General features: G+C 62.2%; 61 protein-coding genes (1 of these 61 cut by a window edge). 26 read left to right on the plus strand and 35 right to left on the minus strand.

What is annotated here, in order from left to right:
- Positions 1-211, plus strand: a 211-nt coding sequence (locus NZN28_RS01230; RefSeq protein WP_295394874.1) for a hypothetical protein, incomplete at its 5' end; no start/stop codon positions are given.
- A gap of 116 nt (positions 212-327) precedes the next feature.
- On the opposite strand, the gene lon is transcribed toward NZN28_RS01230, so the two are convergent.
- Positions 328-2,781 (minus strand): endopeptidase La, encoded by a 2,454-nt coding sequence (gene lon, locus NZN28_RS01235; protein ID WP_295394876.1) that lies wholly within the window; start codon positions 2,779-2,781, stop codon positions 328-330.
- A 149-nt stretch (positions 2,782-2,930) separates the two neighbouring features.
- On the opposite strand from lon, the gene NZN28_RS01240 reads away from it, so the two are divergent.
- A complete protein-coding gene (locus NZN28_RS01240) occupies positions 2,931-3,932 on the plus strand; it encodes a DUF1517 domain-containing protein (RefSeq protein WP_295394878.1) in 1,002 nt (333 codons plus the stop codon).
- A gap of 195 nt (positions 3,933-4,127) precedes the next feature.
- Here the strand turns inward: NZN28_RS01240 and NZN28_RS01245 are convergent, their stop codons facing one another.
- Positions 4,128-4,598: a redoxin domain-containing protein gene (locus NZN28_RS01245; RefSeq protein ID WP_295394880.1), complete on the minus strand. Its 471-nt coding sequence runs from the start codon at positions 4,596-4,598 to the stop codon at positions 4,128-4,130.
- A gap of 332 nt (positions 4,599-4,930) precedes the next feature.
- Here NZN28_RS01245 and NZN28_RS01250 point away from each other — a divergent pair, with 332 nt between their 5' ends.
- A complete protein-coding gene (locus NZN28_RS01250) occupies positions 4,931-5,641 on the plus strand; it encodes a CHAD domain-containing protein (RefSeq protein ID WP_295394883.1) in 711 nt (236 codons plus the stop codon).
- Between the two features lie 409 nt (positions 5,642-6,050).
- On the opposite strand, the gene NZN28_RS01255 is transcribed toward NZN28_RS01250, so the two are convergent.
- From NZN28_RS01255 to NZN28_RS01265, 3 genes are all read right to left on the minus strand, one after another.
- Positions 6,051-6,131, minus strand: coding sequence for a 30S ribosomal protein THX (locus tag NZN28_RS01255; protein WP_295394997.1), 81 nt, complete (start codon positions 6,129-6,131; stop codon positions 6,051-6,053).
- Between the two features lie 9 nt (positions 6,132-6,140).
- Positions 6,141-6,434: a 30S ribosomal protein S20 gene (gene rpsT, locus NZN28_RS01260; RefSeq protein ID WP_295394886.1), complete on the minus strand. Its 294-nt coding sequence runs from the start codon at positions 6,432-6,434 to the stop codon at positions 6,141-6,143.
- 101 nt (positions 6,435-6,535) lie between these two features.
- Positions 6,536-6,919 carry a hypothetical protein gene (locus tag NZN28_RS01265; protein WP_295394889.1) on the minus strand — a complete coding sequence of 128 codons (384 nt, stop codon included), beginning with the start codon at positions 6,917-6,919 and terminating at the stop codon, positions 6,536-6,538.
- A 235-nt stretch (positions 6,920-7,154) separates the two neighbouring features.
- On the opposite strand from NZN28_RS01265, the gene tyrS reads away from it, so the two are divergent.
- Complete coding sequence (gene tyrS, locus NZN28_RS01270; protein ID WP_295394892.1) at positions 7,155-8,438, plus strand: tyrosine--tRNA ligase; 1,284 nt, start codon at positions 7,155-7,157, stop codon at positions 8,436-8,438.
- On the opposite strand, the gene NZN28_RS01275 is transcribed toward tyrS, so the two are convergent.
- The 10 genes from NZN28_RS01275 to NZN28_RS01320 form a co-directional block, all read right to left on the minus strand.
- Positions 8,435-9,022, minus strand: a complete 588-nt coding sequence (locus NZN28_RS01275) for a Rieske 2Fe-2S domain-containing protein (protein ID WP_295394895.1) — start codon at positions 9,020-9,022, stop codon at positions 8,435-8,437. The genes tyrS and NZN28_RS01275 overlap by 4 nt on opposite strands.
- A 4-nt stretch (positions 9,023-9,026) precedes the next feature.
- Complete coding sequence (locus tag NZN28_RS01280) at positions 9,027-10,019, minus strand: c-type cytochrome (RefSeq protein WP_295394897.1); 993 nt, start codon at positions 10,017-10,019, stop codon at positions 9,027-9,029.
- Positions 10,016-10,483: a cytochrome c-type biogenesis protein gene (locus tag NZN28_RS01285; RefSeq protein ID WP_295394898.1), complete on the minus strand. Its 468-nt coding sequence runs from the start codon at positions 10,481-10,483 to the stop codon at positions 10,016-10,018. The genes NZN28_RS01280 and NZN28_RS01285 overlap by 4 nt, the downstream gene beginning before the upstream one ends.
- The gene (locus NZN28_RS01290; protein WP_295394899.1) at positions 10,480-11,004 is read right to left on the minus strand and encodes a redoxin domain-containing protein; all 525 of its coding nucleotides are present in this window, start codon (positions 11,002-11,004) and stop codon (positions 10,480-10,482) included. The genes NZN28_RS01285 and NZN28_RS01290 overlap by 4 nt, the downstream gene beginning before the upstream one ends.
- Before the next feature lie 10 nt (positions 11,005-11,014).
- Positions 11,015-13,006 carry a cytochrome c-type biogenesis CcmF C-terminal domain-containing protein gene (locus NZN28_RS01295; RefSeq protein WP_295394901.1) on the minus strand — a complete coding sequence of 664 codons (1,992 nt, stop codon included), beginning with the start codon at positions 13,004-13,006 and terminating at the stop codon, positions 11,015-11,017.
- 16 nt (positions 13,007-13,022) lie between these two features.
- Complete coding sequence (gene ccmE / locus NZN28_RS01300) at positions 13,023-13,454, minus strand: cytochrome c maturation protein CcmE (RefSeq protein ID WP_295394903.1); 432 nt, start codon at positions 13,452-13,454, stop codon at positions 13,023-13,025.
- 15 nt (positions 13,455-13,469) lie between these two features.
- Positions 13,470-13,592, minus strand: coding sequence for a hypothetical protein (locus NZN28_RS01305; RefSeq protein ID WP_295394906.1), 123 nt, complete (start codon positions 13,590-13,592; stop codon positions 13,470-13,472).
- Between the two features lies 1 nt (position 13,593).
- The gene (ccsA, locus tag NZN28_RS01310; protein ID WP_295394908.1) at positions 13,594-14,286 is read right to left on the minus strand and encodes a cytochrome c biogenesis protein CcsA; all 693 of its coding nucleotides are present in this window, start codon (positions 14,284-14,286) and stop codon (positions 13,594-13,596) included.
- Between the two features lie 228 nt (positions 14,287-14,514).
- On the minus strand, positions 14,515-15,663 hold the full coding sequence (locus tag NZN28_RS01315; RefSeq protein WP_295394910.1) for a hypothetical protein: 1,149 nt from the start codon (positions 15,661-15,663) through the stop codon (positions 14,515-14,517).
- A 76-nt stretch (positions 15,664-15,739) separates the two neighbouring features.
- Entirely contained in the window at positions 15,740-16,405 is a 666-nt protein-coding gene (locus NZN28_RS01320) for a heme exporter protein CcmB (protein WP_295394913.1), read from the minus strand.
- A gap of 101 nt (positions 16,406-16,506) precedes the next feature.
- Between NZN28_RS01320 and NZN28_RS01325 the strand changes: the two genes are divergently transcribed.
- From NZN28_RS01325 to NZN28_RS01335, 3 genes are all read left to right on the plus strand, one after another.
- Positions 16,507-17,193, plus strand: coding sequence for a Crp/Fnr family transcriptional regulator (locus tag NZN28_RS01325; protein WP_295394915.1), 687 nt, complete (start codon positions 16,507-16,509; stop codon positions 17,191-17,193).
- A 155-nt stretch (positions 17,194-17,348) separates the two neighbouring features.
- Positions 17,349-17,846 carry a cytochrome c nitrite reductase small subunit gene (gene nrfH / locus NZN28_RS01330; protein WP_295394917.1) on the plus strand — a complete coding sequence of 166 codons (498 nt, stop codon included), beginning with the start codon at positions 17,349-17,351 and terminating at the stop codon, positions 17,844-17,846.
- Between the two features lie 8 nt (positions 17,847-17,854).
- Positions 17,855-19,285, plus strand: coding sequence for an ammonia-forming cytochrome c nitrite reductase subunit c552 (locus tag NZN28_RS01335; RefSeq protein WP_295394919.1), 1,431 nt, complete (start codon positions 17,855-17,857; stop codon positions 19,283-19,285).
- A 57-nt stretch (positions 19,286-19,342) separates the two neighbouring features.
- On the opposite strand, the gene NZN28_RS01340 is transcribed toward NZN28_RS01335, so the two are convergent.
- Positions 19,343-19,918 carry an ABC transporter ATP-binding protein gene (locus NZN28_RS01340; RefSeq protein ID WP_295394920.1) on the minus strand — a complete coding sequence of 192 codons (576 nt, stop codon included), beginning with the start codon at positions 19,916-19,918 and terminating at the stop codon, positions 19,343-19,345.
- A gap of 512 nt (positions 19,919-20,430) precedes the next feature.
- Here NZN28_RS01340 and NZN28_RS01345 point away from each other — a divergent pair.
- From NZN28_RS01345 to NZN28_RS01355, 3 genes are all read left to right on the plus strand, one after another.
- Complete coding sequence (locus NZN28_RS01345; protein WP_295394921.1) at positions 20,431-21,459, plus strand: cell wall metabolism sensor histidine kinase WalK; 1,029 nt, start codon at positions 20,431-20,433, stop codon at positions 21,457-21,459.
- 268 nt (positions 21,460-21,727) lie between these two features.
- Complete coding sequence (locus NZN28_RS01350) at positions 21,728-22,738, plus strand: ABC transporter ATP-binding protein (protein ID WP_295394922.1); 1,011 nt, start codon at positions 21,728-21,730, stop codon at positions 22,736-22,738.
- Positions 22,739-22,756: 18 nt separating this feature from the next.
- The gene (locus NZN28_RS01355; RefSeq protein ID WP_295394924.1) at positions 22,757-23,389 is read left to right on the plus strand and encodes a thiamine diphosphokinase; all 633 of its coding nucleotides are present in this window, start codon (positions 22,757-22,759) and stop codon (positions 23,387-23,389) included.
- Here NZN28_RS01355 and NZN28_RS01360 read toward each other — a convergent pair.
- On the minus strand, positions 23,371-23,862 hold the full coding sequence (locus NZN28_RS01360) for a hypothetical protein (protein ID WP_295394925.1): 492 nt from the start codon (positions 23,860-23,862) through the stop codon (positions 23,371-23,373). The genes NZN28_RS01355 and NZN28_RS01360 overlap by 19 nt on opposite strands.
- A gap of 98 nt (positions 23,863-23,960) precedes the next feature.
- Between NZN28_RS01360 and NZN28_RS01365 the strand changes: the two genes are divergently transcribed.
- The 6 genes from NZN28_RS01365 to NZN28_RS01390 all read left to right on the plus strand — a co-directional run bounded on the left by NZN28_RS01365 (position 23,961) and on the right by NZN28_RS01390 (position 28,496).
- A complete protein-coding gene (locus NZN28_RS01365; RefSeq protein WP_295394998.1) occupies positions 23,961-24,191 on the plus strand; it encodes a hypothetical protein in 231 nt (76 codons plus the stop codon).
- A gap of 241 nt (positions 24,192-24,432) precedes the next feature.
- Positions 24,433-24,867: an arsenic resistance N-acetyltransferase ArsN2 gene (gene arsN2, locus NZN28_RS01370; protein ID WP_295394927.1), complete on the plus strand. Its 435-nt coding sequence runs from the start codon at positions 24,433-24,435 to the stop codon at positions 24,865-24,867.
- A 123-nt stretch (positions 24,868-24,990) separates the two neighbouring features.
- Positions 24,991-26,232 carry an MFS transporter gene (locus NZN28_RS01375; protein ID WP_295394928.1) on the plus strand — a complete coding sequence of 414 codons (1,242 nt, stop codon included), beginning with the start codon at positions 24,991-24,993 and terminating at the stop codon, positions 26,230-26,232.
- Positions 26,233-26,469: 237 nt separating this feature from the next.
- On the plus strand, positions 26,470-26,937 hold the full coding sequence (locus NZN28_RS01380) for an arsenate reductase ArsC (RefSeq protein WP_295394930.1): 468 nt from the start codon (positions 26,470-26,472) through the stop codon (positions 26,935-26,937).
- A 9-nt stretch (positions 26,938-26,946) separates the two neighbouring features.
- Entirely contained in the window at positions 26,947-27,423 is a 477-nt protein-coding gene (locus NZN28_RS01385; RefSeq protein ID WP_295394932.1) for an arsenate reductase ArsC, read from the plus strand.
- A gap of 41 nt (positions 27,424-27,464) precedes the next feature.
- Complete coding sequence (locus tag NZN28_RS01390) at positions 27,465-28,496, plus strand: tetratricopeptide repeat protein (protein ID WP_295394934.1); 1,032 nt, start codon at positions 27,465-27,467, stop codon at positions 28,494-28,496.
- Position 28,497: 1 nt separating this feature from the next.
- Here the strand turns inward: NZN28_RS01390 and guaB are convergent, their stop codons facing one another.
- The 4 genes from guaB to NZN28_RS01410 form a co-directional block, all read right to left on the minus strand.
- Positions 28,498-30,012: an IMP dehydrogenase gene (guaB, locus tag NZN28_RS01395; RefSeq protein ID WP_295394936.1), complete on the minus strand. Its 1,515-nt coding sequence runs from the start codon at positions 30,010-30,012 to the stop codon at positions 28,498-28,500.
- Between the two features lie 124 nt (positions 30,013-30,136).
- A complete protein-coding gene (locus NZN28_RS01400) occupies positions 30,137-31,330 on the minus strand; it encodes an acyl-CoA dehydrogenase family protein (RefSeq protein ID WP_295394938.1) in 1,194 nt (397 codons plus the stop codon).
- Positions 31,331-31,494: 164 nt separating this feature from the next.
- The gene (locus NZN28_RS01405; protein WP_295394940.1) at positions 31,495-31,896 is read right to left on the minus strand and encodes a hypothetical protein; all 402 of its coding nucleotides are present in this window, start codon (positions 31,894-31,896) and stop codon (positions 31,495-31,497) included.
- A gap of 3 nt (positions 31,897-31,899) precedes the next feature.
- A complete protein-coding gene (locus NZN28_RS01410; protein WP_295394942.1) occupies positions 31,900-33,558 on the minus strand; it encodes a hypothetical protein in 1,659 nt (552 codons plus the stop codon).
- 250 nt (positions 33,559-33,808) lie between these two features.
- Between NZN28_RS01410 and NZN28_RS01415 the strand changes: the two genes are divergently transcribed.
- The 3 genes from NZN28_RS01415 (at position 33,809) to NZN28_RS01425 (ending at position 35,890) form a co-directional block, all read left to right on the plus strand.
- A complete protein-coding gene (locus NZN28_RS01415; protein ID WP_295394944.1) occupies positions 33,809-34,444 on the plus strand; it encodes a CBS and ACT domain-containing protein in 636 nt (211 codons plus the stop codon).
- On the plus strand, positions 34,441-35,577 hold the full coding sequence (locus tag NZN28_RS01420; RefSeq protein ID WP_295394946.1) for an acetoin utilization protein AcuC: 1,137 nt from the start codon (positions 34,441-34,443) through the stop codon (positions 35,575-35,577). Before NZN28_RS01415 ends, NZN28_RS01420 begins: the two co-directional genes overlap by 4 nt.
- A gap of 73 nt (positions 35,578-35,650) precedes the next feature.
- The gene (locus NZN28_RS01425) at positions 35,651-35,890 is read left to right on the plus strand and encodes a DUF1653 domain-containing protein (protein ID WP_295394947.1); all 240 of its coding nucleotides are present in this window, start codon (positions 35,651-35,653) and stop codon (positions 35,888-35,890) included.
- 388 nt (positions 35,891-36,278) lie between these two features.
- Here the strand turns inward: NZN28_RS01425 and NZN28_RS01430 are convergent, their stop codons facing one another.
- From NZN28_RS01430 to NZN28_RS01475, 10 genes are all read right to left on the minus strand, one after another.
- On the minus strand, positions 36,279-37,064 hold the full coding sequence (locus NZN28_RS01430; protein WP_295394949.1) for an SDR family oxidoreductase: 786 nt from the start codon (positions 37,062-37,064) through the stop codon (positions 36,279-36,281).
- 64 nt (positions 37,065-37,128) lie between these two features.
- Positions 37,129-37,602 carry a GNAT family N-acetyltransferase gene (locus tag NZN28_RS01435; RefSeq protein ID WP_295394951.1) on the minus strand — a complete coding sequence of 158 codons (474 nt, stop codon included), beginning with the start codon at positions 37,600-37,602 and terminating at the stop codon, positions 37,129-37,131.
- Positions 37,603-38,364: 762 nt separating this feature from the next.
- Positions 38,365-38,592 carry a cold-shock protein gene (locus NZN28_RS01440; protein WP_208015512.1) on the minus strand — a complete coding sequence of 76 codons (228 nt, stop codon included), beginning with the start codon at positions 38,590-38,592 and terminating at the stop codon, positions 38,365-38,367.
- 370 nt (positions 38,593-38,962) lie between these two features.
- Positions 38,963-39,196: an acyl carrier protein gene (gene acpP / locus NZN28_RS01445; RefSeq protein WP_119341717.1), complete on the minus strand. Its 234-nt coding sequence runs from the start codon at positions 39,194-39,196 to the stop codon at positions 38,963-38,965.
- 93 nt (positions 39,197-39,289) lie between these two features.
- Complete coding sequence (gene fabG / locus NZN28_RS01450; protein WP_295394956.1) at positions 39,290-40,027, minus strand: 3-oxoacyl-[acyl-carrier-protein] reductase; 738 nt, start codon at positions 40,025-40,027, stop codon at positions 39,290-39,292.
- A gap of 82 nt (positions 40,028-40,109) precedes the next feature.
- A complete protein-coding gene (fabD, locus tag NZN28_RS01455) occupies positions 40,110-41,030 on the minus strand; it encodes an ACP S-malonyltransferase (protein ID WP_295394957.1) in 921 nt (306 codons plus the stop codon).
- Positions 41,031-41,111: 81 nt separating this feature from the next.
- Positions 41,112-42,089 (minus strand): beta-ketoacyl-ACP synthase III, encoded by a 978-nt coding sequence (locus NZN28_RS01460; protein WP_295394959.1) that lies wholly within the window; start codon positions 42,087-42,089, stop codon positions 41,112-41,114.
- Between the two features lie 258 nt (positions 42,090-42,347).
- A complete protein-coding gene (gene rpmF, locus NZN28_RS01465) occupies positions 42,348-42,539 on the minus strand; it encodes a 50S ribosomal protein L32 (protein WP_295394960.1) in 192 nt (63 codons plus the stop codon).
- An 86-nt stretch (positions 42,540-42,625) separates the two neighbouring features.
- Positions 42,626-43,387: an SAM-dependent chlorinase/fluorinase gene (locus NZN28_RS01470; protein ID WP_295394962.1), complete on the minus strand. Its 762-nt coding sequence runs from the start codon at positions 43,385-43,387 to the stop codon at positions 42,626-42,628.
- Positions 43,388-43,523: 136 nt separating this feature from the next.
- On the minus strand, positions 43,524-45,020 hold the full coding sequence (locus NZN28_RS01475) for a tetratricopeptide repeat protein (RefSeq protein ID WP_295394963.1): 1,497 nt from the start codon (positions 45,018-45,020) through the stop codon (positions 43,524-43,526).
- Positions 45,021-45,134: 114 nt separating this feature from the next.
- Here NZN28_RS01475 and NZN28_RS01480 point away from each other — a divergent pair, with 114 nt between their 5' ends.
- From NZN28_RS01480 to queA, 4 genes are all read left to right on the plus strand, one after another.
- Positions 45,135-45,824, plus strand: coding sequence for a hypothetical protein (locus tag NZN28_RS01480; protein WP_295394964.1), 690 nt, complete (start codon positions 45,135-45,137; stop codon positions 45,822-45,824).
- Between the two features lie 562 nt (positions 45,825-46,386).
- Positions 46,387-46,962: an NYN domain-containing protein gene (locus NZN28_RS01485; RefSeq protein WP_295394966.1), complete on the plus strand. Its 576-nt coding sequence runs from the start codon at positions 46,387-46,389 to the stop codon at positions 46,960-46,962.
- Between the two features lie 8 nt (positions 46,963-46,970).
- A complete protein-coding gene (locus NZN28_RS01490) occupies positions 46,971-47,453 on the plus strand; it encodes a hypothetical protein (protein ID WP_295394968.1) in 483 nt (160 codons plus the stop codon).
- Entirely contained in the window at positions 47,450-48,463 is a 1,014-nt protein-coding gene (gene queA, locus NZN28_RS01495) for a tRNA preQ1(34) S-adenosylmethionine ribosyltransferase-isomerase QueA (protein ID WP_295394969.1), read from the plus strand. Before NZN28_RS01490 ends, queA begins: the two co-directional genes overlap by 4 nt.
- A 102-nt stretch (positions 48,464-48,565) precedes the next feature.
- Here the strand turns inward: queA and cysE are convergent, their stop codons facing one another.
- Both cysE and NZN28_RS01505 read right to left on the minus strand, forming a co-directional pair.
- Positions 48,566-49,114 (minus strand): serine O-acetyltransferase, encoded by a 549-nt coding sequence (gene cysE / locus NZN28_RS01500; protein WP_295394971.1) that lies wholly within the window; start codon positions 49,112-49,114, stop codon positions 48,566-48,568.
- A 174-nt stretch (positions 49,115-49,288) separates the two neighbouring features.
- Positions 49,289-50,026, minus strand: a complete 738-nt coding sequence (locus NZN28_RS01505; RefSeq protein WP_295394973.1) for a YebC/PmpR family DNA-binding transcriptional regulator — start codon at positions 50,024-50,026, stop codon at positions 49,289-49,291.
- Positions 50,027-50,165: 139 nt separating this feature from the next.
- Between NZN28_RS01505 and fabF the strand changes: the two genes are divergently transcribed.
- Both fabF and NZN28_RS01515 read left to right on the plus strand, forming a co-directional pair.
- Entirely contained in the window at positions 50,166-51,395 is a 1,230-nt protein-coding gene (fabF, locus tag NZN28_RS01510; protein WP_295394974.1) for a beta-ketoacyl-ACP synthase II, read from the plus strand.
- A gap of 271 nt (positions 51,396-51,666) precedes the next feature.
- Positions 51,667-52,854, plus strand: coding sequence for a cysteine desulfurase-like protein (locus NZN28_RS01515; RefSeq protein ID WP_295394976.1), 1,188 nt, complete (start codon positions 51,667-51,669; stop codon positions 52,852-52,854).
- A 92-nt stretch (positions 52,855-52,946) separates the two neighbouring features.
- On the opposite strand, the gene NZN28_RS01520 is transcribed toward NZN28_RS01515, so the two are convergent.
- Together NZN28_RS01520 and NZN28_RS01525 are read right to left on the minus strand one after the other, a co-directional pair.
- Entirely contained in the window at positions 52,947-53,255 is a 309-nt protein-coding gene (locus tag NZN28_RS01520; protein WP_295394977.1) for a hypothetical protein, read from the minus strand.
- A 54-nt stretch (positions 53,256-53,309) separates the two neighbouring features.
- Positions 53,310-53,621, minus strand: a complete 312-nt coding sequence (locus tag NZN28_RS01525; RefSeq protein ID WP_295394978.1) for a hypothetical protein — start codon at positions 53,619-53,621, stop codon at positions 53,310-53,312.
- Between the two features lie 142 nt (positions 53,622-53,763).
- Between NZN28_RS01525 and NZN28_RS01530 the strand changes: the two genes are divergently transcribed.
- On the plus strand, positions 53,764-54,358 hold the 5' portion of the coding sequence (locus tag NZN28_RS01530; RefSeq protein WP_295394980.1) for a deoxyguanosinetriphosphate triphosphohydrolase. 557 nt of this gene lie beyond the right edge of the window; the window shows 595 of its 1,152 coding nt (coding positions 1-595); it begins with the start codon at positions 53,764-53,766; its stop codon lies beyond the right edge, outside the window.

Genomic DNA, 54,358 nt, shown 5'->3' on the forward strand with positions numbered 1-54,358 from the left:
CAAGTTTCTGCGTTGCGTCTGGGCCAAGACGCATGTTTTCGAGTTTCCAGGCCGCCACTGTTCTGTTCAGAACCAGGTTTTCTCGAACTCGAGTGGCGCACAATCTGTGAAGAGCGCCCTAAATAAGCCATTGACTGCGCCGATGTCGAAAACATTGAGGTATTCGGAGCTGGTTCTGGAGCCAGCTCTGGTCGGCGTGCATCCCGAATAAGCGTCTCCACGATTGGAATGTCAGCACAAAGGATGCCAACTCCTGTGGGAATTGCACTCCTTCAATCCCCCCGAGCATCCCCCATGCGCTGGATGACCAGCTGACCCTGGCGCAGCTCAGGCCCTGGCCACAGGCTGCACCTTGCTTCGGCGAACCTTCTTGGGTGGGGCGGCAACGGTTCGGCGCTCGAGGGCCGCCATGCCCCCGACCAGCGCCCAGTCCAGGGCCTCGTCCAGGGTCTCGGCAAAGTGGAAGGAAAGGTTCTGGCGCAAGTAGGCTGGAATGTCCGAGAGGTCGGGTTGGTTCTGCTTCGGCAGAATCACCTCGCGGATGCCCGCCCGGCGCGCCCCCAACACCTTTTCCTTGACCCCTCCAATGGGCAGCACCCGCCCGGTGAGGGTAATTTCGCCGGTCATGGAAACGTCGTTCCGCACCGGCACCTCGGCCAGAGCCGAGACCAGGGCGGCGGTGATGGCAATCCCCGCCGAGGGGCCTTCCTTGGGCACCGCGCCCGCCGGCACGTGGATGTGCACATCGGAGTTATCGAACTTTTCGAGGGCAATCCCAAAGCGCTGGGCGTTCTTCTTGGCATACGAAAGCGCCGCCCGCGCCGACTCTTTCATCACTTCACCGAGCTGCCCGGTCAGGATCAGGTTGCCCTTGCCCGGCATGGCCGAGACTTCAATGAACATGATGTCGCCCCCCACCGGGGTGTAGAACATGCCGGTTGCGACCCCTACCTGCGGGGTTCGGGCCTCGGACTCGGGCTGGAAGCGGGCCGGGCCCAGGTATTTTTCCAGGTCGCTATCGGTGATGCGAACACGCTTTTTGCCATGTTCCAGGATGGCCCGGGCCGACTTGCGCAACAAAGCCCCAATCTCCCGCTCGAGGTTGCGCACCCCGGCCTCGCGGGTGTAGTGGGTAATCAGGCGCATCAAGGCCGCTTCGCTGACCACCACCTGCTTCTCCTTCAGGCCGTTTTCCGCAAGCTGGCGGGGCAACAGGTAGCGCTTGGCAATCTCGAGCTTTTCCTGCTCGATGTAGCTGGTAAACTCAATCAGCTCCATGCGGTCAAACAGCGGCCCCGGAATGTTCTCGGGGAAATTGGCCGTGCAGATGAAGAGCACCTCGCTCATGTCGAAGGGCACACCCAGGTAGTGGTCGGTGAACTCCTTGTTCTGCGCGGGGTCGAGAAGCTCGAGCAAGGCCGCGGCGGGGTCGCCCTGGTAGGAGGCACCCAGCTTGTCTACTTCGTCCAGCAAAATGACGGGGTTCTTACTGCCGGCCTGGCGCATCCCCTGGATGATGCGGCCCGGCATGGCCCCAATGTAGGTGCGGCGGTGTCCGCGGATGTCGGACTCGTCGCGGGCCCCTCCCAGCGAGATGCGGTGGTACTTGCGGCCCAGGCTCTTGGCGATGGACTTGGCAATGGAGGTCTTGCCCACCCCCGGCGGCCCTACAAAAAGCAGGATGGGCCCCTTGGAGACCTCCTCGAGGGGAATCTCGCCATTTTTCTGTCGCTCCAGCTTGAGCTTGCGAACCGCCAGGTACTCCAGCACCCGATCCTTGACCTTTTCCAGGCCGTAGTGATCCTCATCCAGGATTCGCTTGGCCTCCTTGAGGTCAATCTGGTCTTCGGTGCGGGTATTCCAGGGAAGGTTGGTAATCCAGTCCAGGTAGGTGCGCACCACGCTGGCCTCGGCGGAGTCGGGGTGCATCCGGGCAAAGCGCGATAGTTCCCGCTCCACCTCGCTCAACACGGCCTGGGGGAGCTTGAGGGCCGCAATTTTCTCGCGGAACTCCTCCACCTCCATCTCGCCCTCTTCACCGTGCAGCTCGCGCTGGATGGCCTTCATCTGCTCGCGCAGGTAGAACTCCCGCTGGTTCTTGTCGATTTCCTCCTTGACCTGCTGCTGGATGCGGCGCTGGGTCTCGATCAGGTCGAGCTCCGCGTCCAGCAGGATGGCGATGCGCTTGAGGCGATCCACCACCGAGGGGGTCGCCAGGATTTGCTGCTTGTCCTCCAGTTTGAACTCGAGGTGGAAGGCGATGTAGTCGGCCAGCTGGGAGGGGTCCTCGAGGTTCATTACGAACTGGGCCGCCTCCGGCGAGAGGTATTTGCCCTCCTTCAGCAGGTTCTCAAAACGTTCCTTAACCTCGCGGAACAGGGCCCGCACCTCGGTGGGCTTGCCCTCCACCTCGGGCAACCGCACCACGCGGGCCTCGAGGTAGCCATCGGCCCGACGGTACGCCTGAACCTGTACCCGGGCAAAGGCCTGCACCAGCATCTGCACCGAGCCGTCGGCGTTTTTGCGCATACGCAGGACATTGCAGGCCGTGCCCACCTCATACAGGTCGTCGGCGCCGGGCTCCTCGACTTCCTTGTCGCGCTGGCTCACAATCAGGATGACCCGCTCCTGGGCCACCGCGGCATCAATGGCCCGAATCGAGATCGGACGGCCTGCATCAATCGGCATGACCATACTCGGATAAATCACCGAGCCCCGCACCGGGCAAACCGGCAGGGTATCGGGAAGGTGAGTATTGGGCTTATCGGTTCGTTCGCTCATCGGGATTCCCCATCTGTTAGGCAAGTTTACAACCTGGAACTCTTCTAGCCGGAGGTGTGGTTGAGAAGCACAACGTGCCTGAATGAGTCTATCATTATCAAGTTTAGTGATTCTAGAAATAGCAATGAGAACCTTCGACACAATAACGTATGCTGATACTGATGAGATTTGCCGGGCTTTGGGTATTGCTGCTGCTGTGGGCGCTGGCCCCCTTGCCTGCCGAGACCGCGGGGATGCGCACGGCCTGGCCGGGTTTGAATTCCGCCCTGGCCCAGCGCAGCGGCGGCGGCGTGGGAGGCCGGGGTGGATTCTCGGCACCCCGCTCCCCCTCCATTCCCAGGGTCAATCCCTCGCCCTCGCCTTCCCTGCCCCTCCCAACCCCCCGGAGCTACCCCTCCTACCCCACCTACCCCCGCGACTACTTTCCACCGGGTTATCCCACCTACCCCAGCACCCGCCCGCCCATCTACATCAATCCGGGCACCGGCTATGGGTTCGACCTGGTGGCCCTGCTCTTTATTGGAGGCATCCTTCTGGTGAGCTTTTCCATGATTCGGGGACTGCAAAGGGCCGGAACCGACGGCGCTTTGGCCGGGGAGCCCGAGAGCACGGTAGCCCGGCTCCGGCTGGCCACCCTGTTCACCCCAGCGATGCAGGCCAGCCTGCGCCACATCGCCGAGGCCGCCGATACCGAGAGCGTGCGGGGTCTGGCCGACCTGATGGACAACGCCGCAGTGCTGTTGTTGCGGGATCAGGCGGGCTGGCGGTTTGGGATGTATGAGGTGTGGACCGGCAGCCTCCAGAAAGCCGAGGGGCAGTTCGATGCCTGGATGACCGAGACCCGCTCGGAGTTTGTGGAGACCTACCGGCACTTTGAGGGCAGGGAGGTTGTGCAGGCCGGCTACCAGCCCAAAGCCGAGCCCGATGGTCGCTACATTCTGGTCACGCTGCTGCTGGCGGTGAGCGGAAGCCTGCCGCCTGTGCCCACCCCTCTGCGGCGTGAGGGAGCACGGCAGGCCCTGATGGCCCTGGCCTCCTCGAGTGCAACCAACACCCTGGCCGCCTACATCGCCTGGACGCCGGAAGCCGAAGGCGAAGCCCTCACCGAGCAGGACTTGCTGCTGGGGTGGCCCAGGCTCGAGCTCCTGTAACTAAAGCTGGGGGTGCGCCCACCATGGCCGAATACCAGACCGCGCCTGGGGTGTATGGCAGGTGGGCTACCGTAAGTCTGGATGGGCTGTGAAGCCGCCGAACGAACGCCTGAAAAGCCGCGGGGTTTTTGCGGAAGCCGCACCAGCAAAGCGTGCTCTGGACGGCCACGTACCGCAAAAACCTGGCCCCCCAGGTCACACGGACAACGCCTTGACCGCAGCGACCACCTCTTCGTACGGGGGTTCCTGGGCCGGCACCTCGGCCACCCAGGCCCAGGCAATGCGGCCCGTAGCGTCCACCACGTAGGCGGCCCGTTGCGAAAAGCCCGGCAGGCCGCGCAGGCTGATCTCGAGCCCAAAAGCGCGGGTGGCTTCCCGGTTGTAGTCGGATAGCAGCGGAAACGCCAGCCCAAGCGCCCTGGCGTAGGCCCCCAGGGTCCAGGGGGTGTCCACGCTGAGGCCATAAACCTCTACCCCCAGTTGGTTATACTCGGCCAGGCCGTCGCGAAAGGTACACAGCTCCTTCTCGCAAACACGGGTGTGGGCCGCCGGGAAGAACAACAGCACAGCAGGCTTGTTCTGCACCAGTTGTGCCAGCGAGACGGCTTCCGCCGAGGTGTTGTAAACGGTGACATTGGGCAGTGAGTCTCCAAGCTGAATCGCCATAACACCCCAAAGATAAACCAACGCGCCGGGTTGTGCGTCCAAAAATCGGGCAGGCAGGAGAAGGACACTCTTGCAGGGTGTCTTGCAAGAGCACTGGCCCACACGAGCGGTCGGGATGATGCAAGGCTGGGAATGCCCGGCTCCGCACCGGCGTATCGGGCGACATGGAAGGGTGCTGATGGCCCAGTGGGGGGGGTGAGTCTGGAACCAAGCGAAGCCGTTGGTTGGAGCCGATGCACGAACAGGAAGGCCAGGGGGCAGTGGCATATGGGCGAAAGCGGTGTCATCCCAAAGTCATGGCCGCCGAAAGTGCTGGATGCTAGGCTGGTCTCATGTCGGCCATCGGTCTGAAACCCTGGCTCCAGCACCTGCTCGACCATCTGCCCATGGCCCGAGCAGGCCACGACCCCGAGGGTGTGCATCAGGTGCGGGTGGCGGTACGCCGCTTGCGGGTGTGGCTGCGGCTGGCCGGAATGCGCGTGCTCGAGGACGACCTGGCCTGGTTGGTGCGAGCAGCGGGCCAGGTGCGCGATTTGGAAGTCTTGCTGCAACACCCCCACCTGCCCAGGGCTTTTCAAACCTGGGGTGAGCTTCGACTCAAAGAGGCCCGCCAGGCCTTCGTTCCCCTGCTGGAATCCCCCCGGCTGGCCGGTCTTTTGCAGGGCCTCTCCGTTTTGCCCCCGCTCGACCCAAAAGAGGCCGAGTCCCGGCTTCCACGCTTTGTGCAACAGGTCGAGCGCCGGGCCCAGGCGTGGCGTAACGAAGACAGCCTCGAGCACCTGCACGCTCTGCGTCGGGCGCTGCGGCGGTTGCGCTATGCGCTGGAGTGGCTCGAGCGAGACAGCGACCCCGTGAAGGCCCTTCAGGAGATTTTTGGACAGGTTGGCGATCTGAGTTTTACCCTGAATTACCTGTCAGCCTTCGAGGCCGAAGGAGGCCGGGCACCTGCCCGCTACCGCAAGCACCTCGAGGCCCAGCTTACCGAGGCCCTCGAGGCCGCCAAGCAGGCCTGGAACCACCATCAAGGCCGTCTGCGGCCCTGAGTTGGGCGCGCACCATTCCAAGAGCAAGCCAGGTCCAATGGCACAGGCTTCCCCGCGCTTCTGTTTTCCAACCCAGAGCGCTCTTCACATATGATGAGCCACTCGAGTTCGAGAAAGCCTGGTTCTGAACAGAACAGGGGCCGCGAAAACATGCGCCTCGGCCCAGGCGCATTCTCGTTTTGGTGGGCGGCCACGTCTGTAAAGAGCGCGATAAGCGGTCGCTGGAATAGACCTCCACCCCACCGCGACCAAGCGAGGGCATGTCCTCCCTGCGCACAAAGCAAAACCCAGCCCCCTTCAAGATGGCGAGCAGAGCGAATCTCGCTGGGGTTGGCCGAACCAAGTCCAAACGGGCCAGGAGGCGCAAAAAAAGCCGGGGGGATTCCTCCGGCTTGCCCTGAAGCGGTGCTTACTTCTTGCGGGGACGGTATTTGCCGTGGGTTCCGCGGAAAATTTTTCCACGGCGGGTGCGACGATCACCTTTTCCCATGCTCGACTCCTAGGCTTTGGCTCCAGCCAGAAGCTGGTGAACCTTGCTCATCAGGCGCGACTTCCGGCGGCTGGCCGCATTCTTGTGTAGGGTTGAGCCTTTGGCCGCTTTGTCAATCAGGCTTTCGGCGTAGCGCATAACCCGGGTGGCCTCGGTCGCGTTGCCTTCCTTGGCCAGGGCTACGGCCTTCTTGCTGATGGTCTTGATGGTGGACATCTTGGCTTTGTTGCGGGCGCGACGCTTGAGCGACTGACGGTGGCGCTTGATGGCCGAGGGGTTGCGAGCGGTTTTTTTCTGTGCCATAGTTCTCCACAATTGCCATGGATGGGCTGCGACGAAAAAAGGCAGCCTCGAGGCAAACCGCTCACAAGTCTAGCATATGTGCGGCGGCTATGCCTAGACCCTCAGAATTCGTTGCGAGCCGCTACCCAGTCCATACGCACCTGACCCCGCGCATCCTTGAAACGGAACACCACATCGTACAGGTTGGCATCGGCGGGGTAGCGAATTTCCTCGGCAAAGCGCCCCTGGTAGCGCTTGATCAGGCCGGGGCTGCTCTGGCCCGTGCGCCGAACCTCGACCTCGAAATGCCCCTGGCGCAAATCGCCGCTTACGGTCACCTTAATGAAAGCCCGAATGCCGGTGGCCCGAATCTGGTTGCGGGTTTCGCCGGTGTAGTTCCAGTAGTAAACCGGCGTAAAAGGCGCGTAGCCGATGGCCAGACCAAATCGCTCGGCGTAAAAGTACACCCCACCTGCAATCAGGGCCAGGAATAAAAGGGTTCGCACCCCCCAAGTATAAAGCAAGTCCGGTTCGGTGACGGGGGCCACCCTGTCGTATCTACTGCGCCTTTTCCCCTCCTGGTTGCGAAGCCCGGTGCAGGGAACAAAAGCCGTTCTGAGGGATGGAAGATTGAGCAAACTGCATTTTGGGTTGCCCAGCCACCTGGATAAGTGTTGCAGGCCCTGAAGCGCCTTCCGCAAAGGTCCGAAGAAACCTGTGGAAATCAGTATACTTGGGGGCATGACGGCGGAAGCAACGCTCGAGCTCTTGCGAATCGGGGCGGTGGAGATTATCCCCGAGGAAGACCTGCTCAAAAAGCTGCAATCGGGGAAAAAGCTGGTGGTCAAACTGGGGCTCGACCCCACCCGGCCCGACATTCACATCGGCCATGCGGTGGTGCTGCGCAAAATGCGGCAGTTCCAGGAGCTGGGCCATAAGGTGGTCCTCATCATCGGCGACTTTACCGCCATGATTGGCGACCCCTCGGGCCGCTCCAAAACCCGCCCACCCCTCACCCTGGAGGAAACCCGCGCCAACGCTAAAAGCTACGTGGAGCAGGTGGGTAAAATCCTCCTCACCAACGACCCCGCCCGCTTTGAGCTGCGCTACAACTCCGAGTGGCTGGAACACCTGAGCTTCAAGGAGGTCATCAAGCTGGCCTCGCTGCTGACCGTGGCCCAGATGCTCGAGCGCGAAGACTTCAAGAAGCGCTACACCGAGGGCGTGCCCATCTCCATTCACGAGTTCCTCTACCCCTTTGCCCAGGGCTACGACTCGGTGCCCATCGCCTGCGACGTGGAGATGGGCGGCACCGACCAGAAATTCAACCTGCTGGTCGGGCGCGAGGTGCAGGCCGCTTATGGCCTGGAAAAGCAGGTGGCCTTCATCATGCCGCTCTTGGTAGGGGGCGACGGGCAGAAGATGTCCAAAAGCTACGACAACTACATCGGCATCACCGAGGAGCCCAGCGAAATCTTCCGCAAGCTGATGAAGGTTGAAGACCCCTACCTGCCCACCTACTTCGAACTCTGCACCGACCTGAACCCGGACGAAATTAAAGCCGTGCTGGAAAAAGGCGGGCCGGTGGGGGCCCACCGGGTGCTGGCGCGGCTCCTGACCGGGGCTTATGCCCAAAGCCTGATTCCTTCACGCATAGACAAGAACCTGTACGAATCGCTGGGCTACCACTGGGAGGCCTTCGGACAGGACCAGGGCGGCCAGAACCCTGTGGTGCAGCATGCCGAAGCCCGCTACTACGAAATCGCCCACGGGGGCATCCCCGACGAGATGCCGGAGGTTTCTGTGCCCCTCGGTGAGCTGCACGGGGGCAAAATTGCCGTGGCCAGGCTCTTCACCCTGGCCGGCCTGACCGCCTCCAACGGCGAGGCCCGGCGGCTAATCGAGCAAAAAGGCTTGCGGCTCGACGGTACGGTGCTGACCGACCCCAAGATGGAAATTACTTTCGCCCAGCCGCTGGTGCTTCAGCGAGGCAAAGACCGGTTCGTGCGGGTCAGGCCGGGCTAGCCCGGCTCGAGGGGCCGGAAGGGTATTTCGTAGCCGGTCGCGTACAGAACGCCGTTTTCCTCCTCGAGGCGCAGCCGGGGCAGGGGAAAACGCGGCGGGCCGTAAACGGCTTTACCCCCCTGTAAGGGCTCGTAGGCGCCAAAGTGGCAGGGGCAGCCCAAAAAGGGGTGGTCGGTGCGGTAGTTGTAGGCAATGGAGCCCAGCTCCGGGTTGTCCACGTAGTTGACCACACACCCCTGGTGGGTGCAGATGCGTGAGAGGGCCAGGAAGTGGGCCTCCCCCACGGTAAGCCCCCCCACCACCGGCTCCGAGAGGCGAAACACCACCGCTTTGAGGGGGCTGTCGTTGTAGCGGTACTCGAAGTATTTGAACTGCCAGTGGGCCTCCAGCTCGCCCAGCACCGCCGCCTGCACCCTGGGCCCCTCGCGCCAGACCGGCTCGGCGACCCCGGTTTTGGTGAAGTGGATGGAGTAGGTGCGCCAGGCCAGCCAGCCGAAAAAGCCTGCCGTGATGGCGCTGGGGATTATCCAGACCAGGTCGCGCCGGCTGATGCGACGAAGGTTGTGCAGGTTGGGCTCATTCATGCCCCTACAACCCCCCCAGGTATGGCAGCAAAGCCTGCAAATCGGCCTCGCTGAGGGGAATCGCCGGCATCTGACCCCGGCCCTTGAGGATGATTTCCCGCAGAGCCTCCGGCACTTTTCGGATGGGGTTGCCCTGCAAGCGGGGGCCGGTGCCTCCCTGGGCCTGGGCGCCGTGACAGGCCGCGCAGTGGGCCAGGTACACCTGCCGACCTCTGGAGGTAGCGGTCTGCTGCTCTTTGGCGGTCTGAATCAGGTTCAGCACCTGCTGCCGGGCCTCGCCTCCGGCCTTCAGGTAGCCCTCCCAGGCCACAATGGCCTCGGCAGGGCGGCCCAGTTGAAAGTAGGCGTTGCCCAGGAACAACCAGCCCTCTGCTACATCGGGCTCGGCCCGCACGGCCAGCTCGAGGGCCTGCACCCCTTCCTGGGGCCGCCCGCTCATGAAGAGCAGCACGCCAATGCGCCGCACCGCACGGGGGTTGCGGGGCTCGAGCTCAACCACCTTCAGGTAACCCTGCACCGCCCGCTCAAAGTCTTGCAGCTCGTAGGCCTTGTCGGCGTAGGCCAGCCAGTCGGCAGCCTGGCCGCTCTGCTCGGCCCGGCGCTGTAGGTTGCCCAGCTCGCGGGCCTCGTTGCGGCTGGTGATGATGGTCTCGCCGGGCAGCCTGGGCACCGTGTAGGCCCAAAGCCCCACCCCCAGGGCGACCAGGCTCAGCGCGACAGCCCCCAGCGTGACCGGGCTCAGGCGGCGGGGTGGGGGTACGGGGTTTTCCCCCAGCTCGGCCAGCTGACGCTCGAGCCGCACCGCCTGGGCCAAGAGGCGCTTGCGCTCCTCCCCTTCGGCTTCCTGGGCCAGCGATTTGAGCACCCCCAGCTCGGCCCGCAGCTCCTCCGGGCGCGGGCTTTCGGGAAAGGGCTGGGCCTGGCGAAAGAAGGGCAGGAGGGCATAGGCCAGGGCCAGCAGCAGAAGCAGGGCAAGAAAAAGGTAAGCCAGTATCATGGTTTTCTCGAAAGCTCGGCCTCGAGGCGGGCGATTTCCTCCTCGGAGACCTCGGCCATGGCGGTCTGGGCGCGGGCTCGAGTCCGTGCCAGGTAGCGCCAGAGGCCATAGCCCAGCAAGCCCAGGCCCAGCAGGGGCGAGAGCCAGACCCACAGGGTCAGGCCCCGGGCGGGCGGTTCGTACAGAATCCAGTCGCCGTAGCGCTCCACAAAAAACTGCCGAATCTCGGCCTCGCTTCTGCCCTGGGCCAGCTGCTCGGCGATAATCCGCCGCATCTCTACCGCAATGCCCGCATTGGACTCCGCCGCCGACTCCCCCTGGCAGACCGGGCAGCGCAGCTCACGGGCAATTTCAAAGACCCTGGGGGAGAAGTCGGGGGGCGGGGTGTTGGGGGTGGGCTGGGCCAGGGAGATAGCCCAAAGCCAGAGGCCCAAAACCAGAACCAGCCACCTGCTGCCCCTCACTGCAACACCTGCCTCAGATACCCCTGCAACTGAGCCTCGCTCAGCTCGCCGGCGTGGCGGGCCAGCACGGTGCCGTTGCGGTCAATCACGAAGGTCTCGGGTACGCCGTAGTAGCCGTACTCGATGCCGATGCGGCCCCGGCCATCGTAAACGCTGGGAAAGGTCAGGCCGTACTGCCGCACAAACTTCAAAGCCTCGCTCTCCCTGTCCTGCACGTTGACCCCCAGAATCAGCACCTGGTCTTGGTACTGCCGGTGAAAGCGCTCCAAGAGCGGGGCCTCGGTGCGGCAGGGAATGCACCAGCTGGCCCAGATGTTGAGCAAAACGGGCTTGCCCAGGCCCTCCTTGACCCCCATCTCGGGGCCATACCGGGCGCGGTAGGGCTCCAGCAGGGGCAGGCTGAAACTGGGGGCCGGTTTGCCCACCAGCACCGACTTAAGCTCGTTGGGGTTGGGGCGCTGCATCCCCCAGTAAAAAAGCCCCCCCAACAGCAACACCCAGACTGGCCAGAACCTAAGCACCCGCCACCCCTTAGTCCCCTGCCGTGGGGGCCATCTGGCGGCTCGGCACCCGGGCCCCGCCCGGCCAGAGAATGTACAACGTGCCCAGTACGATAATCAGGCCCGACACCCACAGCCACCAGACCATAGGGGTCACGATGACCTTGAGGGTCGCCCACTGGCCTTTCTCCTGGTCGAACTGCATCAACACGAAGTAGTAGTCGTTGTAAAGCGAATACTTAACCACCGGCGTGGCCAGCGGGGCGCTCATCTGAGGGTAGAAGTTGAGCCGGGTCTGGTAGCGGCCATCCGAGCCCCAGCCTTCCCGGCTGGTCGAGCGCACCTCGATGGGGGCAATGGCGGCAAAGCGGTTGGACTCTTCCCTGACGCCAATCGAGAGCAAGCGCACCTCCATCCCCCGGGTCTGCCAGGTCTCGCCAACCTGGAGGGTCTTTTGCTCGGTGACCCGGTAGGTCTGGCTGAAGGCGATGGTCAGGGCGGCCAGGGCAATGCCAAAGTGCACGATGTGCGAGCCGAAGCGGCGCTTGTGGCTCGAGGCCAGCTCCACCAGGGCTTGCCCCGCCGAGATGCCCAGGGAGCGGGCCCGCTCGCGCACGCCCTGGGCCACCATCAGCCAGATGGCCGTCAGGTTGTAGGCGAAAAGCCCAATCGCGAACGAAACCCCCAGGGTCAGGCCCAGCCCAAAGCCCAGCAGGGTGCCCACCCCCAGGGCGATGAGCATGGCGGCCAGGTTCCGCACCACCTGGGCGCTGGTATTGCGCCAGGGCAGAACCGGCCCGATGCCCATCAGAAGCAGCATGAAGATGCCCAGGGGAATGGAAATCTGGTTGAAGAAGGGGGCCCCCACCGAGACCTTGGCCCCACTTACAATTTCCACTACCAGCGGCCACAAGGTGCCCAGCACCACCACAAAGGCAAAGGTGCCGAAGAACAAAGCCCCGGCCAGCAAGGCCCCCTCGCGGCTAATCCAGCGCACCTCGCCGGCTTCACGCACCTCGGCAGAGACCCGGGCCAAAAGCCCCAGCCCCACGGCCATCACGCCCAGCAAAAACAGCAGGAACCAGGCCCCCACCGGCCCGCTGGCAAAGGCGTGCACCGACTGGATCACCCCCGAGCGGGTCAGGAAGGTGCCGAACACCGTGGCGGCAAAGGCCAGGGTGATGAAGGCAAAGTTCCAGCCCTTGAACAACCCCTTGCGCTCTTGCACCTGGGCGGTGTGCAGGAAGGCCGTAGCCAGCAGCCAGGGGATGATGGAGGCGTTCTCGACGGGGTCCCAGGCCCAGTAGCCCCCCCAGCCCAGAATCTCGTAGCTCCACCATTTGCCGGTAAAGATGGCGGCGGTCAGGAAGCCCCAGGCCACCAGGGTCCACCAGCGGGTCTCGAAAATCCAGCTCTGGAAACGCTTGGCCACCATGGCCGCCACCGCATAGGCAAAGGGCACCGAAAGGCCCACAAACCCCAGGTACATCAAGACCGGGTGAACGGCCATCATCCAGTGGTTTTGCAGGAGTGGATTGGTGCCCCGGCCATCGGGGGGTGGGTTGGGCACGGCGTCGAAGGGGTGGGCCACGAAGACCATCACCGCGAAGAAGAAGACCTGTACCGCAAACAGCGTCCCCAGCGCCACCGGGGCCCGCCAGACGTCCAGGCTCTGGCCCGCCCGCAGGCTCACCAGCCAGGTGTAGGCGGTCTGGAGCAGGGCCCACAGCAGGATGGAGCCCTCGAGCGCCGCCCAGGGGGTCACCAGCTTGACCCACAGGGGGTTGTGGGCCGAGCTGTGGTTGGCCACGTAAGAGACGCTGAAGTCGTCGGTCAGAATGGCCCACTCGAGGGCCCCGAAGCTCACCAACGCCGCCATCAGGCCGAGGGTCGAGAGGCGCCGGGCGGCCTCGAGGTAGCGCCCGTCCCGCAGGGTGTAGGCCAGCACCGCCAGCACCAGGCCCAGCACCGAAAAAATCAGAGCTGCAATGAGGGCAATGCCCCCCAGCAGCCCCGGCGTCATGCAAACCTCCGCGCCGTCACTGGGTCTCCTCGATGAGCTTGCGCACCTGTTCGGGCGTCCAGCCCTCTTTGGGGGCCTGGTAGGTTTCGGAGTGCTTGACCAGCAGGTTCTGGCTTACAAAGGTCTCGCCCTGGAAGCGGCCTTCCACCACCACCCCCCGGTTTTCACCGAAGAGGGCCGGAGGGGTCGTGCCCGAGGAGCGGACGGGAATCTCCTTGACCCCATCGGTGACCACAAAGCGCAGCTCCAGGGTTTGGGGGTTGTAGTCCAGCGACCCCTGCTTGACCAGCCCCCCCAGGCGCACCGGACGGTTCTGGTAGCGGTCTATCTGCTGAAAGTATTCGCTGGGGGTGATGAAGTAAACCAGGTTCTGGCCCAGGCCGCCAAAAATCAGGTAGGCCAGGGCCCCTGCCACCACCAGCAGTCCAACGATGTATTTGGGTTTCATGTGTACCTCGAGGCTCTATTTAGTGCGTCGGTAGCGCCAGATGAGATAACCCAGATAGCCAAACACCGATGCATAAACGGCCACAAAAGTCCAGACCACAAACGGGTTGGCCGGGTTCCACAAGGGGTTCTCGGGCATCTTACACCTCTTCTCGGGCCGCCTCGCGGGCCGCAATGATGCTCCGCAGCCGCACCAAACCGATAAAAAGCAGCGTGAAGGCCGCCAGATTGACCAGCATGGGAATCAGGATGGCCGCATCCACGTTGATTTTTCCGGTGGTGAGGTCAATGGACTGGGTCTGGTGCAGGCTGCGCCACCACCGCACGGACATATAGCTGATGGGCACATTAATAGAGCCCAGAATGGCCACCCCTGCGGCAGCTTTGGCCCGCAGCTCGGGGTCTTCGATGGCCCCCCGCACCACCACGTACCCCACATAGATGGCAAACAGAATGGCGGTGGTGGTCAGGCGGGGCTCCCAGTCCCAGTACACCCCCCAGGTAGGCCGGGCCCAGAGCATCCCGGTCAGCAGGGCCAGGGCCATGAAGATAAGCCCCACTTCCACAGTAGCGGCGGCTACCCGGTCGTGGTGGGGTTTGCGGCGCACCAGGTAGGCCACCGAGTAGCCCAGCGCCGCAAAGCTGGCCAGATAGGCCATCCAGGCCATGGGCACGTGCAGGTGAAAAATCCGCGCCACAAAACCCTGGCTCTGGTCTGGCGGCGCGGTCATGGCCATGAAAAACCCCACCCCTGCGCCCACCACGCCCAGGCTCAAAATGCCCAGGGTCAGCCCATCGAGACGGCTGGTTTGATTGGAGCTTGCAAGTTGCATTTAGCGTCTCTCCTTCTTCTCTCTTATTCTTAACCGATGCGGGATGATGCGTCGTATTTCAGATTACATCCGAACCTTACCCGCTTTGAGACAACTCTATTTTTTTACTTTTAAGTCGTGACGCCTTGAATTTTTGTTATGGGGTCTATTACTTATCAGACTACTCCGCACTGCCAGGAAGAGTCTGGCGCCAAGTGGTTTGGTTCTAGGTCAGACGGTTTTTTTGGTCTAGAAACCGTAGATCATATAATCGGAGGGATTCTCAGAAAGCTTGCGCTTCTCATGCTCTACTCTTTGCCGAAGTTCTATTGCATTTATGTTGTTATCGATGAATTTCGATACTGTTTCACGCCAGGAGAGAATTCGATTGATTTCTTCAAAAGTAGTTTGAGCGATGGTTAAGTAATCTTTTGCAGTGCGTTTGAATCTAATATAGCCCGGCTTCAGTCTGCTTACGGGATTGCTATTGAATATCACCATTCGATTCCGATCTATGAACAACCGAATATCAAAGTTGTGGCCATCCTCCAAGCAGCCAAGTAGAGCTGCTTGACTGTAAACCTCCTCAAGTTGTGTCAGCGGCGCCGAGGAAACCAGTTCCGGGGCCAAATATTCGTCCAAACGATCCCTTAGCGTTAGGTCGTAAATCAAATGCGCTAAATGTTTGAGTGTGTGTTCTTCAGAATCGATACGAACTCGCGCATCAGCAAGCTCATTATTGTTGATCAGTCCTGAGATTTCTACAAATAACGCCAGGAAATATTTTCGCGCATAAAATTGCAAAAGCACTGGATTTTGCTCATGTATTGAGGCATCTAACGCCAAAGCGCTATAAAAGTGACCAACATCTCTTGCTCGACGAATCGCTTCCCAAAAATATTCAACGCGCCTGGAACCTTGCGCAGCTTCGGCTTGCCTTAGGTAATCTAAGGCCGCCTTTAGTTTCGATTCTTGCAAGTTGTCAATTTTGATTTGGATCTTTCTCAGCTCCTTTTGGATTGCATTCAGGCGCTGCGCCTGTGCTAGAAACTGTGCCACTAGCATGCTTGCTGAGATACCCGTAAACCCAAGGGCAACGATTGAAAGGGATTGAGAAAAGTCTGGTGAGGCACGCAAATCTTCCAAGTTGCCCAGAACCTTTTTGCCTGACGAGCTGAACCATATCAAAGACTGACCGATTCTTCGGATCACTTTGTGAATTGAGCCTCCCTCTTCGAGAATCGAGACTATCAGGTTGCTCAACTTTCCTGAGAGCTCTACCAGCTCATCCTGATTCTCAATGACCCAGAAAAAAACTTCGCTCAAGTTGCTCAAGGTTTTTGGTGCTACTATCACACTTACTATGATACGTTTCAAAGCTGTGTTTTTGTTGGGCATTTACCCTAGTTGATTGTCGTCTTGACGTTCAAGCGAGGGACCAAAAGCCATAAACACACAGAAAGGTAGACTCTTTCTAGCCTTCTAACATATACGGAAAGACCATCGCACAAACGGTCACATAAATGATGTCGAAAACCAAAAGCAACCGCAACCAGTCCGAAAGCTCGGCCACCGGAACGCCCTCGGCCAGGCCCTGGGTGAACCGCACCGCAGCCAGCACTACGGGGATTACCAGAGGAAAGAGCAGAAGGGGCAAGAGCACCTCCCGCCCCCGCAGGCGGGCCAGCATTCCGGCGTAAAAGGTGGAGATGGCGGCATACCCCAGCGAACCCAGAAGCAAGACCAAAAGATACCAGCCCGCATTTTGCACGGGCAGGTAGAAGAGGCCCGCGGTGAGGAACAGCAGGGCCAGCCCCACCACCAGCAAGAGGGCAAACTGAAAGAGCAGCTTGCCGAAGTAGATCCACTCGCGGCTGCCCGGAGTCAGAAGCAGGTCGTCGAGGGTGCCATCCTCAACCTCGAGGCCAAAAGCCCGTCCGGCCAGCAAGCTGCCCGCAAAGGCCAGGGCGACCCACAGCACTCCCGGCGCCGCCTTTTGCAGGTCCTGGGGGTTGGGGCCAAAGGCCATGGCCAGGATAAAGAGCATCACCGCCAGGAAAAACACCGCCGACAAGATGCCGGTGCGACCCCGAAACTCCAGTATCAGATCGCGCCAGGCCAGCCAGAAAATCCGCTGCACAGGGCTCAGGGTATCGGTTTGGGTGCAGGACGTAAAGGGTGGGGTGGGCGGGTCAGACGGGGACAAATGCCGCCCTTGATAAACGCTACCCTACAGAAACCATGCAGCTATCCGAACTCAAGCCTATAGAGGTGCTGGCCCGGTGCCCCCTGTTTCAGGGCGTTTCGCCCGACAGGCTGGCATCGCTGACCCCAGCGTCCGAGTGGCTCGAGCTTACCAGGGGCCAGACGCTTTTCTTGCAAGGCGACCCAGTGGAGCGGCTTTATCTGGTGGCTCAGGGTCTCATCAAAGTCTTTCGCCATGACCCCAGGGGTCGTAAGCAGGTGGTGATGAACCTGGCGGGGCCGGGTCAGTGCGTGGCTGCCGTGGCGCTTTTTCTGGGAAACCCTCGGTATCCGGCCTCTGCGGAGGCTGGCGAGCCCAGCCGCATTCTGGCCGTGTCCGGGGCCTCATTTTTCCGCTTAGTGCAACAAGACCACACCCTGTGCTACAACCTCTTGCGAGCAACCGCCCAGCACACCGGCCAGATTGTGCAGGTGCTGGACCGCATGGTGTTCCGCGAGGTGGACTCGAGGCTGGCCGAGTATCTGCTCTCCATGGCACGGATCTATGGCCACAGCTTCAAGCTGCCCACCAACCCGGAAATAGCCGCCATAGTAGGCACCACCCCTGAGCCGGTAAGCCGCAAACTGGGCCACTTCTCCCAGCAGGGCTGGGTTGAAATGAATAAGCGCCGCATCCGCATTACCAATCCAATGGCGTTGCAGAAGCTAGCCCAGGCTACGTGAAATCGCCGCTGCGGAGTTGTGATTCACCATGACTAAACCTGCTTCTATTGCCCATCCGTGCAGTTTGACTTAAGTCATGGATTTTGAGTATGTAGGGATGTTGCAATTCTTTTAGTTCTGGGCGAGAAGGTGGCCATGAGCGTGGAGGGCCCACTATGCGAAACTGGCTAACCGGTGGTGGCATGGTACTGCTGAACGCACTCCTGCTGGGGGTGATGGCCGGGGCCGGAAGCTACACTGCCAACCATGCCCAAGCCCTTTCCTATCTCTCCAACGATCCCAAAGTCTGTGTGAACTGCCACATCATGCGCGAGGTCTACGACAGCTGGCAGAAGGCCAGCCACCACCACGTAGCGGTGTGTGTGGATTGCCACGTGCCCCACGACTTTGTGGGCAAATACCTGACCAAGATCGAGCACGGCTGGAACCACTCGAGGGCCTTCACCCTGCAAGATTTCCACGAGCCCATTCGCATTAGCGCACGCAGCGCAGCCGTGTTGGAACACAACTGCGTAGGCTGCCACCGCAATCTGATTGGGGGCGTGTTGGAAGCCCAGACCGCTTTCCAGGACGCACACGCCAACCTTCAAAGAGACGCTGAAGGCAAGTACGGCTGTGTGCATTGCCACCGTGGGGTAGGACACGGCCACTAGGGGGAAACATGAATAGACGATGGTTATGGATCAGCGTTGCAGTGGCCATCATCGCTGCGCTGGGCACCTTTGGCATTCTGACCCTGCTGGGGAACATCAACACCCGCCAGGCCGAGGCCAGGCAAACCTCCTTCCGGGTGGTGGAAATTACCAACAAAACCGAGGACTCGGCCCTTTGGGGTAAAAACTTCCCGCATCAGTACGACACCTGGCTCAAAACCGCCGACAACGAGCGCACCCGCTACGGGGGCTCGGAGGACTTCCCTACCTCGAAGCTCGAGGAAAACCCCCGCCTGAAAATTCTCTTCAACGGGATGCCCTTTGGCACCGATTACCGTGAGCGGCGTGGCCATGCCTACATGCTGATTGACCAGCGCAACACCGAGCGGGTCAAGCAGTTCAAGCAGCCCGGTGCCTGCCTCAATTGCCACGCCAGCGTGGCCACCGTCTTCCAGGCTGCAGGGGTAAAGGCCGGGGTGCCCGACGACGAAAATCACCGCATGGAGGCCATCTTCAAGGGCTTTGAAGTGATTAATCCCATGCCCTATGCCGAGGCCACCCAGCTCGTACAGCACCCGGTGGGCTGCGTGGACTGCCACGACGCCAAGACCATGGCCGTCACCATCACCCGCCCGGCCTTCATCACCGGGATTCAAAACCTGGCCAGGTCCAAAGAACCCGTCCCCTTCCTGCCCAGCATCGAACGCTGGCGCAAGGGCAACCAGGCCAAGCCCTATGACCCCAATACCGAGGCCACCCGCCAGGAAATGCGCTCGATGATCTGCGCCCAGTGCCATGTCGAGTACCATTTCGCCCCGCCCAACAAGACCCTTACCTACCCCTGGCACAACGGTCTAAAGGTCGAGCAGATCGAACAGCACTACGACCAGGTGAACTGGAAAGACTGGGAGCACAAGCTCACAGGCACCCAAATGCTCAAGGCCCAACACCCCGAATTTGAGCTGTGGGCCCAGGGTATCCACGCCCGGGCCGGAGTGGCCTGCGCCGACTGCCATATGCCCTATACCCGGGTGGGGGCGGTCAAGGTTTCCGACCACCAGGTGCGCAGTCCCCTGCTGAACGTGGCCAGGGCCTGCCAGACCTGCCACAACGCCTCTGAGGAGGAGATGAAAGCCCGGGTGGACATCATCCAGGATCGCACCAAGAAGCTTCTGGACGAGGCCGAGATTGCCACCGTAGACTTGATCCAGGCCATCGAAGCCGCCAAAGCTGCCGGCGCGAGCGATGAGGCCCTGGCCCAAGCTCGTCAGCTACACCGCAAAGCCCAGTGGCGCACCGACTACATCAACGCCGAGAACTCCATGGGCTTCCATGCACCCGCCGAAACAGCCCGAATCCTGGGCGAGGCCATCAACTTTGCCCGTCAGGGGCAGCTTCTGGCCTACAAAGCTGAAATTGCCAGCAAACCCAAACAGTAGCCCTGCCCTGCCCCATTAAGCCCCACCATACAGCGGGGTTTTGTGGCATGAGAGAAATTAAGTGGGCCTGAGCTCAACCACCCGGTCGACCAGGGCAAGCCAGCTTTTGTCGTGGGTGGCGATTACCACCCCCCCCGAGGCCCTGGCAAAGTTCACCAGGTCTTCCAGCAGGCCCCGACCCTCTGAGTCCAGGGCGGCCTCGGGTTCGTCCAGCAGCCAGATGTCCGGATTTTGCAGGCGCAACCGGGCCATGGCCAGGCGCTTTTTCATGCCGCTGCTGTAGCTCAGCACGGGCTTGTCGTGGGGCAGCCCAACCTGTTCCAGGGCCTGCCGAACCAGGGCCCGGCTGGCTGCCTGCCCATCCAGCCGCAGGGCATAATGTAGATTTTCAGCTCCGCTGAAATGCCGGTGAAAAGCGGGGGGGTTGGCCAGAAAGCCCACCCTGCCATCCCGCCTGAGGGAGCCCTGGGTCGGTCGAACCAGCCCGGCCAGCACCCGCAGCAAGGTGGTCTTGCCCGCACCATTGGGCCCAACCAGGGCCACCGTTTCGCGCGGGGCCAGTCGGAAATCCAGGTCGCGCAGCACCCAGTCGCGCCCGTAGCGTTTGGAAATGGCCTGGGCCTCAATCAGCATCGAATCCATCATACGTGTTCACAGGCAACACCGGCCCAGCAGCCTACCGGGAGCGATGTAGGGCAAAGGCCTGCCGAGCTTTGGGGCCGGGCAACGGCCACACGTGCACCAATGCTGTACACCCGCACGGTGAGCGAATCAAGGCAACCCTGACCTGGACTCACTCCGTTCCTCCCCTACCGCGTAGGGGAGGCCAGGGGGGGTGCTGACCTGGCCCTTCATGCAATCGTGTGGCCTTGGCATAAACCCTCCCCAACCCTCCCTACGCGGTAGGGAGGGACTTGAGGGCTATCCCTCTTTGGAATCTGTGGGCGTGTATGGGTATTTTCACGACCGTGTATTGTTCGCCTCTCACGACCAATGCCTTTCTTTATTGGTGATAGCCGCTCCCTTGCAGGGCCTTTGAAACAAAAATAGCGATGTGATTTATAGTCAAGTAAAGGTTTGGCGGCCTCAGGATGGGAAGTACACCTTCGTAATTCTTTCAAGGGTTGCTGGGTATGATGTCAGCAATGCAAGAAAGCATTCTGGAGTATCGGCGAGAACAACGTATTCGCACCATTCTGGAAGCAATTCCCGACGACTTGATGCTCGTCGATACGGAAGGCAACATCCGGGAGTACAAAGCGGGGAGCAGCCACCACCACCTGCCCATGGATCGCTTCCTGGGAACCACGCTGGGTGAGCTGTTTACCCCCGCCGTAACCCGCCAGCTTCAAGAGGCAATTCAAGCGGTACTCAACGGCGAGCCAACCTGCGTCATGGAGCTCAACCTGGAGGGCCGGGACTTTGAGGCCCGCATTGTCCCGATGCAGTCAGATACGGCACTGATTCTTTTTCGGGATGTGACCACCGAGCGGGAAGCCGAGCGCCTCAAATCGGAGTTTATCGCAGCGGTCTCCCACGAGCTCAAAACCCCTTTGGCCTCTATTCTGGGTTTTTGCGAGTTGCTGCTGGACGACAATTACAGTCCTTCAGAGTTCAGGGAGTATTTAGAAAACATCCAGCACAGCAGTCTTCGGTTGAAGGACATGGTCAACAACCTGCTCGACACCTCCCGCCTGGAAGCCGGTCGGTTTAGCATCAGCCGACAGCCCATCGATTTACAGACGACCCTGGCCCAGACCGCCCGTAGCTTTGCCGGGGTGGCCAAGCTCAGCCAGATTCACTTCGTGTGCGAGTTCGACCCCCTACCCATCCTCGAGGCCGATCCGGAGCGCATCGAGCAGGTGGTGGGCAACCTGCTCTCCAACGCCTTCAAGTTCTGCCCCAGGCGAGGCACTGTCTGGCTGCGGGCCAGGCCCCATGGGGGGGTGTTGCTCGAGGTCGAGGACACCGGCCCCGGCATCCCGCTGGAGGAACAGGGCCTGCTCTTCAGCCGGTATGGCCGCACCCGGAGCGCCATCTCGAGGGGCATTGTGGGTACGGGTCTGGGGCTTTACATCTCCAAGGCCATCGTAGAGGCCCACCAGGGGCGCATCTGGGTGGAGTCGCAGGAGGGACGTGGCGCAAAGTTCAGCGTGTGGCTGCCGCTTCAATAGAGCGCTCTTCACATATTGCGAGCCATTCGAGTTCAAGAAAGCCTGGTTCTCAAGAGAACAGTGGCGGCCTGGAAACTCGAAAACATGCCTCTCGGCCCAGACGCAACGCAGACACTTGTCCCTTCTCGTGTTTGTGGGCGGCCACGTCTGTGAAGCGCGCGATAGACCAAAGGCTCGAGGCGCACATTCGCCGAGTCTTCCGGTCAGGTCTTCGGCTTTGCGCTTTGAATGACTGCTGGTGCTTCGGGGAGTGCTGTAGGCTAAGGCCATGCTGCGCCTGTGCGGTCTGCGCAAGACCTATCCTGGTTTTTCACTTTCGGTCTCGCTCGAGGTTCGACCCGGGCAAACCCTGGCGCTGCTGGGCCCCTCGGGCAGCGGCAAGAGCACCCTGCTGCGGCTGGTGGCGGGCCTGGAAGTGCCGGAGGCCGGTCAGGTCTGGCTGCACGAGACCGAACTCACCCCCCTCGCGCCCGAGGCCCGCCGGATCGGGTTTGTATTTCAGGACTACGCTCTATTCCCCCACCTTTCGGTTTCCGAGAACATCGCCTTTGGCCTGCGCGAAGCCCGGTGGAACGAGGTCGGAATCCGGGAGCGGGTGGCCGAGTTGCTGGACCTGACCCACCTGACCCCGCACGCCCGCAAGCGCCCCGAGCTGCTCTCGGGCGGCGAGCGCCAGCGGGTCGCCCTGGCCCGGGCCCTGGCGCACCGGCCTCGAGCGCTGCTGCTGGACGAGCCTCTGGGTGCGCTGGATCTGAAGCTGCGCCAGGAGTTGCTGCTGGAGCTGCGAGCCATTTTGCGTCAGACAGCCGTGCCCTCCATCGTGGTCACGCATGACCAGTCCGAAGCCTTTGTGCTTGCCCAACAGGTGACCATTCTGCGCGAGGGCGCCATCGTGCAGCAGGGCGCACCCGAAGAGCTTTTCAACCGCCCCAAGAATCCCTGGGTGGCCACCTTTCTGGGCCACCACAACATCCTCAGCGCTGAGCAGAGCCGACAGATGGGCCTGCCCGCCCGCCCCCACCTGCTGCCCCAGGAGGCCCTCACGCTGGGGGAGGGAGAGGAGGCCAGGGTACAGGAGCGCATTTTCAAGGGCTTTACGGTAGCCCTGGAACTGCTCTGGCGGGGCCAGAAGCTCTACCTCGAGGGGCCGGAGCCGGGGCTCTATCCCGGCGACACCACCCATGTGAGGGTAGACTGGTCCAGGGTGGTGCCGTTGGAAGATGGCCCCAAGGCCGAAGCCCGGCCTCCGGTGGACGCCTCCTCGAGCATCCAAACTTAGAACGCACCCCCTCCCCCGATGCACCCCTTCACCATTCTGCTCAGCGGTTCGGCCCTCCCCACAGGGCGGCTTCTGGCTCAGGTCGCCGGAAGCCGGGTTATCGCGGCGGATGGCGGCATGCGACACGCTGCATTGCTGGGGCTGCAGGCCGAGCTCTGGGTGGGAGACTTCGACTCGGCCTCGGCGGAGCTCCAGCAAGCCTATGCCCACGTGCCGCGCGAAGAACATCCGGTGGGCAAGGACTATACCGATGGAGAGCTGGCCGTTCAGGCGGCCCTGGCCCGGGGGGCCGACCGGCTGATTCTGGTGGGGGCCATGGGCGGCCAGACCGACCAAACCCTGGCCCACCTGTTGCTGGGCATCCGGCTGGTGCGGCAGGGCATTCCCACCCTGCTCAGCTCGGGGCTCGAGGAGGCCTACCCCCTGCTGCCGGGCAGCCTGCAACTGGAGCTGCCGCGCGGCAGCAAGCTGAGTTTGTTGCCGCTGGGCGGTTTTGGGGGCCTGAGCCTGCGCGGCGTTCGCTGGCCCCTCGAGGGCGCCGAGGTGCCCCTGGGCAGCACCCGCACCCTTTCCAATGTGGCTTTGGGGTTGGTGGAGGTGGAGCTCCAAAGCGGCTACGGGGTGGTGATTGCCTACCCCGCCACCTTGTGAAACTCATCCAAAAACAGCCCCAGCTGCTCGGCCAGGTGCTCCTGCTCGAGCATGGCCTGCTCAAACTGCACGGGATCATCGAGCAGGTCCGGCAAGCGAAGCCACCCCAGGTAATACCGCCCGGCCAGCCCCGGCTTTTTAAGGCGGAGGCGCTCGGTGCTGGAGAGCAGGGTTTCGAACCCCTCGGGGCTACAGAGCACCGGATACTGCACGGGCGAAAGCCGCCGCAGGAAAGCCCTGAGCAAACCCGGATTCGACCAGAACCCATAGTTGAGGTCGTCGGTGATCTGTTCGATGCGGGAAAGCAGGGCCGGGTCGCCCTGACGGCCCACCAGCCTGCGCACCAGCTCACTGCGCCGCAGGCGCAGGGTGGCATAATCGCTCAGCGAGTAGAGTTTACCGGGATAAAAGTCCAGGGCTGCGCGCAGCCGGTGCGCCATGACATAGTCCTGGTATTCCCGGAAGGGGTCCACGCTTCTATTGTGCGACAAGGGGGTGGACAAATGGAAGATTAACCCCATCCAAGAGATTGATTCTCATGATTTCGCCCGTGCACACGGTATATTCAGGTATGGACACCCGGGGCTGGGTTCTCAAGGCCATCGAGAGTTTGCGTTTTGCCAGCGAGAAAGACATTGTGCGCTGGCTGGACGAGGAGGGTGAAAGCCTTTCCAAAGCCGAGCTCCAGCGCACCCTCGAGGCGCTGCTGAAGGAGGGCCAGCTCGAGCTCAAAAACGACCTCTTCCGCCTGAAGCGCAAGGATGGCAGCCCGCAGGCCTTCGACAATCTGTTCAAGGATTAGGCGGTGCTTTTCACAGCGTTTGCCAAAACCACAACCGAGCGCTTTTTGCCACGAGCCTACCGGCATCCTGCTAGAGCGCTCTTCACAATATTAGGAACCATTCGAGTTCAAGAAAGCCTGGTTCTGAACCGAACAGTGGCGGCCTGGAAACTCGAAAACATGCGTCTCGGCCCAGATGCATTCTCGTTTTCGTGGGCGGCCACGTCTGTGAAACGCGCGATAAGGGTAAGCTGGAGGAATCATGATTACGTACTGCACCGCTACTTCGGGCGATATACCGGACATCACAACCCTTCTGGACGAGGCCCATCTGCCCAAAGCAGGCCTCGAGGCCCACGTCCTGAACTTTATTCTGGCCCTCGATGGCGAACAGGTGGTGGGGTGTGCGGGCCTGGAAGTGCATCAGGATTGCGGTCTGCTGCGCTCCGTGGTGGTGGCACCGGGCTATCGCACCCACGGCATTGGTGCCAAGCTGACCGAAGGCATCATTGAACTGGCCCAGCAGAAAAACCTGACCTCGCTTTCGCTTCTGACCGAGACCGCCCAGAATTATTTCCCCCGCTTTGGCTTTGTGCCGGTGCCGCGCTCGGAACTGCCTGCGGCCCTCGAGGCCTCCGAGGAACTCCGGGGCGCCTGTCCCGATACCGCCACAGCCATGATGCTCAGGCTCGAGTAGCCAAAAGCTCTGCGACCCGGCCAGCATCCGCGCTTGTGGTCTGAGAGGGAACTCGAGCCGCTTCCGCCAAACAACCTTCCCTCGCAAATCCTCACCCTGAAAACTCCTGGCCCTCGAGCCCCTATGGCCCACCCCTCCCCTACTGCCTCCTACTATGGCTGGCGCATCGCCTGGGCCTTGGCCATCACCCAGACCGTTGGTTTTGGTGTCCTGTACTACACCTTTGGGGTTTTTGTGGGGCCCATGGAGGCCGAGCTGGGCTGGAGCCGCACCGAAACCTCGGCGGCCTTCTCGCTGGCCCTGCTGGTCTCAGGTCTGGCGGCCATTCCGGTGGGGCGCTGGTTCGACCGGCACGGGGCCCGCGCCCTCATGACCGCAGGTTCCATCTGGGGAGCCCTGCTGGTCTGGGGCTGGGCCCAGGTGCAAAGCCTGACCGCGTTTTACCTGCTCTGGGCGGGGCTGGGGTTGGCCATGGCAATGGTGCTTTACGAGGTGGCCTTTGCCGTGCTGGCGGTCTGGTTTCGCCGCTACCGCCCCAGGGCCATGCTGGTCGTGACCCTGACGGCGGGGTTGGCCAGCACCATTTTTGTACCGCTCAGTACCTGGCTGGTGCAGCTTGCAGGCTGGCGCGGGGCACTGGAGATTCTGGCCCTCATCCTGGCCGTGAGCACCATTCCTCTGCATGCCCTGGTTCTGCGCCGTCGCCCAGAAGACATCGGGCAGGTACCGGACGGCGAGGAATCTGCAATACCTTTTCGCAACCCGGCCCAAGAACCCAGCACCCGTGCCAAAGAAGCCCTGCGCCAACCCACGTTCTGGTGGCTTTCGCTCGGGTTTGCCCTCTCCAGGGCCACCAGCATTGCCCTCACGGCCCACCTGGTGCCCCTGCTGACCGAAAAAGGCTACAGCCCGGCCCTGGTAGCCCTGGCTGCCGGGGGGGTAGGGGTGGTGCAGCTAGCAGGCCGAATCCTGTACACCCCGCTCAGCGAGCGGGTCTCGCTCTTTCACCTGAGCGGCGCTTTTCTGGGGGGCTACGCCCTGGGCTTGCTCAGCCTGCTTTTTTTGCCGCCGGGCCTGGGCCTCGGGGCCTTCGTGCTGTTTTTTGGTCTGGCCAATGGTTCCATCTCCCTGGCCAAACCCGCCCTGCTGGCCGAAATTTATGGGGCCAAGCACTACGGCACCATCAACGGCAGCATGACCTCTATTGTGGCCGTGGCCCAGACCATTGCTCCGTTTGCCACGGGCGCCCTGCACGGCCTCTCGGGCAACTACAATCCGGCGCTCTGGCTTTTGGCCGCACTGGCCACGATTTCAGCGCTGGCCATATGGCAGGCCCGGCCCAGTGCAGCTCTGGCCGAGCCTTAAGAGTTACACCGTGCGGCAAAACGTTGCGCAAAAAAGCCTTCAGGGCTTCCCAAGCCCGGCGAGGGTTCGGCTGCCCCACCATGCCCAACCTGGGCCAGAGATGATTTCCAGCCAGTAGCTGCGGGGGAACGGTGTACCCGGGTCGGTTCTCGCCGGTTCTTGTGCCCTCAACACAATCGGCGCCCCAGGTAATTCGGGCCTGACACTTCCATGAAAAAAGGCCGATACTGTGCCTTGATGCGTATTCTGGTACTCTGCACGCACAACTCCGCCCGCAGCCAGATGGCCGAGGGCTGGCTACGGTACTGGGCCGAGCGGCTATCGTTTCCCGCCGATATCTGGTCGGCAGGCACCGAGAAAACCTTTGTAAAAACCGATGCCATTCGGGTAATGGAGGAAGTCGGTATAGACCTGAGCACACATACCTCCAAGACCTTCAACGACCTGCCCGACCCCTGGCACTTTGACCTGGTGCTCACGGTTTGCGACGCAGCGGCTGAGACCTGCCCGGCCTACCCGGCTAAAACCCACAAGCTGCACGTTTCCTTCCCCGACCCCTCCGGCAAGGGCCTGGGAGAGTGGCGCCGGGTGCGGGATGCCCTGGGCCGTATGGCGGAGCACCTGATTCGAAGCCTCAAACAAGGCCACCTTCCAACCGAAACGGCCCTGGCCGAGGCCGCCGGGCTGAATCGAGTTCTTCCATAGGGGGTTCACATGGGGAAACGCAAGCTCACGGTGCTCTTTTTGTGCAGCCACAACTCGGCCCGCAGCCAGATGGCCGAAGCCCTGCTGCGTCACTACGCGGGGGATCGCTTCGAGGTTTACAGTGCCGGGCTGCACCCCAGTGAAATCAACCCCCTGACCCGCCGGGTGCTCTCGGAGATGGGCCTGGACATGCAGGGCCAGTACGCCAAAAGCCTGATGGAGTACTGGGGCGGCAAGTACAACTTCACCTATCTGGTGATTGTCTGCGACCGGGCCGAGCAGGAGTGCCCCTTGTTTCCCTTCAGCACCTACCGGCTGTACTGGCCCTTCGAGGACCCCAGCGCCGCCCAGGGCAGCGAGGAGGAGCGCCTCGAGGTCTTCCGCAGGGTGCGTGACCAGATTGCCCACAAGGTGCGGGAGTGGGTGCGGGAAATGGAGCAGAAGGGCCTGATCCCCAAAAGCGGCGGCCAGACCGCCGAGGTCTGAGGCCACAATCGGCCCTCTGGCGCATCTGGCATACTGAAACGGTGCGTTTATTGCTGCTGTTCCTGGTTGCATTTGGCAATGCATGGGCCCTGCCGGGCACCGTTTTTCTGAGTGGGGCTCGCCACGAGTACCAGCGCTACAACAACTGCGGCCCCGTCACGCTGGGCATGGCCCTGAGCTTCTGGGGCAGCCGCGAGACCCAGTACCAGATTGCCCCCCTGCTCAAGCCCAACAAAAACGATAAAAACGTGAACGCCGACGAGATGGCGGCCTATGCCCGCGGGCGTGGCTTCGGGGTGCACCTGGGGGTGGCAGGCGATATGAACCTGCTCAAACGCCTGCTGGCCGGGGGCTTTCCGGTGATTATCGAGACCTGGTTCGTGACCCCCGACCACGGCGGCATGGGCCACTACCGCCTGCTGGTGGGCTACAACGAGGCCCTGGGCCTCTTCAACGCCTTCGACAGCTACTACGGCCCCAAGGTCACACTGCGCTATAGCGATGTGGACAGGCTCTGGCAGGTTTTCAACCGCACCTATCTGGTGGTGTATGCCAGGGGCCAGCAAGACAAACTAGCCGCCATTCTGGGGAACCGGATGCAAGAGGGGTTTGAATGGCAGCTGGCCCTGGAGCAGGCCCGGCGCGAAACCCAGCAAAACCCCCAGAATGCCTTCGCCTGGTTCAACCTGGGCACCACCCTGCTGCGCCTGGGCAATGCCCCGGAAGCGGCCCGGGCCTACGACCGCTCGCGGCGAATCGCCCCCAGCCCTACCCTTGACCCCCGCCGCCCAAGCAACGCCGTTGCCAACTGGCCCTGGCGGATGCTCTGGTACCAGTTTGGCCCCTACGAGGCCTATTACCAGACCGGGCGCTACCAGGAGGTCATCGCCCTGGCCAACGATGTGCTGGGCCGGGTAGACGACCACGAGGAAAGCTACTACTGGCGCGGTCTGGCCCGCAAAGCGCTGGGCAGCCTGGAGGCTGCTCGAGCCGACTTTCAGGCCGCTTTGCGCTACAAGCCCGGCTACCGGGAGGCAGCAGTCGCCTTGCAGCGGGCGCAGGGCTCGAGGTGAGCTACCTCGAGTAGTTCGGCGCCTCCTTGGTAATGGTCACCCCGTGGGGGTGGCTCTCAATTAAACCAGCACTGGAGATGCGGGTAAAGCGGGTCTCCCTGCGGAAGGTCTCGAGGTCGGGTGCACCGCAGTAGCCCATGGCGGCCCGCAGCCCACCCACCACCTGGTAGAGCACATCGCCCACCGGGCCCTTGTAGGGCACCATCCCCTCGATGCCTTCGGGCACCAGTTTCTTAACCTCTACGCTGCCCACGCTTTTACCGGAGTCCTGGAAGTAGCGGTCGGCAGAGCCCTGGCGCATAGCCCCCAGGCTGCCCATCCCCCGGTAGAGCTTGTAGCGACGGCCATCCTTGAGCACCTCTTCGCCGGGGGCCTCCTGGGTGCCGGCCAGCATGGAACCCAGCATCACCGTGTGGGCCCCGGCGGCCAGGGCCTTGGCCACATCGCCGGAGTATTTGATGCCCCCATCGGCCACCACCGGCACGTCCAGGCCCTCCAGCCCGGCCACCGCCTCCATGATGGCGGTAATTTGCGGAACCCCCACCCCGGTTACAACTCGGGTGGTGCAGATCGAGCCGGGCCCAATGCCCACCTTGACCGCATCGGCCCCGGCCTCGGCCAGTGCCCGCGCGCCTTCGGCGGTGGCCACATTGCCCGCGATAATCTGCACGGCCTCGCCATAGGTTTGCTTGAGGTTTCGCAGCGCCTCCAGGATGCCCCGGCTGTGGCCGTGGGCGCTGTCCAGCACCAGCACATCCACCCCGGCCTCCACCAAGGCTTTGGCCCGGGCCTCCAAATCCTTCGAGACCCCCACCGCCGCCCCGACCAACAGACGGCCCTGGGCGTCCTTGGCCGCGAAGGGGAACTTCTGGCGTTTGGTCAGGTCTTTGAGGGTCAGCAAGCCCCGAAGCCGCCCCTCGTGGTCCACCAAGGGGAGTTTTTCGATTTTGTGCTGGCGCAATAGGGCCTCGGCCTCTTCCAGGATGGTGCCGGGGGGCGCGGTAATGAGGCGCTCTACCGGGGTCATGACCTCGGAGACCAGCCGCCCCATCTCGCGCTCAAAGCGCAGGTCGCGGTTGGTGACCAGGCCCAGCAGCTTGCCGTAGAAGTCCACCACCGGCAGGCCGCCAATCTTGAACTCGCGCATCAGCCGCTCGGCGTCTTCCAGGGTGGCGTTGGGGGCCAGCGTGACCGGGTCTTGAATCATGCCGGCCTCGCTGCGCTTGACCTTGCGCACCTGAGCGGCCTGTTCCTCGGCGCTCAGGTTCTTGTGAATCACGCCCAGGCCCCCCTCGCGGGCCATGGCAATGGCCATTTCGGCCTCGGTCACGGTGTCCATGGCCGCCGAGAGGATGGGAATATTGAGCCAGAGCTTCTGGGTCAGGCGGGTGCAGGTGTCCACCTCGCGGGGCAGCACCTCCGAGTAAGCCGGAATGAGCAGCACATCGTCGAAAGTCAGGCCTTCTTGCTGGATTTTTTCTGTTCTGGAACGGGGTTTGCTGGGGGCCTCGAGCATATTCCAAGCAGTATAGCAGCCATGGATGAAACCACCAACAGGGCCCCCTCGAGCCTGCTGTGGCGGTTTCCCCGAACAAAAAACACCGGAGCGGCCAGGGCTAGAGCTGACCCGAGAGAACCCCCTAGCGCCCCACCATCTCCTTGGGCCGGGGGCTTTCGCCGAGGGCGTTCTCGCCGGTGAGTTCGCGGCCCAGAATCAGGGTGTGGATGTCGTGGGTGCCCTCGTAGGTGTCTACGGTTTCCAGGTTCAGCATGTGGCGGATGCTGTGGTACTCGAGGGTAATCCCGCTGCCCCCCAGAATCTCGCGGGCGGCCCGGGCCGCATTCAAAGCAGCCCGCACGTTGTCGCGTTTGCCCAGCGAGACCTGGGCCGGCCTGAGCTGACCGGCATCCTTGAGCTTAGCCAGCCGCCAGGCCAGCAAGAGCCCCTTGGTGTGGTCGGCGGCCATGCGGACGAGCTTCTCCTGTACCAGCTGGCGGCTGGCGATGGGCGCTCCGAAGGTGGTGCGGCTTTTGGCGAACTCGAGGGCCTCGGTGTACACCGCCTCCAGCGCCCCCAAGGCCCCCCAGGCGATGCCGTAGCGGGCCTGGGTGAGACAGGAAAGCGGCCCCTTGAGGCCCTTCACCCCCGGCAGCATGGCGCTGGCCGGAACCCGCACCTCCTCCAGCACCAGCTCGCTGGTCACCGAAGCCCGCAGGGACGCCTTGTGCTGAATCTTGTGGGCCCTGAAGCCTTTGCTCTGGGTGGGCACGATAAACCCCCGCACCACGCCCTCGTCGTCCTTGGCCCAGACCAGCGCAATGTGGGCCAGGTTGCCGTTGGTAATCCACATCTTGGAGCCACTGAGCACGTAGTCGCCCCCGTCGCGCCGGGCGCGGGTTTTCATGTTGGCGTCGGGGTCGCTGCCGCCGTCGGCCTCGGTCAGGCCAAAGCAGCCCACATACTCGCCGGTGGCCAGCTTGGGCAGGTATTCGCGCTTTTGTTCCTCGGAGCCGTAAGCCCAGATGGGGTACATCACCAGGCTGCTCTGCACGCTGCAAAAGCTGCGCAGGCCGGAGTCTATGCGCTCCAACTCATAGCCCACCACCCCATACGAGGCCGCGCTGGCTCCCAGGCCGCCGTACTCGGTGGGGATGCTGGTGCCCAGAAAGCCCATCTCGCCAAATTTGCGTATCAGGTGGGTGGGAAACTCGGCGTTTTCCCACCACTCGGCAATGTGCGGGAGGCACTCGGCTTCCAGGAACTTGCGGGCGGCTTTCTGGATTTCGCGCTCCTCGGGGGTGAGCAGGTCGGTTACTTGGAAAAAGTCGAACATGGGGAACCTCGAGGGCAATTCTACAGCCTGTGCGCCCACGAAAACAGGCGAGTCCATGCTGTTTGAGGTCTGTCGCAGGTCAAACCCAGTGAGGAGACCGGGCCACCGCCGGAGCCAGGCCAGCGGCCATAATCCTTCGGCTATCGGCTATTGACCATAGACCCCTAGGGCAGGTACATCTGCTTGAGCTCCAGAATCTCCCGCCGGGCCTCGTCCACCTTGATGTAAAAAGGGGTGTCCCGGTCAAAAGACCAGCCGAAGTTGCGGCCCCCCAGGCCCTGGATGAGCTGCTGGGGGGTGGCCTGGAAGTATTCCCCGGCATTTTTCAGCAACAGGATTTTGGTGCTGCGGGTGAAGCGAAAGGTGCGAATCAGGGGGTTCTGGTTGGAAATCTCGATACCCGCCGGGCAGTCGTCGCGGTGGCAGTCCTTCACCTCGACATAATCGAGCTTGACCGTCCAGACCCCCTGCACCTGCCGGAAATCGGTGATGCGGGCCACCCGGTTTTGCAGTTGGGCCAGACCTATCCCCAGGGCCAGGATGAGCAGAGCGACCAGTACACGCATATCTTATTTCCCTCCCATTCTGCGGTAGCCAAACCCCAGGGCCAGCCCAGCCGGAACCAGGGTGGTGGCGACCACGATTAACAACCACAGGGGGCCTTCCGAGCTACCCAGGTAATTGGTCTGGCGCTCGGTAATGGCCAGGTACACCGGACGGCTGGCCAGCACCACCAGCAGCCCCGAGTGCAACAACGTGAGGCCCATATACAAAAACCCACCTATGCCCATGGGCACCTCGGCGGGGTTGGCGGCGTCGAACTTGGGGAAGGCCGCCCCCAGACCCACCCCCAGGCCCGCCGCCGTGATGGCCGAGGCCAGCCCCAGAATGAGGGAGATTTGGGTGAGGTTGTCGTCCAGGCCGATCACCCTGGGCGAGTAATAGCCCAGGGCCAGCCCCAGCGGCAGCAAAAAGAACAGGGCCAGCCCAAAGCGGGTCAGAAGGAGGGTTTGGCTGGAGACCGGGCCGGTCTGGAGCATCCAGTAACCGGGGCCCTCGAGGCTATAGAGCGGATACGCGAGCCGCACCCCCACCCCTCCAATCACAAATCCCTGGAAAGCCAGGTGCATGAAACCCGCTACCAACTGGAAGCGGGCATCCCCCAGCGGCAGGTACTGCAGGCTGGTGGTGTACAAAAGCACCAGCACCCCCACCAGAATCAGCTGGGAGGCCTGGTTGGCATCGCGGAAGAACAGGCGCAGGTCGCGGGCCCAGAGGGCCAGGGCCACGCTCTTGCTCGACCAGCGATCCAGAAGCCCCGCTCGCAGGATGCCGCGCTCCCGCACGGTGCCCTCGAGGGCCCGCACCCAGCCCTGCTGGTAGGCATAGCCCGCCACCAGGCCCGCCAGCACCAGCAGCCCCCCCGAGAGGCAGAGGAGCCACCAGAAGGCAGGCTCCACGTTGCCCCGAGAAAGCCCCTCGAGGGCCTGCTGGGCCAGGGCCGAGGGCAGGAAGGGGGCGCTGGGGTCGCGGAAGGTTTGCAGGAAGCGGTCGAGCTCCTCCGGGTTGGCAAAGTCGGTCTGGAGCAGCACCTCGGGACGCAGCGCCCGCAGCAAAAAAATGAGCAGCCCGCCCAGCACCGCCCCCAGCGCGGCGGCCCACTCCCGCGCCCGGCCTGCGGGGGCATAGCGCACCAGGGGCAGGGCCAGCCCCACCCCCAGCACCACCGGAAAGGCGAACAAAGCCAGCGCGACCAGGGTAGCCCCCACAAAAAACAGCGGGGGTGCGCCGTAGTGGGCCCCGTACGCAAACAACACCGGCAGCACCAGCAAGGTGGGGAGCAGGGCGGTGGTCACAAACACCTCGCCCACCTTGAACATGAAAACCCGGCTGGCCTTTTGCGGAAGGGCCAGGTGCAGGGGGAGGTCTTCGGAGGTGTAGAGCACCGCCACCGCGTTGGGTAGGGCGGAGAGCACCACCGAACTCGAGAGCACCAGCAGCAGGCTGCCCAGGATGCGCTCCACCAGCACATCGCGGGTGAAGGCCGCGGCCAGACGATTGACAAAAGCATTGCTGCCAAAAAGTTCGTTGGAGATGAAGTTCAAAAACCAGCTTGTACCGGCCCAGGCCCCATACGCCAGCCCGGCCCCCAGCAAAAGCCCCACCAGGGCCGAGGCCGGAGCCTGACGAAATCCGTTCCACAAGAGCTGTAAGCGCAGGGTCAGCATCCGACCTCGAGTCTAGCCCACCCGCTCCAAAGCATTGGTGCGTTTGCGCCGTTTTGTTGCGAAGTACCTCCTCGGGAAGCTTCGCATCTTGGCCTGGCTCCAGATTTTTTTCCTCACCCAGCAACGCTTCCCCTCCTTGAGGGAAGGCAAGCTATACAATACGCACCTGGCTTTTGGCCTTGGGCGCCCGACTTTCCCTGACAAATGCCCCTAGCCGCCGGGTCTCTCTTGTGCCTTAGACTAAGAACAAATGCTAGTCAAAGACGTAATGCACAGCCCGGTGCTGACGGTGGATGCCTCGGTGACGCTCGAGGCCGCCTACCACATCATGCTTCAGCGCAACATCCGGCACATTCCGGTCACGCGGGAGGGCCGCGTGGTGGGGATGATTACCGACCGCGATATCCGGCTGGCCACCAGTCCCTTTGCCGCCGGAGGGGCCAGACCCATCGAGACCCCGGTGGAACAGGTGATGGCCCAGCCGGTGGTTACGGGCGACCCCCTCGACCCGGTGGAGGAGGCCGCGCGGGTTATGCGGCAGCGCAAAATTGGGGCCCTGCCCATCCTGGACGGCAACGAGCTGGTGGGCATCGTGACCGGCATTGACCTGCTGGATGCGCTCCTGCGCCTGACCGGGGTGCAGAAGCCCAGCGGGCGGCTCGAGGTCTGCCTCGACGACCGGCCTGGCGAGCTGGCCCGTCTGAGCAGCGAGCTGGCCCAGAACAACATCAACATCCATTCCTTGCTGACCTATCCCTGCGGCGAGAACACCGTGACCACCGTGGTACGAATCGGCACCCTGGACGTGCGCAAGCTAGCCCGCGACCTGCGCCAGAAGGGGTACGAGGTGCGCTGGCCCCCCGAAATTCCCGGCAAGAGCTTATGAGCGTCCCGGTGATTTACAGCCCCCAGTACAAGCTCTACAACTTTGGGCCGCAGCATCCCTTCAGTCCGGTACGGCTCGAGATGCTGCTGGACTTGCTGGAGCACCTGGGCCACCCCCTGCATTTTGTCGAACCCGCTCAGGCCACCCGCGAGGACGTGCGCAGCGTGCACCTGGAGTCGTTTGTCCGGCGGGTGGAGGCCGCCGGGCGGGGGGAGCGCTCGCCCGATTTTGACCACTACGGCATCGGAACCGCCGACACCCCCATCTTCCCCGGAATGGACGAGGCCGCCCGCTGGCTGGTGGGGGGCACCCTTACGGCGGCCCGAATGATCTCGAGCGGCCAGGCCAGGGAGGTCTTGCAACTGGGGGGCGGCCTGCACCATGCCCAGAAAGACCTGGCCTCAGGGTTTTGCGTGTACAACGACCTCTCGGTGGCCATTCGCCACCTGACCGGCCAGGGCTTGAGGGTCGCCTACATAGATATTGACGTGCACCACGGCGACGGGGTGCAGTGGATCCACTACGACGAGCCGGGCGTCCTCACCTTCTCGATCCACGAGTCGGGCCGCTACCTCTACCCCGGCACCGGCCACACCCACGAAATCGGCAAGGCCGAAGGCACCGGGCGCAAGCTGAATATTCCGCTGGAACCCTTCACCGAAGACGATTCCTATCTGGAGGTCTTGCAGATGGGCCTCGAGCCCGCCCTGCGCTGGTTCCGCCCCGATGCCCTGGTCATCCAGTGCGGCGCCGACGCCCACTACCAAGACCCCCTGGCCGAAATCCTGCTCACCACCCGGGCCTACGCCAAGGTCTTTCCGCTCTTGCGCCAGTACGCTGCCGATTTCGCCGGCGGACGGGCCGTTTACACGCTGGGTGGTGGCTACAGCCTGGATGCCACCAGCCGCATCTGGGCCATGCTCTACCTGACCCTCCAAGGCCTGCCCCTGCCCGACCACCTCCCCGAGCCCTGGCTGAGGCGCTGGGGCACCCAGCTCGGCCACTTTCTGACCCACACCCTGCACGACCTCGAGGCCGCCTACCCCGAAATCCCCCGTAAACCCGAAATTGAGCGACGCAACCGCCAGGTGACCGAGCGGATGCTCGAGTCGGTACGGCCCTACTGGAACTGACCGTAGCACTGGTCGTAAGCCAACGGTTTGTGTAAAGTTGGTATAAGGCAGATTTAGCGAAGCGAGGCCCAGGATGCAGCTCAAACCCGGCCTGTACCAGCACTACAAGGGCAAGCTTTACTGGGTGCATGGCCTGGCCCGGCATTCCGAAACCGAGGAGTGGTATGTGGTCTACGAAACCCGCTACGGCACCGAGCCCGAAACCCTGTGGGTGCGCCCGCTCAGCATGTTTTTAGAGGATGTGGAAGTGGACGGCAAACCCGTACCGCGCTTTCGCTACGTGGGGGAAAACCAAAGCCCCAAAGAACAATAACGGACTTGCATCTTTGCCATCATTTATATCGCGCTCTTCACAGACCTCCGCACACGAAAACGAGAAGGGACAAGTGTCTGCGTTGCGTCTGGGCCGAGACGCATGTTTTCGAGTTTCCAGGCGGCCACTGTTCGGTTCAGAACCAGGCTTTCTTGAACTCGAATGGCTTGAAGAGCGCTCTAAATCCCCAAAATGGCCATTCCGAGCGCAGCGAGGAGTCCGGCGTGCTGCGAATGCCCCGCACAGGTCATGCGCTGAGCAGACTCCTCGTCGGCTATGCCTCCCTGGAATGGCTGGGTGATTTTTTGGAGCGAAAACTTTGCCAGACGAAACGGAAAGCGATTCCTGTCCTGCTTCCAGCATCCGCAATTTGCCCGGGCCCATGCCATCACACAAGCCCACGAATGGCCCCACCCTCCACCATAATGGCCTGACCGGTCAAATAGCTGGCCCGGGCCGATAGCAAGAATGCCGCCACATCGGCAATCTCCTGCGGCGAGGCCATCCGACCTGCCGGAATTTGCGCGGTCTGCTGGGCGTAGGCCGCTTCCAGGGGGATGCCCTGGCTCTGGGCACGAAAAGCGAACACCTCCTCGACCCGCTCGGTCAGGGTATAGCCGGGCCCCAGGGTATTGACCGTGATGCCCTGGGCGGCAACCTCCCGAGCAAGGGTTTTGGCATAGCCGGTCAGGGCCGCACGAAGGGTGTTGGACAGGGCCAGGTTTTCGATGGGTTCCCTGACAGCCAGTGAGGTGATGAACAGGATTCGGCCAAAACGCCGCGACTGCATCCCCGGCAGCAGGGCACCGACCAGACCCACCATCGGGTACAGCAACAGCTCGGCGGCAGCCTGGACATCCTGAACCTTCATGTGCTGGGCCGCGCCGGGCCGGGGGCCGCCTGTGTTACCCAGCAGAAGTTCAATCGGCCCCAGGCTCTGGGCCTCCATCACCAGGCGCTCGAGGTCGTGCGGCCTGGTTAAATCGGCCACAATCGCATGGGCTTCTCCCCCATCCTGCTCAATCTGGCGCACCAGCTCGTGCAGTTTCTCCGCGCTGCGCGCTGCAACCACCACTTTGGCGCCTTCCCTCGCCAGGGTGGTGGCAATGGCCCGTCCTATCCCCTGCGAAGCCCCTGTGACCAGCGCAAGTTTGCCAGCGATTCCCAGGTCCATAGCCCCTATTATCGGACGATGTCTCAGATTTGGCGCCCGCAGCAACGAACAGGGTTTGTTCGGGCTACTTCAAGGGCTTCAGGTACCAGCTCAGGGTGGGGCCGCTGTCGCGCAGGTGCTCAAAGCCCACCCGCTCCCAGAAGCGCTTGGCCTGTTCGTTGTGGCCGTACACCACCGCATAAAGCCGCTCCATCCGGCCCCGGAGCAGGGCCTCGAGCTGCTCCACAGCGGCCTTGCCCAGGCCCCGCCCCTGCAAGCTTTCGTCAATGAGCAACAGGCTGATGGTGGCCGAGTGCAAATCGGGGTAGGCCACCTTGTAGTCGAGAAACCCCACCACATGACCTTCGTGCTGCAACAGCACGGCCTGCCGCCGGGTATCGTGGCGCAGGGTCTCGAGCTCGCGTTGAATATCGTTGAGGCTGGGCGTGTCACCCCCAATCAGAGCGATGTAAGTGGGACAGTTCAGGTACAGGCCGTGCACAACAGGGGCCGATTCGGCTGTAACAGGCAGGAAGTCGAGATGCACAGAAACTTTCATAGTTTGCCCTGATTGTATTCGCACTCATGGGATTGGGGTGTAATTTGCAACCCAACTCTTGTGTATATAATCACATATAGACACCGCTCTGGGGGCCTATGTAAGCATAAAGTAGCATCGTTTATGCACATTGTGCACATTTATGCAGGCAGGCAGCGGTTCGGATTGTAAATTTGCCCCAAGCAAGCATCACCACCGGCTTCGGTCGGACAATTTCAGGCGTGAAGGCGTCTTTCGTTCGTGCACAACTTGGGCCTGGGTGATGGGAAAAAGGTAGCGGGTCTGATACCAAATTTACGACGAGGTAACATAAAGCCTCCTGAATCCAAGACCAGAACCAAAGCTATCTGACCCTGGCAAGCTGGACGAGATGCCACTCGGCAGCCAGGCGTTGGGGCTCCAGCCAAGGGTACCCATTGCCTTTAGTGTTCTGCCTGCCCCTTGGAGGTCGTATCGCCCAATTGTGGCTTTAGGCCTCTCTTTCAGGGAGATTTTGGTACTTGTGCTGTCGTTCCGAGGAGCACGCAGTGTGGCGAGAATCTGATACTGCACAGGGGTGGTGAAGGCGGGGGGACGGTAGCGCATACGGATTCCTCGCTGCGCTCAGAATGACACCTTACATAGCTCATTCTGGCTTTAGGTGTCGCTATGAGGGAGACTTGGTATTAGTAGTTCGCAAAGCCTGCCAGCTAAGATGCTGTGCGAATGGGGCAGAGTAAAAAACCCCCGGGTTCCCGGGGGTTTTTGGGTGCAAAGCCCCTGCTAAAAACGCTTGGCTGCTTCGACCACGCTCACATTGGCGGCCTGGGGGCCTTTACCGTTCTTGCCCGGCTCAATCTCGAAGGTGACCACATCGCCCTCGTTCAGGGTGCGGAAGCCACGGGACTGGATGGCGCTGTAGTGTACAAATACGTCCGGCTCTCCTTCTTCACGCTGAATAAAACCATAGCCCTTTTCCGCATTGAACCACTTCACTTTGCCTTTTTGCATACTGCTCCTTACCACGGGCAACCCCTGCTACAGTGTGTAACCCGGCCCAGGACCAAGGCGCTGAACTACCCTACAAATTCCCGCCTGCTCTTCCGGCCACGAAAAAGACAAAATAGCCGTACCTGCAGGCGAGACATCATGGGCCACCTCAGAAAACTCCCAGACGCCTCAAGATAGCACCCCACAGCACTTTGTGTCTACCACACCCGGCCAGAGGGCCCTTTTGATTGGCCCAAGCCCCTATCGCAACCACTTCTGCCTGGCCTGCCTCCCGCCGCATTGGCTCGAGGAGCAACCTCTGGTGGACGATCAAAAACCGGGAGCATGCGCTCCCGGGGTCAGGCGGTGGTTCTTGTGGCTTTTAGGTGCATCAGGCTTGCTTGCTCTGGATGAAGTTGATTGCATCCTGCACGGTGCGAATCTTTTCTGCGTCCTCGTCGGAGATTTCTAGACCGAACTTGTCCTCCAGGCCCATGATGAGCTCAACCGTATCGAGGCTATCAGCGCCCAGGTCTTCGATAAAGCGAGCTTCAGGAACCACCTTGTCTGCATCTACGCCGAGCTTGTCTACGATTACTTCTTTTACGTCGTCCAGGATAGCCATGCTTCAACCTCCATCGGTCAGGGTGGGTACTACCGTGCGGGATTCTACCACATCAAAACCTGCGTCGGGGCTTTGTGCCGTTGGGCTCGAGGTTTAGTGCGGGGTCATCCCGCCGTCCACACACAGGGTCTGGCCGTTTATGTAGGCGGCATCGTCCGAGGCCAGGAAGGCCACCGCCTTGGCGACCTCCTCGGGCCGGCCCAGCCGCCCTGCGGGAATCTGCTTCAGGTACTCGGCCACCACGTTTTCGGGCAGCCCGGCGGTCATGTCCGACTCGATGAACCCAGGCGCCACCGCGTTGACGGTAATGCCCCGGGTAGCATATTCCTTGGCCACCGACCTGGTAAAGCCAATCAGGCCCGCCTTGGCCGCCACATAGTTGGCCTGGCCGGGGTTGCCCAGAATGCCCACCACGCTGCTGATGTTAATCACCCGGCCCCACTTGGCCCGCATCATGAGTTTGATGGCCTCGCGGGTGGTGTGAAAAATGGCGCTCAGGTTGGTGGCAATCACCGTGTCCCAGTCCTCGTCTTTCATGCGGATAAGCAAGGTGTCGCGGGTGATGCCCGCATTGTTGACCAGGACCTCGAGGCCCCCCAGGGCGGCATGGGCATCGGCCACCAGCTTCTGGGCCGCCTGTGGGCTTTTGAGGTCGGCCCCCAGAACCACCACCAAGCTCGCCCCCAGTTCCCTGGCCTCCGCGGCAGTGGCCTCAGCCGCCGCCTGGTTGCCGGCGTAGTGCACGGCCAGGGCGTAACCCCGACGGGCCAGTTCCAGTGCAATCGCTCGCCCTATACCCCTCGATGAACCGGTTACCAGCGCTTTTCGCATCGTTCCTCCAATTCTCAAATCAAGCCCAGGCGGTCGCTGCTCAGGGGCTCGATGTTCCCGCTTCGACCCGGACAGACCTGCCCTAAGCCCGTCCAATCAGGGCCAGGTACTCGGCAATCTCGCCAGGGTTGGTGAGGCTGCGGGCTTCCACCCCTTGCAGGGTGCGCCCGACCAGGCCGGTGAGCACCTTGCCCGAACCAAACTCGAGGTAAACCCTGACCCCTTTCTCCTTCAGATGCTGCAAAATTTCAACCCAGCGCACCGAATGGGTAATCTGCTCCAGCAGCAGCTCCCGAATCATGGCAGGCCGGGCTTCGGGCTGGGCCAGCACATTCGAATAGACCGGAAACCGGGGTGGGTGCAGCTCTACTTGAGAAAGGTCGGCGTGTAAGCGTTCCCGTGCAGGCCGCATCAGCGAGGAGTGAAAGGGGGCCGAAACCGGCAGCGGAATCACCCTGGCTTTGTGGGCCTTCAGTGCCTCGGTGGCCTGGGCCACGCCCTCGGCGGTGCCAGAGATAACGGTCTGCTCGGGGGAGTTGTAGTTGGCAACCTCCACGCCGCTAATGCCGGCGGTTAGCTCCAAAATGGTTTGGGCTGGCACCTTGAGCACCGCCGCCATCGCCCCCACCCCCACCGGCACAGCCTCCTGCATGTACTCGCCGCGCTTGCGCACCAGGCGCAGGCCATCTTCCAGGCTCAGGGTTCCGGCAGCCACGTGGGCCGTCCACTCGCCCAGGCTGTGGCCCGCTGCAAAATCGGGGGGGCTTCCGCCTGCTTCCAGATAGGCTTGAAAAGCCGCATAGCCCACGGCCAGCAGGGCGGGCTGCTGGTTGGCGGTCAGCCTGAGCTGGTCTTCGGGGCCTTCCCACATCAGCCGGAGCAGCCCCGGTAAGGCGGTCTCGGCCCGATCCAGGGCTTCCCGTGCGCTCCGGGAACCTTCATACAAAGCCCTGCCCATGCCCACTTCCTGCGACCCCTGGCCGGGAAACAACGCTGCAATCATGGGTTACCTCCAGCACTCCAGTGCCGTGCGTATCGTACAGGTCTGCTCTGGTGTTTTTTCATTGGCTTTGGGCTTTCCGCTTCAATCCGGCTGCCACCAGGTCAGCACGCTGGCCGCCCAGGTCAGGCCTGCCCCAAAGGTCACGAACAGGATGTGGTCGCCATCGTGGATTTTACCCGCATCCAGGGCCTCCTGAAGCGCGATGGGCATGGAGGCGGTTGACGTATTGCCGTAGCGGTCTACGTTAACCCACACCTGCTCTGGGGGTAACTGCAAGCGCTCGCGGGCCGCCTCGATGATGCGGGCGTTGGCCTGGTGGGGGATCAGGTACTTGATGTCCTCGGGCCGGAGCCCCGCTTTTTCGATGGCCTCGAGGGTTGCGGTGTTCATCACCCGCACCGCGAACTTGAAGACCTCACGCCCGTTCATGTAGGCGTACTGCCCCATGGGGCTGCCGTCGGGTAGTTTGTCGGCAATGCAGCGGAGCATAAGCTCTTTGCCCCCCGAACCATCGGCCCCCAGCACAAACGACTTGAAGCCATAGCCTTCGGGTACCGGGCCTATCACGGCAGCCCCCGCCCCATCCCCAAAGAGCACAGCGGTCGAGCGGTCGGTGTAGTCGAGGATTTTGGAGAGGGTCTCGGAGCCGATGGTCAGCACCTTGCGGGCCAGGCCGCTTTGCACCATGGCGTGGGCCTGGGCAATGGCATAGCCCCAGCCGGGGCAACCCGCCAGGAGATCGTAGGCGCCCGCATTGAGGCCAAAGTGATTTTGCACCAACGCTGCGGTGGCCGGGAACAGGGCATCGGGGGTGTTGGTGGCCACAATGACCAGGTCAACCCCCTCGAGCGCATGCCGCCCGTGTCGGCGGATCAGGTCTTCCACGGCCCGAAACGCCAGGTGCGAGGTGAACTCTCCTTCGGCAGCCAGCCTCCGCTCACGGATACCGGTGCGACTCACAATCCACTCGTCGGAGGTATCCAGAATCTTCTCGAAGTCGTGGTTGGTCATGACCCGCTCGGGGGCATAGGTGCCAAGGGCTAGGATACCGGCGTTCAACGTAACCTCCTAAAACTGCCCGCAACAGGTGGGGCACTCCAACAAAGATAACACCCCCGCCCACTTTGGCGCCGGGAAGTGGCTTGAACCAAGTCCAGATGTTGGTCCACAGGGGCCGTTTCGAGCCGTTCGTCGGATATAGAGTCCGAGAAATGTCGCAAGACGCTTCAGCCTTTGGCCTGGGGCCCTGAGCTCCAGTAGAACAAAAAAAACCCAGACGGAGGCTTTTGCCCATCTGGGTTGCATCAGGGTCAGGGGCTAGGCCTGGACTTCCAGAACCTTTTTCCCGGCGTAATAGCCACAGCTATCGCAAACGGTGTGGGGAGGCACCAGGGCTCCGCAGTTGGCGCACTTGATGAGCGTGGGGGCCGTCAGGGTGGAGACCGCCGCCCGGCGGATGTCCCGGCGGGACTTGGATACTTTCTTCTTGGGTACTGGGTGCTTGGCCATCTCAGGTCACTTCCTTTGGGAATACCAACCCGCAAGGGTTGCTTCCGGCAAACCGCTCTCCAATCTACAGGCTGAAGCGCAAAAGGTCAACCCAGAAGCTCCACCCGGTCTCCCTGCTTGAGGCCGAGCTGTTCTTGGGCATTGCCCAGGTGAACCGCCACCTCGAGCAACCCGGCGCTCCCCACATAGGCCAGGGCGCTGCCAACCGGCACCTCGGCATAATGGGAGGCCGCCGGAATGTGGTGGTAGCGGATTCGTACCGCCTTGCCCCGAATTTGAGCGGGCGTGGCCAACAAGGTGGTGATGGCATTGCCAAAACGGTCAAAGGTGAGAATTTCGCCCAGGGTGCCAAAGTTCAGCTGGATGGGCAGGCGCACGAGCGCCTGTACCGGAAGTTCGGGGCCAAACCGGGGTGGCTCCACCCCCGCCGCCAGATGGGCGGCCACCGGCCCAAACACATCCCGCCCGTGAAAGGTGGCCGACTTGCGGGGCAGGTGGTAGGCCGGGTTCTCGAGCAGGTAGGCTTTCCGCGGGGGGTCTTGCAGGTAGGCCAGGGTCAGAAGCCCGTTGTCTGGGGCCACATAGCAAAGCCGCTCCCCAACGACCAGCACCGCCTTTCGGCTCGAGCCCACCCCAGGGTCCACCACCGCCAGCACCACCGAGTGCCGGGGCAGATAGGGCACCGACTCGTACAGGATGTAGCTGGCCCGGTTCAGGTCGCCGGGGGGCAGGTTGTGGGCCAGGTCGTGCACAACGACACCAGGAGCCGTTTGCCGCATGACCACCTTGACCACCGCAGCGTAGGGGTCGGCCAGACCAAAATCGGAGAGAAAGAAAATTTCCCGCATCTACCCGCAGTCTATCCAAAAAAGCATCGCAGGTCGCGGGCCGGTCGGCCATTGACCATAAACGACCGGCTACAAACCACTCCAAACAGATCTCGCAGATCGCATACCAGAGATGCTATGAGCCCTGGGCCCCACCTCAACTGCCCAACAGCGTGCGCGTCAGGGGCAATTCGGCAATCAAAGCCAGCACCAGCCCGGCCAGCACCCAGGCCGTAGCCCCGGCCAAAGCCCCCTTAGTACGCAGATATAGCCAGCCCAAAAACACACTGGCCATCAGGAAAAAGACCGTAGGGCCGGGAATGGCCAGGGCGAACAGCACCGGAATCATGAAGGCGCTCAGCTCTTTGTAGCGCTCCTTGAAGACCGGATACCCCACCCCGCGAAGCACCAGTTCCAGCAAGGCCAGCCCGAAAAAGATGGGATACATGGTGCCCAGTCCGCTCAGTCCCAGGGGTTTGGCAATGTAGGCATACACAGCCAGCAAAGCCAGCAAGACCAGCCCTGCCCAGGTGCCCTCCACCCAGCTCGAGCGCGGCCCCAAAGCGTTCTGCATTCCTTCACGACCGACATTGTAATAGGCCACCAGCAGCGCAAAAGCCCCCAGCAAGAAGTAAAACACCGGGCGCACCACCTGGCCCTGAAAGGGGGTGAACAGCGCCAGCAGGTTCTGATAGAGAAGCTGGCCAATGCCCACGGCGGCCAGCCCAGCCAGCATCAGCGCCAGCAGCATCCAAAGATGGATGGAACCAGGTCCAAAGCGCCGCTCGTTCCCCATCTCCACCGTACGCATGGGCTCGATCCGGCTCTCCCCATAAAGCACCAGCCCCAGGTAGATCAAAAACACCACCAGCCAGGGCCAGACCTTACCCAGCAGGCTGCTGGGCAGACTCATCCTCGAGGACAGCTGCCGCAAGACCAGCGAGCCCTTGTCGAACTCGCCCAGCCCGTAGTAGACCATTGCGAGCAGGCCCAGGGTGCGGGTGTAATCGCCCTCGAGGGGGCCCAGCCGGGGCAACACCTCCTCGAGGGCCTCTGCTGCTCGGCGGGTGTCGCCCGATAGCCATATCAAACGGGCCCTGGCCAGCTGCTCCTTGGGGCTGCTCCCCAGCAAATCCAGGGCCTCTTGAGGGCGGCCCAACCGTTCCGCCAGCCGGGCTGCGCCCAGCCGGGCTTCCTCAGAAGCAGTCACCCGGCGGAAGGTCGCATAGGCCTCTTCGTAACGACCCAGGGCTTCGTTGATCTGGGCCCGCAGCAAGACCGCCTCCGTGTTGAGCCCCCCGGGCAAGCGGGCCAGGGCATCCGCCGGACGGCCCTGCAAAAGCAGAAAACGCGCATCCAGCAGGGCCACCTCGGGGTCTTGCGGACTGAGCCGGGTCATCTGCTGAAGGAAGGGCTGGGCCGCAGCGGGATTGTTTTCCTCCAGGTATATCCGCCCGAGCAGCTTAATGCTGGGCAGGTGGTTGGGGTCGGCGACCAGCGCAAGCTGGCAGGTGGCCCGGGCGCTGTCCCGTACTCCCTGGTCGTAGAGGGCCTTGCACTGCGTATAGTAGCCTTCCGCGCCCAGCTGAGCTGAGGCCGTAAACGCAAACAGGGCGATTCCAACAGCAAAAGGAACCGCTCGTAACGTTATCATGGGGGTAGTGTAACACGCCAGCTTAAATTTCCTGCCCGTAGATGCACATCCTGTACAATCCATGCCGTACAGAGGTCTGCTCACAAGCCCCATAGTGACCTCAGGAGGAACGGTATGAAGAGTCTGGTGCTATCGCTCGTACTGCTGCTGCCTCTGGGCCTGGCCCAAAGCGCAACGGCGGTGGAAAAGCTGGTGGATGAGGGCAAGTTCCAGGAAGCCTACGAAGCAGGCTTGCGCCTGGGCAATGCGGAAGGTTTCATTCTGGCGGCCAAAGCAGCCAGCTATTTTGCAGGGTATCAGGCCAGGGAAAGCGAAAAAGCCGACTGGTTTGGCCGGGCCGAAGCCGCCGCCCGCCGGGCCATTCAAGCCGATGGCGACAACCCCGACGCCTATTTCGAACTGGCCCGCGCCCAGGGCCGCCTTTCCCAGTATCGGGGCATACTGGAAAGCCTGGGGCTGGCCAGCGGAATCAAGGAAAACCTGGACAAAACCCTCCGGCTGAACCCCCGGCACGCCGGAGCCAAAGTTGCGCTGGCCCTGTGGCATCACTCGCTCATCTCCAAAAATGTGGGCTGGCTGTATGGGGCCAACGGCAACCTGATTATGCCGCTATTCAACGAGGCCATTCAGCTCGAGCCCCAGACCATCATCCACAAGGTCGAGCTGGCCGGGGTACTGGCCGCCCAGGGCAAAAAAGACGATGCCCGCAAGCAGTACGAGGCCGCTCTGGCCATTGCCCCCAAAACCGCCGCCGACCGCTTTGACCAGGAGCGGGCCCGCCGCGAAATGGCCGCTCTTCGCTAAGCCAGGCCCCATACCCCCGGCTACCGCAAAAGCGCAGGGGGCCTCACCAAAAGTAAAGAGCCGGGGCGATGCGATTTCACCGGGGGAAAGGGCTGGCGTCGTCGGTTGGCCGTCTCGAGGCCAAAAGCTTCACCCGCGCAGCAAGGGTCATCTTAGAGCGCTCTTCAAGCCATTCGAGTTCGAGAAAGCCTGGTTCTGAACAGAACAGTGGCCGCCGGGAAACTCGAACACATGCGTCTCGGCCCAGACCCAACGCAGACACTTGTCCCTTCTCGTTTTCGTGGTCGGCCACGTCTGTGAAGAGCGCGATAATCCAGAGCGAAACTCCGCCCATCCCAGCGAGGTATTCGCCGACGAAGAACACGAATGCCACACGCGGCAGGTCAACCATGCCAGCCGGGGCCTTGCTGGGCCCGGAATGCCCGTTTTGAGCGGGTTTATTTGGGCCGCTGGCTGGGTTTGATGCAAGGCGGCCTGGCCACCTCCCCTGGCATGGCGGTCTGGTACAATTGCAGTGGGCTTGGCCCAGCTTTTGCAGATTCTCTTTTCAAAAGGAGCTTTGATGAACGACCCTTTTGGCCGTGTACCTGGCTGGAGCCCGAATCAGCGTGTGGGCCTGTTTGTGGACACCCAAAACCTCTACCACTCCGCCCGCGACTACTATGGGCAGAACGTCAACTTCGAGAGCCTGATGCGTTTTGCCATCGGCAACCGCCAACTGGTGCGGGCTACGGCCTACGTAGTCGAACGCGAAAACGACACCTCGGCCTGGCCCTTCATCTACAAGCTTTCCACCATCGGCTTTCGGGTGCGCCGCATGAACCTGACCCTCAAGGAAACCACCGACGAGGGCCGGCCCATCTACGAAGGCAACTGGGATATGGGCATCGCCGCCGACATGGTGCGCCTCATGCACACCCTGGATGTGGTGGTGCTGGGCAGCGGCGACGGCGACTTTGTGGACATTGTGGAAGTGCTGATGGAGCGGGGCATCCGGGTCGAGGTGATTGCCTTCAAGGAGACCACCTCGCAAAAGCTGATTGATGCGGTAGACCGCTTTATTCACCTGCCCGAAATCGAGAACGCCTTTGTGCCCAGCAAGGAGCGGGAGCGAACGTTGATTCCGAAAGCCGAGTAGTTTTTTGTATGAACATTGAGCTGGCAGCTCTTCTAATTTCGGTTCTTGCTCTCCTCTTTTCCCTGTGGAGCTGGCGAAAGGGTTTTGACGCTCAAAATAGTGGGAATCGAATTCAGGAGAAACTCGCTTCGCTTCAAGCGCGATTGGTTAACCTGGAGGAAACCAAGTATCAACAGCAACGTGCTGAAGCCCTGAAAGCTCGAGTGGTCGTCGAGGTGGTTAGGGAGCCTCCCAATGGGTACACAATTTTGCTCAGAAACACTGGTTCATCTGCCGCAAGAAACCTCCAAGTGCATTTAGACGATAAGCCTTACAATCAACATCCGCACATAGGGAATCAAAATTTGCCGAGCCTGCTTAATGCAAATAGCACAGCATCCATTAAGTATTTTGACGCATTTGACTTCGCTCCGCCCAGGACAATCCGCGTAACCTGGGTCAATGAAAACGGCGAGCAAGACGTTTACGAAGCCGCACTGCAAATCCCATGACCCTCGAGGACTTCGACTACCACCTACCCCCCGAACTCATCGCCCAGAGCGGCGCAGAGCCCCGCGACGCCTCGCGTTTGATGGTGGTTCACCGTGGCAGCGGCCAGATAGAGCACCGGGTTTTCCGCGACCTGCCCGACTACCTGCGGGCAGGTGATGTTCTGGTTCTGAACGAGAGCAAGGTGATTCCGGCCCGAACCTTTGCCACCAACCCCCACGGAACATTGCTCGAGGTCTTGCTGGTGCGGGAGCTGAAAACAGGGCCCAACCCCTTGTGGGAGGCCATGCTCAAGCCCGCGCGGCGAGCCAAAGTGGGGTCGGTGCTGACCTTTGCCGATGGCCTGCAGGCCAGGGTGGAAGCCGTGGAAGAAGATGGCACCCGGCTGCTGCGCTTTGGGGGGAGTGTGTGGGAACACCTGGAAAACATCGGCAAGACCCCCCTTCCCCCTTACATTCACGCCGCAGTAGACCCCGCCCGCTACCAGACCGTTTATGCCAAAACCCCCGGCTCGGTGGCCGCGCCGACCGCCGGGCTGCACTTCACGCCGGAACTCCTGGAGAGGATTCGAAGCCTGGGGGTGGAAGTCTGCTACATCACGCTGCACGTGGGGCCCGGCACCTTCAAGCCGGTGCAGGGCGACCCCGAAAGGCACCACATGCACCTGGAACCCTTCGAGGTTTCCCTGCAAACCGCCCAGGCCATCAACAATGCCAAAGCCGAGGGGCGACGTATTGTGGCCGTAGGGACGACGGTGGTACGAACCCTCGAGACCGCCTGGAACGGTACGCAAGTTGGCGCCGGCGCAGGCGAGACCCAGCTTTTCATCCGTCCGGGCTTTCAGTACCGGGTGGTGGATGCCCTCATCACCAACTTCCACCTGCCCAAGTCCACCCTGCTGATGCTGGTCTCGGCCTTTATGGGGCACGAACTCATGCGACGGGCCTACCAGACCGCTGTCGCGGAGCGCTACCGGTTTTATAGCCTGGGAGACGCGATGTTGATTCTGTAGGGGGCCGGGATAAGGGCCCAGGGTTCAGGGTTGCGGGGATTTACAAACCGTTTACGACGCAGGTCAGTCCAGTTCTCGCAGCCCGCATCCCCCGAGCTCAAACTAGGCTTCGACAGGCTCGAGCTTGGCTTCTCGAACAATGATTTGCGCCGGGTTGCCAACAGCGGTAGCGCCCGGAGGTACCGGTTTGGTCACCACCGCCCCGGCCCCCACCTTGGCCCCATCCCCCACCGTGATAGGCCCCAAGACCACCGCATGTGCGCCCAGCAAAACCCGGTTGCCAATGGTGGGGTGACGCTTGTCACGGCTGAAGCCGGTGCCCCCCAAGGTCACGCCGTGGTACATCATCACATCGTCGCCCACCTCGGCGGTCTCGCCGATCACGATCCCCATCCCATGGTCAATCACCACCCGGCGGCCAATCCGGGCGCCGGGGTGAATCTCGACCCCCGTGAGCATGCGGGTTAGGTGGGCCAGAACGCGGGCTAGAAATTTGAAATTGGCCTTCCAGAGCCGGTGGTTGAGCCGGTGCATCCACAAAGCGTGCATGCCGGGGCTAAAGAGAATGGCCTCCAGCGCACCCCGGGCCGCCGGGTCTCGCTCGAGCACCGCCTGCACATCTTCCTTAAACCGTTCGACCAGACGTCTCATCCCTCAGCCCTGGCTGGGTCAGCCAGCCTGCCCTCCAACGCTACCAGCGTAGCCTGCCGGTTCGGCAGAAGCTGTGAGCGTGCTGCCTATTGCAGATACCTTCAGGCCCAATAAGCTTCGCACCGGTACACCCCGCATGGTCAGGACGGCTGAAACAGGCGTTCGTGCCCACCGCTAAGCGCCAATGGACACGTTCTCGAGGTTCAGGTTGGTGTACACGTTCTGTACGTCGTCCAGTTCTTCCAGGGCCTCCACCATCCGCAGCACTTTCTCCGCTTCTTCCTGGCTCAGGCTAATGGTGTTTTGGGGCACCATGGTGATTTCGGTGTCCTCCGGCTTGAAGCCTTTGGCCTTGAGGGCGTTGGCCACAGCGTACACCTCGTGGGGGTCGGTGTAAACCTCCAGACCCTCTTCGCTTTCCTGCAAATCCAGCGCCCCGGCCTCGATGGCCGCTTCCTGGGCAGCTTCGGTGTTGGGCTCAATCCAGATGTAACCCCGGCGGTCGAACTGCCAGGAGACCGACCCCGTAGCCCCCAGGCTGCCCCCGTGTTTGTTGAAGATGTGGCGCACCTCTGAGGCCGTGCGGTTGCGGTTATCCGAAAGGGCGTTCACGATAATCGCCACCCCCCCCGGCGCATACCCCTCGTAGACCACTTCCTCATACTGGCTGCCCTCGTCGTCGCCCCCCGACAGGCGTTTCAACAGCCGTTCGATGTTGTCGTTGGGAACGTCGGCATCCCTGGCAGCTTCAATCAGGTTGCGCAGGTTTACGTTGGCGGCGGGGTCGGCGCTGCCCCCGGCCCGCGCAGCCGCCGCAATGAGGCGCAGGTACTTGCTAACGATTTTGCCTTTTTTGAGGTCGTTGGCAGCTTTTTTTCGCTTAATTTGTGCCCATTTGCTATGACCGGCCATAAATCACCGTTCCTTAGTATACGAGAGACAAAGAAAGGCCTTGTTGACCAGCCTCAGTCCCCGGCCCACCCCCGATCCAGACAGCTATTTTTTTCGCTTGGACTCAGACCAAGCCCTGCCGTGCACTATAATGGCCCACATGCGTCGTGTTGTTGTTACGGGCCTGGGCCCTGTAGCCCCCAACGGCATAGGAGCCGAAGCCTTTCACAAGGCCCAGCTTGCTGGGAAATCGGGCATCCGGCGAATCACCCAGTTCGATGCCTCGAGCTACCCTGTTCAGATTGCGGGTGAGGTCGAGATTAACCCCGAAGAGTACATTGACAAGCGGGAGCTGCGTCGCCTCGACCGCTTCACCCAGCTGGCCCTGATTGCCGGGCATCTGGCCTTGCAGGATTCGGGGTTAGAACTCGAAAAAGAAGACCGTACCCGTATCGGCACCCTGATTGGCACCGGCATCGGGGGCATGATTACCTGGCAGGAGCAGAGCAAGGTGCTCTTCGAGAAGGGCGGCACCCGGCTCTCCCCGTTCTTCATCCCCATGATGATTGCCAACATGGCCTCGGGCCAGCTGGCCATGAAGTATGGCCTGATGGGGCCTTCCTCCACGGTCGTCACCGCCTGCGCCACGGGTTCAGATGCGATTGGCAACGCCTTTCGGGTCATTCAACTCGGCGAGGCCGATGTGATGCTCACCGGCGGCACCGAGGCCGTAGTGACCGAGATGGCCATCGGCAGCTTTGGGGTGATGCGGGCGCTCTCCACCCGCAACCACGAACCCGAGAAGGCCAGCCGCCCTTTCAGCAAAAGCCGCGATGGGTTCGTGCTCTCTGAAGGGGCGGCGGTCTTGGTGCTGGAAGAGTACGAGCGGGCCAAAGCCCGGGGCGCCAAAATCTATGCCGAGCTGGTGGGTTTTGGCCGCAGCGCCGATGCCCACCACATCACCGAACCGCACCCCGAGGGCGCTGGTGCAGCCCTGGCCATGCGAGCGGCTTTGAAGGACGCCCAAATTAGCCCCGAACAAGTGGGCTACATCAACGCCCACGGCACCTCCACACCGGTAGGCGACAGGGCCGAGACCCTGGCCATCAAGAAGGTCTTTGGTGAGCATGCCTACAGGCTTTCGGTCTCGTCTACCAAGAGCATGATTGGGCACTTGCTGGGTGCGGCAGGGGCCATCGAAGCCATTGCCAGCGTTCAGGCCCTGGTCAGCGGCGTTCTGCCACCGACCATCAACCTCGAGGACCCCGACCCCGAGCTCGACCTGGATTATGTACCCAATACCCCGAAGGAAAAACCGGTGGAGTATGCCCTCTCCAACTCTTTTGCCTTTGGGGGCATGAATGCCACGCTGCTGTTCAAGCGGGTTTGACGCTATTCTTCAACGCCTTTGAAGGAGTATTGCTTGCAAACCGCCGTTTGGACTCACTTCAGGCGTTCAAAAAACTCCAAAGCATGCACAGGCTGAGCGGGGGGGTTGGAGGCCGGGAGTGGGCAGGGAGCCCCCCAACCCCTGCACGCTCTGATAGCGCACCTACAGCTTGCGAAGTGTTCGAGCCAATGTGCATTAACCACTTGATGAGGCGAAGCGGGTTCCACTGGCCTTTTTTGGGGCTGCAAGGCAACACCCGTTAGAATCAGTCATGCCGGTTCAAACCCACTTCCCCGCCCTGGCCAGCGGCTTCAGCTTCCTCGATAACGCTGCGGGGGCGCAGGTGCCCCGGCAGTGCATCGAGGGCATCGCCGGGTTTCTTTCGACCTCGAGCTGCAATGTGGGCATGCCCTACCCAGGCTCCCAGGCCGCTACCTGGGTGCGCGAGCAGGCCCGCCAGGAGACCGCCGCCTTTTTCAACTGCAAGCCGGGCGAGGTGGCCATTGGGCCAAGCGCCACCGCCCTGACCTTCATTCTCTCGAGGGCTTTTGCAAGGCTCTTTGGCGAGGGCGACGAAGTGGTAATTTCGGAGCTCGAGCACGAGGCCAACGCCTCCCCCTGGCGCAACCTGCAAGAAAAGGGGGTACAGGTCAGGGTCTGGAAAGCCCGCTGGGCCGAAGGTGGCAGGCTGGAACCCGCCGACCTGCGGGCCCTGGTCTCGCCCAGAACGCGGCTGGTGGCCCTCACTTCGGCGGCCAACTCGCTGGGCACCACCCCGGACGTGGCCGCCGCCGCCGAGATTGCCCACTCGGTGGGAGCCTGGTGCATTACCGACATGGTGCACTACAGCCCCCACCACCTGCCCGACGTGCAGGCCACCGGGGTGGACATGGCCTTTTTCTCGGCCTATAAGGTGTTTGGGCCGCACCTGGCCTTCCTCTATGTGCGCGAGGAACTGATTGCCCGGTTGCCCACCGACAAGCTCTGGTTCATCCCCGAGGACAGCCTGCTCAAATTTGAGCCCGGCACCAACAACCACGAAGGGCTGGCCGGCTGGCTGGGCACCCTGGCCTACCTGCGGGACGAGTTGGGCGGTGGCAAGCCCGGGCGCGAGGGTTTGCAGGCCGCCTACCGGCGCATTGAGGCGCTCGAGCAACCCCTGGTCGAGCAAGCCCTGCAGCGCCTGCAACAGATTCCGGGCCTGAAACTCTACGGTATGCCCACCCCCAGGGGCCGGGTTGGGACATTTTGCTTCAACCTGGGGGGCCAACCCCCGCTCAGGGTGGCCGAACGCCTGGCCCAGGTAGGGGTGGGGGTGGCCGCGGGGCACTACTACGCCACCATGCCCATGCAAGCCCTGGGCCTGTGGCCCGAGGGGGCCATTCGGGCCTCCATTGCCCACTACACCACCCAGACCGACCTGGACAAGCTCGTGGCCGGATTACAGGGCAGCGACTGACCCATTCTGCTGGATAACGGCAAGTGCGTGCCGCAGGAAGCCAAATGCTTTACACCGGCCAAGCGATTGGAAAGGCATTTCTGTGGGGTGGCTCAGGGGCACAGCGTCCAGACGGTGTCTTTATCCAGCGTCAGCGAGCGGGTGAAGCGCAGATGCCCCGGCTGGCCGGGCTGGGTGCCCTCGGCGCGGAGTTCGTAGCGGCCTTCGCGCAGGCCGGGGAAGAGCCTCGAGCCTCGCACGGTGGCCGTAAACTCGCCGTTGATGTAGAGGAATACGGTCTGGTTGGGGCCGGTGCACTGGTTTTGCACGATGAGGTCAAAGCGCCGCGGGCTGTCGGTCTGGCTGGGTGCACAGGCCCCCAGCACCCACAAAATGGTCGTCCACAATAGAACCCTTTGCATCGAGCCTCTTGATACCTCGAGCCCGTGCAAAATACATGAAAACGCACCACCAAACTACTCGCAAAGCCGCCAGACTTCGTCTTTTTCCAGGCGAATGGTCTTGAAAAGCGAGGGGCTATTGCCCAGCACCGGGGTCGCTTTGAAGTCGGCGCTGCCGGCAGGAACCGAGAGGAAGGTGCGGGGCTCGCCCTGCACCTGGCCCATAATCACGTTGTTGCGGTAGATGTAAACGGTTCGGTAGGTGCCCTGGCAGCGGCTGTTGTCCACCGTGAGGTTGAAGCTGCTCGGACGCAGCACTTGGGGGGCGCAGGCCGCGAGAAAAACGGCCAATCCCAGGGGCAGGATGCATAGGCTCAGTCTCGTCATTGGTTGCAGTATAAAACGCAGCCCGGTTCGTCCCCCCTCCGGCCAAGCCGCATAGTACATCCGGGGGTAGAGCGGCGCGAACACCGCGCTGAGGCCGCACCCGTGTTTGTCTGACCCTGTGGGCCAAGCGTAGACTTAGCACATGTTATTTGAACGCGCCCGCCTCGAGGCCCTCGAGGCCCAGACCCTGGCCCCCTACGCGGTCAAGTCGGGCGAAAGCCGGGGCCGCGAACACCCCGAGCCCGAGTCGCACTACCGCACCCCCTTCCAGAAAGACCGCGACCGGGTCAACCACACCACCGCTTTCCGGCGGCTCCAGTACAAGACCCAGGTGTTTGTGAACTTCGAGGGCGACTACTACCGCACCCGCCTGACCCACACCCTGGAGGTCGCCCAGGTGGCCCGCTCCATCGCCCGGGCCCTGGGGTTGAACCCGGAACTCGCCGAGACCATCGCCTTTGCCCACGACCTCGGTCACCCGCCTTTTGGCCACTCCGGCGAAGCGGTGCTGGATGGGCTGATGCAGGGGCACGGGGGCTTCGACCACAACCAGCAGTCCATGCGCATTGTGACCTACCTCGAGCAGCGCTATCCGGGCTTCAGGGGCCTCAACCTGTGCTGGGAGACCCGCGAGGGCATCATCAAGCACGAGACCCGCTACGACCTGCCCAACGCCGAAGGCTACGAGCCCCACCTGCGCCCCAGCCTCGAGGCCCAGATTGTGAACCTGGCCGACG

The organism is Meiothermus sp. (assembly GCF_025056915.1).
Taxonomy (GTDB): domain Bacteria; phylum Deinococcota; class Deinococci; order Deinococcales; family Thermaceae; genus Meiothermus.

Bases quoted from the DNA above. Each gene is read 5' to 3' on its own strand.
- NZN28_RS01385 (WP_295394932.1), top strand. From the start codon at position 26,947: ATGGGGAAACGCAAGCTCACGGTGCTCTTTTTGTGCAGCCACAACTCG.
- NZN28_RS01315 (WP_295394910.1), bottom strand. From the start codon at position 15,663: ATGCCCAACAAAAACACAGCTTTGAAACGTATCATAGTAAGTGTGATA.
- NZN28_RS01525 (WP_295394978.1), bottom strand. From the start codon at position 53,621: ATGACGAGACTGAGCCTATGCATCCTGCCCCTGGGATTGGCCGTTTTT.
- NZN28_RS01480 (WP_295394964.1), top strand. From the start codon at position 45,135: ATGAAGAGTCTGGTGCTATCGCTCGTACTGCTGCTGCCTCTGGGCCTG.
- NZN28_RS01325 (WP_295394915.1), top strand. From the start codon at position 16,507: ATGCAGCTATCCGAACTCAAGCCTATAGAGGTGCTGGCCCGGTGCCCC.
- ccmE (WP_295394903.1), bottom strand. From the start codon at position 13,454: ATGAAACCCAAATACATCGTTGGACTGCTGGTGGTGGCAGGGGCCCTG.
- NZN28_RS01340 (WP_295394920.1), bottom strand. From the start codon at position 19,918: ATGCTGATTGAGGCCCAGGCCATTTCCAAACGCTACGGGCGCGACTGG.
- NZN28_RS01485 (WP_295394966.1), top strand. From the start codon at position 46,387: ATGAACGACCCTTTTGGCCGTGTACCTGGCTGGAGCCCGAATCAGCGT.
- NZN28_RS01425 (WP_295394947.1), top strand. From the start codon at position 35,651: ATGCAGCTCAAACCCGGCCTGTACCAGCACTACAAGGGCAAGCTTTAC.
- NZN28_RS01440 (WP_208015512.1), bottom strand. From the start codon at position 38,592: ATGCAAAAAGGCAAAGTGAAGTGGTTCAATGCGGAAAAGGGCTATGGT.
- NZN28_RS01490 (WP_295394968.1), top strand. From the start codon at position 46,971: ATGAACATTGAGCTGGCAGCTCTTCTAATTTCGGTTCTTGCTCTCCTC.
- NZN28_RS01470 (WP_295394962.1), bottom strand. From the start codon at position 43,387: ATGCGGGAAATTTTCTTTCTCTCCGATTTTGGTCTGGCCGACCCCTAC.
- NZN28_RS01250 (WP_295394883.1), top strand. From the start codon at position 4,931: ATGTCGGCCATCGGTCTGAAACCCTGGCTCCAGCACCTGCTCGACCAT.
- NZN28_RS01475 (WP_295394963.1), bottom strand. From the start codon at position 45,020: ATGATAACGTTACGAGCGGTTCCTTTTGCTGTTGGAATCGCCCTGTTT.
- arsN2 (WP_295394927.1), top strand. From the start codon at position 24,433: ATGATTACGTACTGCACCGCTACTTCGGGCGATATACCGGACATCACA.
- fabF (WP_295394974.1), top strand. From the start codon at position 50,166: ATGCGTCGTGTTGTTGTTACGGGCCTGGGCCCTGTAGCCCCCAACGGC.
- tyrS (WP_295394892.1), top strand. From the start codon at position 7,155: ATGACGGCGGAAGCAACGCTCGAGCTCTTGCGAATCGGGGCGGTGGAG.
- NZN28_RS01245 (WP_295394880.1), bottom strand. From the start codon at position 4,598: ATGGCGATTCAGCTTGGAGACTCACTGCCCAATGTCACCGTTTACAAC.
- NZN28_RS01280 (WP_295394897.1), bottom strand. From the start codon at position 10,019: ATGATACTGGCTTACCTTTTTCTTGCCCTGCTTCTGCTGCTGGCCCTG.
- NZN28_RS01515 (WP_295394976.1), top strand. From the start codon at position 51,667: ATGCCGGTTCAAACCCACTTCCCCGCCCTGGCCAGCGGCTTCAGCTTC.
- NZN28_RS01365 (WP_295394998.1), top strand. From the start codon at position 23,961: ATGGACACCCGGGGCTGGGTTCTCAAGGCCATCGAGAGTTTGCGTTTT.
- queA (WP_295394969.1), top strand. From the start codon at position 47,450: ATGACCCTCGAGGACTTCGACTACCACCTACCCCCCGAACTCATCGCC.
- NZN28_RS01275 (WP_295394895.1), bottom strand. From the start codon at position 9,022: ATGAATGAGCCCAACCTGCACAACCTTCGTCGCATCAGCCGGCGCGAC.
- NZN28_RS01295 (WP_295394901.1), bottom strand. From the start codon at position 13,006: ATGACGCCGGGGCTGCTGGGGGGCATTGCCCTCATTGCAGCTCTGATT.
- nrfH (WP_295394917.1), top strand. From the start codon at position 17,349: ATGCGAAACTGGCTAACCGGTGGTGGCATGGTACTGCTGAACGCACTC.
- guaB (WP_295394936.1), bottom strand. From the start codon at position 30,012: ATGCTCGAGGCCCCCAGCAAACCCCGTTCCAGAACAGAAAAAATCCAG.
- cysE (WP_295394971.1), bottom strand. From the start codon at position 49,114: ATGAGACGTCTGGTCGAACGGTTTAAGGAAGATGTGCAGGCGGTGCTC.
- NZN28_RS01430 (WP_295394949.1), bottom strand. From the start codon at position 37,064: ATGGACCTGGGAATCGCTGGCAAACTTGCGCTGGTCACAGGGGCTTCG.
- lon (WP_295394876.1), bottom strand. From the start codon at position 2,781: ATGAGCGAACGAACCGATAAGCCCAATACTCACCTTCCCGATACCCTG.
- NZN28_RS01400 (WP_295394938.1), bottom strand. From the start codon at position 31,330: ATGTTCGACTTTTTCCAAGTAACCGACCTGCTCACCCCCGAGGAGCGC.
- NZN28_RS01335 (WP_295394919.1), top strand. From the start codon at position 17,855: ATGAATAGACGATGGTTATGGATCAGCGTTGCAGTGGCCATCATCGCT.
- NZN28_RS01345 (WP_295394921.1), top strand. From the start codon at position 20,431: ATGCAAGAAAGCATTCTGGAGTATCGGCGAGAACAACGTATTCGCACC.
- NZN28_RS01380 (WP_295394930.1), top strand. From the start codon at position 26,470: ATGCGTATTCTGGTACTCTGCACGCACAACTCCGCCCGCAGCCAGATG.
- NZN28_RS01355 (WP_295394924.1), top strand. From the start codon at position 22,757: ATGCACCCCTTCACCATTCTGCTCAGCGGTTCGGCCCTCCCCACAGGG.
- NZN28_RS01420 (WP_295394946.1), top strand. From the start codon at position 34,441: ATGAGCGTCCCGGTGATTTACAGCCCCCAGTACAAGCTCTACAACTTT.
- NZN28_RS01350 (WP_295394922.1), top strand. From the start codon at position 21,728: ATGCTGCGCCTGTGCGGTCTGCGCAAGACCTATCCTGGTTTTTCACTT.
- NZN28_RS01505 (WP_295394973.1), bottom strand. From the start codon at position 50,026: ATGGCCGGTCATAGCAAATGGGCACAAATTAAGCGAAAAAAAGCTGCC.
- NZN28_RS01415 (WP_295394944.1), top strand. From the start codon at position 33,809: ATGCTAGTCAAAGACGTAATGCACAGCCCGGTGCTGACGGTGGATGCC.
- rpmF (WP_295394960.1), bottom strand. From the start codon at position 42,539: ATGGCCAAGCACCCAGTACCCAAGAAGAAAGTATCCAAGTCCCGCCGG.
- NZN28_RS01410 (WP_295394942.1), bottom strand. From the start codon at position 33,558: ATGCTGACCCTGCGCTTACAGCTCTTGTGGAACGGATTTCGTCAGGCT.
- fabD (WP_295394957.1), bottom strand. From the start codon at position 41,030: ATGATTGCAGCGTTGTTTCCCGGCCAGGGGTCGCAGGAAGTGGGCATG.
- NZN28_RS01305 (WP_295394906.1), bottom strand. From the start codon at position 13,592: ATGCCCGAGAACCCCTTGTGGAACCCGGCCAACCCGTTTGTGGTCTGG.
- NZN28_RS01375 (WP_295394928.1), top strand. From the start codon at position 24,991: ATGGCCCACCCCTCCCCTACTGCCTCCTACTATGGCTGGCGCATCGCC.
- NZN28_RS01435 (WP_295394951.1), bottom strand. From the start codon at position 37,602: ATGAAAGTTTCTGTGCATCTCGACTTCCTGCCTGTTACAGCCGAATCG.
- NZN28_RS01405 (WP_295394940.1), bottom strand. From the start codon at position 31,896: ATGCGTGTACTGGTCGCTCTGCTCATCCTGGCCCTGGGGATAGGTCTG.
- NZN28_RS01255 (WP_295394997.1), bottom strand. From the start codon at position 6,131: ATGGGAAAAGGTGATCGTCGCACCCGCCGTGGAAAAATTTTCCGCGGA.
- ccsA (WP_295394908.1), bottom strand. From the start codon at position 14,286: ATGCAACTTGCAAGCTCCAATCAAACCAGCCGTCTCGATGGGCTGACC.
- NZN28_RS01520 (WP_295394977.1), bottom strand. From the start codon at position 53,255: ATGCAAAGGGTTCTATTGTGGACGACCATTTTGTGGGTGCTGGGGGCC.
- acpP (WP_119341717.1), bottom strand. From the start codon at position 39,196: ATGGCTATCCTGGACGACGTAAAAGAAGTAATCGTAGACAAGCTCGGC.
- fabG (WP_295394956.1), bottom strand. From the start codon at position 40,027: ATGCGAAAAGCGCTGGTAACCGGTTCATCGAGGGGTATAGGGCGAGCG.
- rpsT (WP_295394886.1), bottom strand. From the start codon at position 6,434: ATGGCACAGAAAAAAACCGCTCGCAACCCCTCGGCCATCAAGCGCCAC.
- NZN28_RS01240 (WP_295394878.1), top strand. From the start codon at position 2,931: ATGCTGATACTGATGAGATTTGCCGGGCTTTGGGTATTGCTGCTGCTG.